This window comes from Aliidongia sp. (assembly GCF_035943795.1).
Classification (GTDB): domain Bacteria; phylum Pseudomonadota; class Alphaproteobacteria; order ATCC43930; family CGMCC-115725; genus Aliidongia.
In genome coordinates this window covers 1-42,232 of record NZ_DASZBY010000091.1, presented here as the reverse complement: position 1 = coordinate 42,232, position 42,232 = coordinate 1, and the positions used below count along the sequence as shown (strand labels likewise).

The window sequence follows — 42,232 nt, the reverse complement described above, 5'->3', positions numbered from 1 at the left end:
TGCTGCGCAAGGCCGGCGAGCGGACCATCCAAGCTACTTGGCAGCGCATCGGCAAGCTGCTCGACTGTTTCTCGCCATCCGAGTGCGCTGCCTATCTCGCCAACTCAGGTTACGCTTCAATTTAAAACGAACACGCTCTAGTGGGATGAATCCTCATGCTGCGGCTTTTCACCGAGCACCCGGCTTCGGTCGGCGAGAGTTATTTCGAACATCTCAAATTCGCCTCACGTACCGGGGCCACGATGGTGGTCGGCGGTTGCGCCTGCTTCGTGCATGGGCTGATGCCGTTCCTCTGCACGACGACCGGCAGCAGGACGATCCGCGCGCTCGCCGCGCGCCTCGGCGGGGCGCAACGTCGGCAGGGCACCGAACTGCGGCTGGTACGCGTATCGCGGGAGCAGGCATGGAGCCGGTCCGAGGGGCTCGATCGTCCCGCCGTCATCGAAAGCCTGAACAGCTCCGCGCTCTGACCGCTCAGAAGCCGTAAAGGGTTTGCGGATTCTCGACCAGGATGCGGTGGCGCACCGGCTCGTCCGGCGCCCAATCGAGCAGCAGGTCGAGCAGCATCGCGTCGTCGGGCAGGTCCTGCACCGACACGTGGGGCCAGTTGCTGGCCCAGATCATGCGTTCCGGCGCGACGGTGACCGCCGCCTTTGCCAGCGCGCCGACGTCGGGATAGAGCGGCGCGCCGGCCTTGGAAACTTCATAGGCCGCGGCGAGCTTCAGCCAGGTACGGCCGCCGTCGAGCAGGCGCAACAGGGTCTGGAAGCCGGGATGCCCGACCGGCACCGGCTCCAGGAACTTGCCGACATGGTCGATGACGACCGGGCAGGGCAGCCGCTTCACCATCGCCTCGCGGTCCGCCAGCAGGCGGCCGTCCATCTGCAGCTGGATGTGCCAGCCGAAATCCGCGATGCGGGCAGCGACCGGCTCCAGCGCCTTCCACGGCAACGCGCCGCCGGGCAGCATCTGGAAGCGCGCGCCGCGCATGCCGGCGTCGGTGAGGCGCTGCAACTCCCCATCGCTCACATCGGGACCGACGACGGCAACGCCCCGGGTGTCGGCAAGGCCGAGCTCGGCGATCGCCTCGACGGCACAGCTGTTGTCGGTGCCATAGGCGGTCGATTGCACGACGACCGCGCGGGTCAGGCCCAGGCGGCGCTGCACGGTCCGATAGGCGTCCACATCGGCCCAGGCGGGCCCGGGTCCGGCCGCGGTCGGTGCTACCGGCTTGGCGGGATCGTAGACATGGATGTGGCAGTCGCACGTCAGGGCCGGCGCGATCAGGCGCGGGGCTGCGTCGGGCATGTTTCCTCTCCTCAGACGGGCAGGCGGCGGGTCCAGCGGTCATGGTTGACCGCGCCCGGCGGCATCTCGCCGCGGACCAGGGCCGCGACCTGCGCGACGGTGTCGAGCGCCTGGTGTTCGATCGCCGGTGGGGTCAGTCCGCCGACATGGGGTGTCGCGATGACGGTGGGCAGGCGCGCCAGCGCCGGTGTCGGCATCTGGTCGGCCGCGCGGCCGACGTCGAGTGCGGCGCCCGCGATGGTGCCGTCGGCCAAGGCCGCGGCCAGAGCGGCCTCGTCGACCAGGTTGCCGCGTGACAGGTTGAGGAAATAGGCCGACGGCTTCATGCGGGCGAAGGCTTCCCTACCCATCAGGTTTTCCGTTTCCCCGGTCGCGACCGCCAGGCACAGCACATAGTCCGATCGGGCCAGCAGTTCGTCGAACGGCACTTGGGCGAAGCGGTCGTCGATGACCTTCGCATGGGGATCGGTGATCAGCACGTCCATGCCCAACGCGACCGCGATCGGCGCCAGCTGGCGGCCGATGGCGCCGTAGCCGATGATGCCGAGCGTGCTGCTGGCCAATTGCCGGCCCATGCGGGCCTCGGGCGTCCGGCCCGCCTGATAGTCGGCGGTCGCGCGCGAAATGCCGCGCGACAGGTCGACCAGGTAGCCGATCGCGAGTTCGCAGACCGAGGCCACGAAGCCCGGCGTGGCGCGGGTCACCAGCACGCCGGCGGCCGATGCCGCTTCGACGTCGATGTTCCGGATGTCGACGGCGCAGCGCAGGATCGCCTTGAGGTTCGGCAATTGCGCGAAGATCTCGCCCGGTCCCGTGGTCAGCCGGTCGGCCAGGATGATGTCGACATCCCGGGCCGCGGCGACGAGGGCGGCGGGGTCCAGCGCCTCGTCTTCCTCGTGCAGGCGCACGTCGACCAGGTCGCGCAGTCCGGCCAGCGCGCGTTCCCCGTAATAATGCCGGCGCATGTGCGGGGTGTGGGTCAGCAGAAGTTTCAACATGTGTTTCTTCTCAATAGCCGAAGGCGTGCGGCAATGCCGTGCTGATCGCCGGCACGAACGCGATGACCAGCAGGCACAGGAACAGCAGGCCGAGATATCCCAGGATCGGCTTGACCGTACTCTCGATCGGGACGTTGCCGATCAGGCAGGCACCGTAAAGCCCGAGCCCGAGCGGTGGCGCGAACAGGCCGATACCCATGGAGATCACCAGCACCACACCGAAGTGCAACGGATCGACCCCGAGTTTGGTTGCGACCGGCAGCAGCAGCGGCCCGAAGATGATGAGGGCGGCAGCCCCCTCGAGCACCGATCCCATCAGCATCAGGATCACGATCGACAGCACCATGAACAGCCAGATGCCGCCGCTCTGCGACAACGCGATCATCGCCTCGCCCACCATATGCGGCACCTGTTGCAGGGTCAGCACGAAGGCGAGCGACTGGGCGGCCGCGACGATGAACAGCACCAGGCCCGAGCGGGTCGCCGCCTGGACGAAGCTGCGGGCGGCCGAGCGGGGTCCCAGCTCGCGGAACACCACGCCGCCGATGACGATCGCGTAGAGGGCGGCAAAGGCCGAGATCTCGGTCGCGGTGGCGAAGCCGCTCTTGAAGCCGATGAAGATCATCAGGATCAGCCCGAGCGACGCGGCACCGCCGCCCCACAGGCTGACCAGCGAGCGGCGCGGGCCGGTCTCGACGGCCGCCTGGGGCGTATTTTTGCCGAAGATCACGCAGACCGCGATCAGCACCAGCGCCATCAGGCCGGCCGGCAACAGCCCGGCCATGAACAGCCCGCCGATCGACAGGTTGGCGACGAAGCCCAGAATGATCAGGTTGATGCAGGGCGGAATGGTCTCCGCCATCACCGCGGAGGCCGCGAGCAGGGCGACCGCATTGCCGGGCTTCTGCCCGGAGCGGCGGGCCGCCGGGATCAGGACCGAGCCAACCGCCGCGACGTCCGCCATCTTGGAGCCGGAGATGCCGGAGAACATCACCATGGAGGTCACCATGACGACGTTCAGGCCGCCGCGCATGCGCCCGACCAGGCGCTGCAACAGCTCGATCAGGCGCACGGACATGCCGTTCGCTTCCATCAGGTAGCCGACCAGAATGAAGAACGGGATGGCCAGCAGCACGAAATTATCGATGCCGCGCGCCATCTGCTGAGCGAAGATCACGCCTGGCAGGGTGCCCTCGACCCAGATGAACAGCAGGGCCGCGAGCGCCAGCGCGAAGCCGATCGGCAGGCCGCCGCACAGCGTCACGACGAAGCCCAGCACCATGAACGTGCCTGACGATGGAACGGTGTCGGGGGCGAAGGCGTCCCAGGCCAGATAAGCACCGACGAAGATTGCCACGATCGCGATGCCGATCACCATGTCGCCCAACGGCCGGCGCCGGAACAGATCCAGCGCGAACAGCGTCATGAAGACGGCGCCGACGCTCATCGGATAGAAGGTGAGCTGCAGCGGCAGGCCCGATCCGGTCGTCTGCCCGGTGGTGAAGATGCCGAGCTGGATCGCGTTGTAGGCGACCGCGCCGGAAACCGCGACGACGAGCAGCGCGCCGACCGCGTCGACCAGCCGCCGCGGATAGGGCGGCAGCTTGTCGACGAAGAAGGCGACGCCGGGATTCTCCAGGCGGGCGAGCGCGCTCGCCGCACCGAAGAAGCTCGACCCCACCATCAGCCCGCGCGCCACGTCGTCGGCCCACTCGACCGGCGCGTTGAACAGCGAGCGGGCGACGACCGAGCCGCAGACCACGATCAGGTCCGCCAGCAGCATCAGGGCGGCGACCGCGTCGGTGATCGCCAGCAGCGGGGCAACCAGCGATCCGCCCCCGGCGATCCGTCCCGGCACGGCGATCGACATCAGGCCTGGGTCGCGCGGATGGCGTCGACCACGGGCTTCGCGTCGGGATGCGCCTTTACGAACGTATCGGTTTGCGGCAGGACGCGCTTGCGGAACGGCTCCTTGTCGCACTTGATGACCGAGACGCCCTTGTCGGCCAGGACCTGCAGCGCTTCCTTCTCGACCGCCAGGCCATGGGCTCGCGTATCCGCCGCAGCCTTGTTCGCGGCCTCGAGCAGGCCGTCGCGCAGCTTCGGGTCCATGCGCTTGAAGGTCGTCTCGCTGAAATAGACCGCGAGCGGCGAGAAATTGTGCTCAGTCAGCGCGTAGAACTTGGCGGTCTCGTAGAACTTGCTGGCCAGCACGGTCGGTGGGTCGTGCTCCAGCCCGTCGAGCACGCCGGCCTGCAGCGCCGTATAGACCTCGCCGAACGCAAGCGGCGTCGCGGCGGCGCCCATCAGGCGCAGGCATTCGGTGATGATCGGGTTCGGCAGGGTGCGGATCTTGAGGCCGGCCAGATCCTCGGGCGTGTTCACCGCCTTCTTGGCCAGCACGCTGCGCGCGCCGAAATTATAGGCCCAGCCGAGGATGCGGATGTTCGCGTCCTTCAGCAATGCGGCCTCGACCGGCTTGGCGGCACCGGCGTCGAACGCCTTGGTCTGCTGCGGGAAGCTCGAAAACAGATAGCCCAGGTCGAAGGTGCCGACGAGCGGGACCAGGTTGGCCGAGATCGACGAGCCGGACACCATCAGGTCGATCACGCCCAGCTTGACCGAGTTGATGACGTCGATCTCCTGGCCCAGCTGGTTGTCTGGAAAGAACGCGACGTCGATCTGGTCGCCCAGGCCGCCGGCCTTCAGGTTCTTGACCAGATTGTCGTAATAGACCCGGCCATTGGCGTATTTCGGATCGTTGGCCTGCGACGAGGAAAGCTTCAGCTTCAAGGTCGCGGCCTGAGCCCGGCCGATCAGGGCCGGGGCGAAGATCGCGCCGGCGGAAAGGGTGGCCGAGGATTTTAAAAGGGTACGGCGGCTTATCGTCTGGGACGTCATTGGCTTCCTCCACCCGGAGCAGGTCTGGCGCCCGCTTCTCTGAGACTGATGCAAAGCATCTGGGCATAATGTATGACTAGATTTGTCTGACAAGCAAGCCGGTTCAAGCCGTCGCGATTTTGCAGGCGACGAATGGACGCGGCATCGGGCATGAAGGTCCGGCGTCGATCCCAACGATAAAGAGAGCCATGTTCAGGACCTCCGTTTCCCTCCGACGCAACGTCCATAGCCAGGTTGCCGACCGCATCGGGCTCAGCATCGTGCGGGGCGATATCGTGCCCGGCGACGCGCTGCCGTCGGAAATGCGCATCTGCGAAATGCTCGAGGTCAGCCGCACCGTGGTTCGCGAGGCGATCCGCATGCTGGCCGGCAAGGGGCTGGTGGAATCCCGGGCGAAGAGCGGCACACGCGTCCGGGCGCCGGAGGACTGGAACCACCTCGATCCGGACGTGCTGCGCTGGCTGCTGGAGACGACCGACGTCGATACCTATCTCTCGAAGCTGTTCCAGCTGCGCTATGCGGTCGAGCCGGCGGCGACCGCGATGGCGGCGACCGCCTCGGAGGCCGAGGACCGGGCACGCCTGCGCGCCGCCTATGAGGGCATGGTGTCGGCCAAGACCAACGAGGCCTTCGTCGCGTCCGACATCGCCTTTCACAAGAACGTCTATTTCGCGACCCGCAACGAGTTCTTCTGGCCGATCGCCCAGATGTTCGAAATCACGCTCAGCCCCAGTCTGACCATCGCGGCGACCGGCGATCATCGGCCGCGCAGCCTGATCGAGCATCGCGACGTGGTCGAGGCGATCGAGCGGCGCGATCCAAAGCAGGCACGCGAGGCGGCCGTGCTCCTCCTGCAGCATTCCGCTGCAGACCTCGTGCGCATCCGCGGCATCGATCCGTTCGGAGCGTCGGCTGCTGCCTCGTGAATCGACACGCTGGAATGAGGGGCACCTTCCGCTCGCTGAACAGCTTCAACTATCGGATCTGGGCCAGCGGAGCGATCGCCTCCAACATCGGGACCTGGATGCAGCGCATCGCCCAGGACTGGCTTGTGCTGACCCAGCTGACCCACGGGAATGCGACCGCGGTCGGCGTGGTCATGGCGCTGCAGTTCGGGCCACACCTGTTGCTGCTGCCGCTGACCGGGTTTGCAGCCGACCATCTCGACCGGCGCAAACTGCTGCTCGCGACTCAGGCGACCATGGGTGCGCTGGCCTTCGGCCTGGGGCTGCTCACCATCACCGGGCTGGTCCAGCTGTGGCACGTCTATATCTTCGCATTCCTGCTCGGTTGCGCCGCGGCGTTCGACGCGCCATCGCGCCAGACTTTCGTGTCGGAGCTGGTCGGCGAGGCCGATCTGTCGAATGCCGTGGCGCTGAATTCCATGTCGTTCAACGCCGCGCGCATGATCGGTCCGGCCGCTGCCGGCGTCCTCATTGCCTCGGTCGGGTCCGGCTGGGCCTTCGTGGTCAATGGCGCCTCGTTCGCCGCCGTCCTATGTTCGCTGGGCTTTCTGCGCAGCGACGAGCTTCACCGCCACACCAGGGCCGTCCGTAGCCGGGGCGGCCTGGTCGAAGGGTTCCGCTACGTGTGGAAGCGGCCGGACCTGAAGGCGATCATGGTCATGCTGTTTCTGATCGGCACGTTCGGGCTCAATTTCCCGATCTTCATCGCGACCATGTCGGTCACCGTGTTTCATGGCGGGGCGGGGCAGTACGGGTTGCTGACCTCGATCATGGCGATCGGCACCATCGCGGGCGCGCTGCTCGCGGCCGGGCGGGAGAAGCCGCACATGGTGCTCCTCTCGGTCAGCGGCGCCTGCTTCGGGGTTGGCTGCGCGCTCGCCGCGATCATGCCCGACTACCGGCTGTTCGGCTTGACCCTGGTCATTGCCGGGATCTCCGCGCTGACCTTCACCAACTCCACGAACAGCCTGGTGCAGCTTTCGACCGAACCGGTCATGCGCGGGCGCGTGATGGCGATCCGCCTCGCCATCGCCTTGGGCTGCACCCCGCTCGGCGCGCCGGTCGTGGGCTGGACCGCCGACCGGTTCGGCCCGCGCTGGTCACTCGCCGTTGGCGCCGCCTCGGGCTTTGCCGCGGCACTGGTGGGTATCCGGTATCTCGTCAAGCACCGCCGTCTGCGCGTGCGCTTCCACGGCGGGCGCCCGCGCTTCAGCGTCGACGAGTTCGACGCTGTCTAGGCTGGCGGCTCCTCGACGAGCAGGCGGGCGTAGTTGGCAGCGGAACGTTGATAGCGCACCAGATGGCGGGACAGCGCGGTCAGCGCGATCGAGACCGCTTCGCGCTCCCGCCCGACATCGGTCAGGGCGAGCGCCAGGAAGACGCTGACCGCATCGTCCAGGTTGGTCGATTCCACGCCCCGCTCGGCAGTCAGCAGCGCGACGCTCTCCGCGGCTCGGCCCAGGTTGCGCAAGGAGCTCGCCATCTGGATCACGGCCTGGCGCCGTCGCTCGCCCTGCAGGCCGAGGTCGAGCGCCTGCCGATAGAGCGGCACCGCCCGGTCGGAATGACCCGTCGAGTCCCACGCGGCACCGCGTTCGAACAGCGCGACCGGATCGTCCGTCGGCCGCTCAGTCAGAAGCCGTTCCATCTCCGCCCGGAACGGTTCCTCCTCATGGTCGTCGATCGAGGCCCAGAGGGCCGCCAGCCGCTCATCCCAATCCATCATCGTCTCCGGCGTTGCGGGGTCAGAATTGGTCCGGGTCGAACGCCACGATCGTGGCGCCGCCGCCGATGGCGCTCAGCTGCGCCGCGGCCGGGGTCAGGAACTGCTCGGCGAAGAAGCGCGCGGTCGTCAGCTTGGCCTCGTTGAACCCGATGTCGCCGGCGCCGCGGGCGAGCTGGGTCTGCGCCGCCAGCGCCTGCTTGCCCAGCAGCCAGCCGCCAGCCACCGTCGCGAACAGGTTCAGGTAGGCGACCGATCCGGCGGCGGCACGGGCCGGGTCGGTTCCGAAGCTCCCGACCAGCAGGCGGGTCGCCTGCTCGACTGCGTCGATCCCGTCGGCCAGGCTGCGGCGCACCACCGCAAGATCGTCGCCCGATTGCTCGGCCAAAGCGGCATCCAGCTCGCGCATGGTCGCGACGAAGACGGCGGCGGCCGCTCCCTGGTCGCGCATCAGCTTGCGGCCCAGCAGGTCCATGGCCTGGATGCCGTTGGTGCCCTCGTAGATCGGCAGGATGCGCGCGTCGCGGAAATGCTGGGCGACGCCGGTCTCCTCGATGAAGCCCATGCCGCCATGGATCTGGACCGCGAGCGAGCTGTTCTCGACGCCGAGATCGGTCGACCAGGCCTTGACCAGCGGGATCAGCAGGTCGACCAGCAGCTGCGCCTTGGCACGATCGGCCTCGCTTTCCAGATGGCGTGCCCGGTCGATCTGGCCGGCGGTGAAATAGGCCAGTGCACGCGCCGCCTCGGTCCGCGACTTGATCGCCAGCAGCATGCGCTTGACGTCGGGATGGTAGAGGATCGGCAGCGGCGTCTCGCTCTTGGCCCCGGTCAGGGTACGGCCTTGGACGCGGGTGCGGGCATAGTCGCGCGCCTGCTGGTAGGCGCGCTCCGAGATCGCCACACCCTGCAGGCCGACGTTGAGCCGGGCATTGTTCATCATGGTGAACATGCATTCCATGCCCTTGTTCTCTTCGCCGATCAGGTAGCCGACGGCGCCGCCATTGTCGCCGTAGGCGAGCACGGCGGTCGGGCTGCCGTGGATGCCCAGCTTGTGTTCCAGGCTGGTGCAGCGCACGTCGTTGCGATCGCCCAGGCTGCCGTCTTCCTTGACCAGGAATTTCGGCACCAGGAACAGCGAGATGCCGCGCGTGCCGGCCGGCGTGCCGGGCAGGCGGGCCAGAACCAGATGGATCAGGTTCTCGGCCATGTCGTGCTCACCATAGGTGATGAAGATCTTCTGGCCGGTGATCAGGTAATGGTCGCCCTGCTTGACCGCTTTGGTCCGGAGCGCGCCGACGTCGGAGCCGGCCTGCGGTTCGGTCAGGTTCATGGTGCCTGTCCATTCGCCCGACACCAGCTTGGACAGGTAGGTTTCCTGCAGCTCCTGGGTGCCGTGGCGCAGCAGCGCCTCGATGGCACCCACGGTCAGCAGCGGGCAGAGCGCCCAGGCCATGTTGGCCGAATTCCACATCTCGGCGACGGCGAGCGCCACCACGATCGGCAGTCCCTGGCCGCCGTATTCCTCCTCGAACGGCAGGCTGTTCCAGCCGCCGTCGACATAGGTGCGGTAGGCTTCCTTGAAGCCCTTGGGCGTGCGCACGATACCGTTCTCGACCCGGCTGCCCTCCTCGTCGCCGCTGCGGTTGATCGGGGCCAGCACGTCGCGAGCGAGCTTCGCCGCCTCGTCGAGCACGGCCGCGACCGTCTCCGGGTCGGCGCCGGCGCAACCGGGCAAGGCCGCCAGCGCCGCGAGGTCGACGACGTGCTCCAGCGCGAACTGCATGTCTGCGAGCGGGGGATTGTACGGGGTCATTCTGGGTCAGCCTTGGTTGAGGGCATCGAAGGCCGCTGCCGCGACGACCTTGCCGGGATTCATGATGTGCCGCGGATCGAGCGCGTTCTTCACGCGGGCCATCAGCTCGAGTTCGAGCGGCGCCTTGTAGTGCGTCAGCTCGTCGCGCTTCAGGCGGCCGATGCCGTGCTCGGCGCTGATCGAACCGTGCAGGCGGGCGACGATGCCATGGACGATCTCGTTGAATTCCTCCCAGCGAGCCATGAAGCCGTCCTTGTCGGCATCCGGCGGCTGGCTGAGGTTGAAATGGATGTTGCCGTCGCCGCAATGGCCGAACGCGACCGTCCGGACCCCGGGTAGCCGTTCGGTCACCGCGGCGGTGGCGCTCTTCAGGAACTCGGCGACCGAGGCGACCGGTACGGCGATATCGTGCTTGATCGAGCCGCCCTCGAAGCGCTGGCCCTCGACCATGCCTTCGCGGATGAGCCAGAACGCGTTGCGCTGGGTGGCGCTAGCGGCGATCGTGCCGTCGATGACCGTGCCGGCTTCGAGCGCTTCCTCGAGCAGCCCTTCGAGCGTCGCCGCGACGTCGGCATGGGGGCTCGCCGTCGAGACCTCCATCAGCACGTAATTCTCATACGGCTGTTCCAGCGGATCGACGACGCCGTTGACGTGCTTCATGGCCATGTCGAGGCCGATGCGCGGAATGAGTTCGAACGCGGTCAGCTGATCGCCGGTGGCGGCGCGGGCCTGGCCGAACAGGCGCATGACCGCGTCGACGTCGGGCAGGGCCACGAACGCGGTCGCGGTCGCGTGGGGCTTCGGGAACAGGCGCAGGGTCGCGGCGGTGATGATGCCGAGCGTGCCCTCGGCGCCCACGAACAACTGCTTCAGGTCGTAGCCGGTATTGTCCTTGCGCAGGGTGCGCAAGCCGTTCCAGATCCGCCCGTCGGGCAGCACGACCTCCAGGCCCAGGGTCAGCTCGCGCGTGTTGCCGTAGCGCAGCACCTGGACGCCGCCGGCGTTGGTCGACAGGTTGCCGCCGATCTGGCAGGTGCCCTCGGCGCCCAGGCTGAGGGGAAACAGCCGGTCATGCTCGCCGGCGATCCGCTGGATGTCCGCCAGGACGACGCCGGCCTCGACCGTGATGGTGAAATTGGCAGGATCGACTGCGCGGACCTTGTTCATGCGGCCTAGCGCCAGGACGATGTTGCGGCCGTCCTCGGCCGGCACGCCGCCGCCGCACAGGCCGGTATTGCCGCCCTGGGGTACGATCGGCAGGCCCGCTTCGGCGCACAGCGTCACGACGGCCGCGACCTGCTCGGTATTGGCAGGCCGCACCACCAACGCGGTCTTGCCGCGGTAGAGACCGCGCCACTCCACTTCGTAGGGTTCGACGTCGGCGCGTTGCTCGAGCCAGCCCTGCGGTCCGACCACCTGCTTGATCCGGTCGAGAACCTCGGCCATGGTTTCCTCACCCTTCATTTTCTCGAGATCTAACATGGATCGGACGGCCGCCTAGCGCGGCGCTGCCGCGCGGCGCAGCCGGTCGTTGATGGCGGCGCCAAGCCCATCCTCGGGAATTGGCATGATCGCGATCCCGGTGAATTCGGGCCGGTCGAGCGCCCGTAAGGCCGCGAACAAGTGCTGTGCCGCTTCTGATGGATCACCGTCGGCCGACAGTTGCAGGTCCGGCACGCGGCTTCCGGCAGGCGGCGGTCCGAACGCCAGGAACGCTTCGCTGGGGCGGGGATCCAGGGCGTCGAGCCGGACCGGCAGCCCCGGCGCGTAGTGGCTGCTCATCATGCCCGGTCCAGCGCGCGCGACGCCGTCGGCGATCGGTGCTGCGCGCTCGATGGGACCCAACGCCGCTTCGAGCGCCGCCTGCGCGATGCCGCCCGGCCGCAGCAGGCGGGCCGGCTCCACGGTCAGGTCGAGCACGGTCGATTCGAGGCCGACGCGGCACGGGCCGCCGTCCAGGATCAGGCTGACTCGATCGCCCAGTTCGTCGCGCACATGGGCGGCGGTGGTCGGGCTGACCCGGCCGGAGCGGTTGGCGCTGGGTGCGGCGATCGGCCGACCGACGGCGCGCAGCAACTGCTGGGCCAGCGGATGGGCCGGAATGCGCACGGCCAGGCTGTCGAGCCCGGCGCTCGCCAGCAGGCTGACCCGGCAATCGGGCCGGCGGGGCAGGACCAGGGTCAGCGCACCGGGCCAGAACAGATCGGCCAGCCGCTTCGCCCGTTCGTCGAAGACCACGTGGTTGCGGGCCGCGGCCACGTCCGGCAGGTGGATGATCAGCGGGTTGAAGCGCGGCCGCTCCTTGGCCGCGAAGATGCGCGTCACCGACAGGTCGCTGGTCGCATCGCCGCCCAGGCCGTAGACCGTCTCGGTCGGAAACGCGACGAGGCGCCCGTTCTTCAGGTGCTCGACCGCCGCGTCGATGCCGGGAGGCTCGATTGGTGCTGTGCGTGTCTCGGCGTGATCTTCGGCAGGCATCGATGCTCGGTCCTGAGGGTCCCGTTCGTTGGCGGAAGTCCGAAGCGGGAGTTTGCCCCGAGCCGGCACCGGGCTCAAAGAATTCTTTACCATCCCCGGTGCAGGATGATGCGTTCCGGGAGGAGGGGTAGAGACGCATGTCTGAACTTGGCATCACGACCGAAGAGGCGATCGAGCTCGCCATCGAGGTTTGGCGGGGCTTTCTGGGCGTCGAGCTGATCCCGCGATTCGACGCGCCGGCGGTTCCATCCCCCGAATCGTCCGTGTCCGGCTGTGTGACGCTGAAGGGATCCTGGTATGGCGGGATCGTGGTCACCTTGCCGGTCAGCCTCGGCGCATCGATCACGCGGACCGCGTTGGCACTCGACGACCCCCAGCCCGAGGACGTGTGCGACGTGGTCGGTGAACTGGCGAACATGATGGCCGGCCGCTTGAAGCATCAATTGCCGCCAGACACGCAGATCTCCCTGCCGATGGTGGCGACCGGCGACCATTTCCATCTGTCGATCCCGGGTGCGCGGGTCGCCATGGAGCTGGATTTCGCCATCGAGGATACGCCGCTGAAAATCCGCATCATCAAGGTCGAGCAATCCTAATCCGATCAAATCCCATGAATTAATTGATTGGCGGGAAGCCGTGGCCGACCTATTCATCGTGGGGTTTGACGACCGCCTGTCGACGGCGGATTGACGCGGCTCCCAGCCGTAGGAGTGAGATCGTGTCGGGCTTTACCGTTCTGATCGTCGATGATTCGCGCAGCGTGCGGACGATCCTGAAAAACGCGTTGAGCGCCATGCTGCGCGGTGTGCAGATCGTCGAGGCGGGCGACGGCGAAACGGCGGTGAAGCTTTACAAGCAGCATCTGGCCGACCTTGTGTTCATGGACATCACCATGCCCGGGTTGAACGGCATCGGGGCGCTGAGTGCCATCAAAGCGTTCGATCCTGGCGCCCATGTTGTCATGCTGACCGCGGAGAGTTCGCTGGATACGGTCGTCAAGGCCAAGGAATTGAAGGCCGACGGCTTCATCGCGAAGCCGTTCGAGGCGGGGCGGATCGCCCAGCTGGTCTCCGACCGGATGGCCGTGCAGCCGCGGCCGATCCACGTGCTGCTGGCCGACGACGCCCGATCGATCCGTTCCATCGTCCGGCGTTCGCTCGTCAGCCTGCCACACGTATTCCGCATCCGCGAGGCCGAGGACGGTGCGCAGGTGGCAGAACTGGCCGAAGCGCGGCCGGCCGACCTGGTATTTCTCGACATTCACATGCCGAACCAGACCGGCATGGATGCGCTGATCCGCATCCGCAAGCGCTCGCCGGAAACGCATATCGTAATGCTGACGTCCGATGCCTCGGCCGCCGCCGTTTCCGGTGCCAAGGCGCTGGGTGCCAACGACTATATTCTGAAGCCCTTCACGTCGGACCAACTGGCAGCGATCGTCGACCGGTTCGTTGCCAGCCGTGGCTGATCGACATGGGAACGAAGCACTGCGACGTGGCGTTGACATGACTGGAATAAAGCATCAACTTTCAATGGAACTGGCTTTCTCGCCGGCTGTGAAGGCCGACATCATTCCCAAAGGGAGGTATGTCGAGACATGGCGCGTGTACTGATCATCGACGATGATCCGACCGTTCGGTCGCTCGTTGGCGGGATCGTTGAGGCGATGGGTCATTCGATCGTCGAAGCCCGGGATGGCCGGGCGGGCGTCGCAACGTTTTCCCGAGGGGATATCGATCTCGTCGTCACCGATATCGTGATGCCCGAGCAGGAGGGCATCGAGACGATCGGCGCCATTCGCCGCCTCAATCGTGCGGTCCCGATCCTGGCGATTTCCGGAAGCGCCACCGTCGGCGGCGCCGGCGACTATCTTCGGGCGGCGGCTGCCCTCGGCGCTTCGGCGACCTTGCAAAAGCCTTTCCGCCCGGAACATTTCAGCGACGCGATAGCCCGGCTCCTGGCGAACGTGCCGACCTGAGGTCGCGTCTGCGACGAAGCGGTTCTGTCGCTCACCGCAACCCTGTATATGACGGGCATGATCCAGCCTGCCGACGCCCCTCCCGAAACGCTGACCGGCTATCTCGCCGCCGACGGGTTTCTCGCACCTTTGCTCGAGGAGCTGGGGCCGGGTGTCGATGTCCATGATCGCCTGGTTCTGGCATCGGGCCCCGCCCGGCCGGCGGCCTGGGCGCAGAACATCTGGCACGATGTCGAACGCATCCCGATCGCGTCGATCAAGGACGGCGCCCGTGCGCTCAAGGCGCGGCAGCGCAATTGGGGTCTTTGGCCGCTTGCGCATTTCCGCCGCGCGCAATTGATCCAGGACCTGCTGCCCCATGTCGGGATCAAACCGCTGGTGTTTCCGGCGCCGGTCCCGGTCGCACCGTTCGGGTCCTGGACCCTGGCGGAGCCCGGCCTGCTCCTGGCATCGCCGCGTTGCTCGAGCCCGTTCCGCCACGGCGAGGCGCGCTTCGTCGAAGATCGGCAGGCGCCGCCCAACCGGGCCTACCTCAAATTATGGGAGGCATTGACCGTCGCCCGGCGCTACCCGGGGCCGGGCGATCGTTGCCTGGACCTGGGCGCCAGTCCTGGTGGCTGGACCTGGGTATTGCAGCAGCTGGGCGCCGACGTCCTGAGCATCGACAAGGCGCCGCTCGACCCGGCCATCGCCGCCTTGCCGCGCGTGACCCAGCGCCAGCAGAGCGCCTTCGCGTTGAAGCCGGAGGAGATCGGCCCGATCGATTTCCTGTGCAGCGACGTGATCTGCTATCCCGCCCGGTTGCTGCGTCTGGTCGAGACCTGGCTCGCGAGTGGGCTGGTGCGCAATTTCATCTGCACCATCAAGTTCCAGGCCGAGACCGATCATGAGACGGCGCGGGCGTTTGCGGCCATCCCCGGCTCGCGCGTGCTGCATCTGTTTCATAACAAGCATGAATTGACCTGGATGAAACTCGAAGACTGACGGGGCGGACGGAGTTTGGAGTAAGCTCGCGGCGTTGGTACCGAAAAGCCTTCGATCACGAAGGCATCGGGAGGAGACCGCCGATGAGCATTTCCGCCAAAGACCATATGCATCATCCCGTAGCGCGACCGAGCGAGAACCTCGACGAGTTCGTCGGGATCCTGCGGCGAGGCTTCAATTTCTCGGCCGGCAATACCTCCGGTTGGAGCTTCGAGGATTGGGAAGCAGCGGTCGACGCGATCAACGACGACGAAGACACGGGGGTGGCGCCGAAGATCGGCCAGGACATCTTCGATCCGGCCGAGATCGAGGACGGTGTCGCTTCGCGATTCGAGGGCCACGGGCTCTGGACCCTGCTCGGCCTCGCCTACATGCGCGGGCGGCGCGCGTTCAAGGCCGGCATTTCCAAGACCGCCCGGCCGTTCCGCAGCATGCAGCTGAAGCATATGAATGTGCCGACCGGGGTAGGCGAAACGCTCGACATGCAGTTCCGCAACGGCTTCGACGATGCGCTGGCCGACGCGGTCATGGGCGGCGATCGGACGCCGGACTGGGTCAGGCACGCCCTCAAGGCCCCGTTGCTGCGCTCGCAGGCGGAGCGCGGCGCCTGAGCGCTATTTGTTGCCGGCGATCCGCTCGGACTTGACCTGGTTGCGCCCGGCGTCCTTGGCGCCGTAGAGCGCCTTGTCGGCGCGACGGATCAGGTCGTCGAGCCGCTCGGCCAGCACATAGCCGGCGACGCCGATCGAGATCGACAATTGCCCGATCGGCTTGTCGGTCGTGGTGTCGCGCAGGCGCTTGCTGGCAACCAGGGTGCGGGTCCTGTCGGCCAGGGCCTCGGCCTCGGCGATCGACAGGCCCGGCAGCACGGCCGCGAACTCGTCGCCGCCGTAGCGCGCGGCGGTCGAGCCGGCGGGCAGGCTTTCCTTGAGACTCGATGCTACGACCTGGATCACCGCATCGCCGATCTGATGGCCCCAGGCGTCGTTCAATTGCTTGAAATTGTCGATGTCGGAGATCAGCAGCGCCATCTCGGTATCGGTTTCCATCGAGTGCGCGGCCGCGATGCGCAGCCGCTCCTCGAATGCCCGGCGATTGTAGAGCCCGGTCAGCGGGTCCGTCATCGCCTCGCGCTTGGACGCTTCGAGCCCCTGACGCAACGAGCGGATCTCGCTGGAGCAGCGTTCGATCTCGGCTTCGAGGCGGCGCGTTTTCGCTTCCATATGCCGGGTCGCCAGCACGATGGTGTCGACGATCTTGCGCAATTCACCATCCGGCGGCAGGCGCGCTGCGATCTTTTCGAGTGCTGCGGCAAAGCTCGACGTGTCCCGGCCGGCATTGGCCAGCATCTGAAGGATGCGCGTCAGTTCGTTCGACAATTTCTCGCCGGTCTGGCGCACGACCTCGGTCTGGCGCTCGCGAGCGAAGAATTCCTCGTGCAGCGCCTCGATCAGCGCGACGGGGACCGTGTGGGGTAGGGCGATCGCCTGGTCCAGGCGCTCGACCAGTTCGGCATCCTGGCGGCAGGCGTAGGCGTACCAGACTTCGTAGACGCGCGGCGTCGCGGGATGGCCGTGTCGCGCCATATGGGCACGGACCGTCTCGAAGAACTCCCACGACCGGTCGGCGTCCGAAATGTCTATGGTCATCAAATCTTCCGTGCATTCCGCCACGTGCCGATCTTCGAGGACACGCCTGGATAGTCAGAATGCCATGGGCGCCGTCGTTATACGATGGTCAAAGCGGTATCGAGCGCCTGCGTTGCCCGCTACCACATCGGTACGCTTGCCCTTGCGAGGCGTCGAGCGGCGGCCCACTATGTTGCGTTGCGGAATCATTCGAGGCGAATAGGCCATGGCGGCACGGGTCATCACGATCGCCCAGCAAAAGGGCGGCGCCGGCAAGACGACGCTCGCGGCTCATCTGGCCTTGGCGTGGCAAACCCTGGGCGAGCGGGTCGCCTTGGTCGACATCGATCCGCAGGGTAGCCTCAGCCAATGGTTCGCGCTGCGCGAAGCGCATCTGGGCAAAGGCAACACCGGGATCGATCTGACCCAGATCACCGGCTGGCGCGCCAGTGCCGAGATCGACCGGCTGAAACGAGACCACACCTTGATCGTGGTCGACAGCCCGCCCCACGCCCAGACCGATGCCAAGATCGCCGTGCGCGCCGCGAACCTGGTGGTGATCCCGGTCCAGCCCAGTCCGCTCGACATCTGGGCGACCCGGCCGACGGTCGACCTCGCCCTGTCCGAGAAGGTGCCGGCGCTGCTGGTGATGAACCGCGTGCCGTCGCGCCGACTGATGACCGAGGACATGATCGCGGCCCTCGCCGACATCAAGGCCGAGATGGCCGCGGCCCGGCTGGGAAACCGCAGCAGCTTCGCCATGAGCATGACGGCCGGCCTCGGTATCGCCGAGCACGCGCCGGATACCATCGCGGCGCGTGAGGTCGGCAAGGTCGCCCGGGAAATCCTGCGCCGGGTCGGCTAGTTTCGCCCGACGAAGAAATGCCGCGCCTGTTCGAGCGCGAGGTTGTCGCCCAGCACTTCGCCCGGTCGGTTGCCGTGGCCCAGCAGGGCACCGCCCCAGCGGGCGCCCAGGTAGTCGGTCGTCAACTTGAGCGTGCCGACCAGCGGTTCGGCCATGCGGTCGTCGTCGTCGCTGATGGCGGTGACCGCCCAGAACGTCTTCGCCGCCATGCGCGCCTTGAAGTCGCGCCCCGGCAACCGCAGCCAGGCGCTCCAATAATCCAGATAGAGCTTGGTCGCAGCAGGCAGGCCGTACCAATAGAGCGGCGCGACGAATACCAGATCGGTGGCCGACAGGGTCGCATCCAGCAAAGTGCCCTCGGCGCCCTGCGGTTCGGGAAAAGGAATATCGCCATGCCGCAGATCCACGAACGGCGGCAGCGGCAGGTCCTGGTGATGCAGCCACTGCTGGTCCGCCTCGGGCGGCAGGGCCGCTGCAGCGCGTCGGGCCAGCGTCTCGCTGTTGCCGTCGCGGCGCGCGCTGCCGATGAGGAAAGTGAATTTTTGCTCGGTCATGGCTTTTCTGCCTCTGTGCGGGATCGACCTTAAGATGCCTGTCCCAAGAGTTGTCGACAAACGAGCGCATTTCGATTTCAGGTGAAATAAACTAAGCTGACCCGGTCATGGAGTTCCGACCGCGCGGCCGTGCCGCAGTCCCACATGCCGCCTTGCGCGCGTTCGAAGCGGCCTCTCGTCTGGGCAGCTTCAAGGCAGCCGCCGCCGAACTGGACGTTACGCCCGCGGCGATCAGCCATCAGGTGAAATCTCTGGAAGAGCATCTGGGCGTCAGCCTGTTCGAACGGCTGAACCGGGCCTTGCGTCTACTGCCGGCCGGCGCTGCTCTGGGCGAGGCGGCGCAACGGGCGTTCCGCGACCTCGACCGGGCGATCGAGCGGGCGCGCCAGACCGGCACCGATCGGTCCGCCCTCTCCGTCAGCGTCGTGCCCTCGCTCGCTGCGAAATGGCTGGTCCCCCGTCTCCACCGGTTTCAAGATCGCCATCCGGATATCGAACTGCGCCTCGCTTCGACCGAGGCGGTGGTCGATCTGGCCCGCGATCCGGGTGTCGATGTGGCGTTGCGCTATGGCGCCGGTCCCTATCCGGGACTACGTGCCGAATTGCTGACCTGGGGCCACCTGACGCCGGTGTGCAGTCCGGTGCTGCTGGAGGGCGGCTCGGCGCTGCGCTGTCCGGCGGATCTCGCGCGGCACCAGTTGCTGCGCGATGGGTTGCCCCATGAAGCGGGCTGGCTCGAATGGTTGACGGCGGCCGGTGTTGCCGACCGGGTGAAACCCGGCCGGGGGCTGCGCTTCAGCAATTCCCATCTGGCGCTCGATGCCGCCGCCGCCGGGCGGGGCGTGGCCCTGGTGCCCGAACTGCTGATCGAGGAAGACCTGCGGGCCGGCCGCCTGGTCCGGCCGTTCGCGCTCACTGTCCCGAGCCCGTCTGCCTATTGGTTCCTGGCCCGCCCGGATCGTGCGGAAACCATCAAGGTTCGGCGTTTTCTGGCTTGGCTGCGTGCCGAACTTAGCGCCCCTCCGCAATGAAGCCCGGATTGCGGAAGCCCGGTTTGCCGTAGCGGAACGGCGTGCCGTCCAGGTTGCTCATCCGGCCTCCTGCGGCTTCGAGCAAAGCGTGGCCGGCGGCCGTGTCCCATTCCATGGTCGGGCCGATGCGCGGATAGAGATCGGCCACTCCTTCGGCGACCGAACAGAACTTGAGTGCGCTACCGGCGATCCTGCGATCGGCGACCTTGCGGGTTTCGAGCAGGCGGTCGAGTTCGCCGCAGCTGCTATGCGAACGGCTGCTCATGACCACCGCCCCTTCGGGCGGACATGGGCGGGTCTCGATCGGCGTGCAGGTTCCGTCCGCCGCGCGGCGAAGCGCGGTGCCTGGGCCGGCGGCGGCATAGATCAGGCCCTGAACCGGAATGCCGACGACGCCCAGGATCGGGCGCCCGCCCTCGACCAGCGCGATGTTCACGGTGAACTCGCCGTTGCGCTTGATGAATTCCTTGGTGCCGTCGAGCGGATCGACCAGCCAGTAACGCGCGGCCGCGGCGGCGGGCAGCCCGTCCGCCTCGGCCTGTTCCTCGGAGATGATCGGAATATCGGGGGCGGCGGCCAGCAGGTGGCGCAGGATGACCTTTTCGGCCCGCCCGTCTGCGATCGTCACCGGCGACAGGTCGCGCTTCTGATCGACCGTGATCTCGCCGGCATAGACGTCGAGGATTTCGCGGGCAGCTTCGAGTGCCGCTTCGATGGCCGCGGCGAGCAGGGGCTTCAGATCGAGGTCGGTCATCTATTCGGCCGCCTCGGCCAGGCCGGAAGCCTGGATCGCCTGCCAGATGCTGAGCGGCGTCGCCGGCATTTCGACATGGTCGATGCCAAGCGGCGCCAGCGCATCGACGATGGCATTGATCACCGCCGGCGGCGCGCCGATGGCACCGGCCTCGCCGGCGCCCTTCAGGCCCAGCAGGTTGGTCCGGCACGGCACCACATTGTACGAGAATTCGATGTCCGGCAGGTGGATCGCGCGAGGCATGGCGTAATCCATGAACGAGCCGGTGACCAGCTGGCCGGACGAGGCGTCATAGACCACGCCTTCGAGTAGCGCCTGGCCGACACCCTGGCCGACGCCGCCATGGACCTGGCCTTCGAGCAGCAGCGGGTTCACCACGTTGCCGAAATCGTCGACTACGACATAGCGCAGGATCTCGGTCATGCCGGTTTCCGGATCGACCTCGACCTCGACCGCATGGGTCCCGTTGGGGAAGGTGCCGGCAGGCGGCGTCCAGCGCGCGGTCTCGTCGAAGCCGCCTTCCATGCCGGGCGGCAGCGCGCCGGCGAAGGCCGACTTCACCACCGAGAGGATATCGATCTGGCGATCGGTGCCGGCGATGGTGAAGGTGCCGTCCTTGAACTCGATGTCGGCCTCGGCCGCCTCCAACTGATGCGCCGCGATCTTACGGCCGCGCTCGATTACCTTGCCGACCGCAAGGCTGGTCGCGGCACCGCCGACCGGCAGCGAGCGCGAGCCGCCGGTGCCATGGCCGAACGAGACCGTATCGGTATCGCCTTGGACGACCCGTATGTCCTCGAACGGAATGCCCAGCCCGTCGGCGACGATCTGGGCATAGGCGGTCTGGTGGCCCTGGCCGGTGGATTGGCTGCCGATCAGCAGGGTGACGCCGCCCGACGGGTCGAAGCGCAGTTCCGCCATCTCGTCGGAGCCGCCGCCGCACTGCTCGATGTAGCAGGCGATGCCCAGACCGCGCAGCTTGCCGCGCCGGGCGGCCTCGGCCTTGCGCGCGGGCAGGCCGGCCTGGTCGATGTTCTGAAGCGCGTCTTCCATGTTCTTCGCGAAATCGCCGCTGTCGTAGGTCAGACCGCCGGCGGTGCGGAACGGCATCTGTTCCGGCGTGATGAAGTTGCGCCGGCGCAACTCCTCGGGCGCCAGACCCATTTCGCGTGCGGCTTTGTCCACCAGCCGCTCGACCACATAGGCCGCTTCGGGCCGCCCGGCGCCGCGATAGGCGTCGACCGGCGTGGTGTGGGTGAACACGCCCTTGACCCGGACATAGAGGGCAGGGCTGGCATAGACGCCGGCCAGCATGCCGGAACCGGCGGCGGTCGGGATGAACGGGCCGTAGTTCGACAGGTACGCGCCCAGGTTGGCCGTCGTCTCGACGCGCCAGGCGAGGAAACGGCCATCCTCGTCCATCGCCACCTCGGCATGGGTCACGTGATCGCGCCCGTGGGTGTCGGTCAGGAACGCCTCGCCGCGCTCGCCGGTCCATTTGACCGGTACGCCCAGCTTCTTCGAGGCCCAGAGCACCAGCACCTGCTCGGGATAGAGGAACAGCTTCATGCCGAAACCGCCGCCGACGTCGGGTGTCACCACGCGGATTTTCGATTCCGGCACGTTCAACACTTTGCCCGACAGCAGCTTGCGCAGCGTGTGCGAGCCCTGGCTGCCGGTGTAGAGCGTGTAGCGCTCGTCGCCGCGATCGTAATGACCCAGCGCGTTGCGCGGCTCCATCGAGGCGACGATGATGCGGTTGTTGACCAGATCGATCCGGGCGACGCGCTTCGCCTTGGCGAAACCGGCCTCGGTCGCCGCCTTGTCGCCCATCTGCCAGTCGAAGCAGAGATTGTTCGGGATATCGTCCCACACCAGCGGCTTGCCGGCCTCGAGCGCCGAACCGGTATCGGCGATCGCCGGCAGCATGTCGTAGTCGACCTCGACCAGTTCGGCCGCGTCGCGCGCTTCGGCCGGGGTCGAAGCCACGATCAGCGCGACCTGGTCGCCGACATGGCGCACCCGGTCGGTCACGAGTGCCGGATGCGGCGGATATCTGCCGGGGGTGCCGTCGATGTTGGTGATGGGCGCCGCGCAGGGGATCGGGCCGATGCCGTCGGCCTCCAGATCCTTGCCGGTCAGCACGCCGATGACGCCGGGAGCGGCCAGCGCCCCGCTCACGTCGATGCGGGTGATCCGTGCCGAGGCATGGGGCGAACGCAGGACATAGGCATAGGCCTGGTGCGGCAGGTTGATGTCGTCGGTATAGCGGCCGTGGCCGGTGATGAAACGCTGGTCCTCGGAGCGTCGCACCGACTGCCCCATGCCGAACTGACCCATGACGTTCCAGCCTCCCGTTTCATGCTTCGAATGCTCAGCATAGGAGGCGGGCACCGCCGGTGCCACACCTTCGTGGCCGCGGACGGGAAAACTTACGGCGCGCGCTGCGCTTCCGGCCGGCGCCGTGCGCGCAGGCGGGCGAAGGGTTTCCACTCGACGATCTTCCGCTTCAGCCGTTCGCTCGCCTGCCACAGCACGGTGCTCTTGATCGCGCCGTAGATCCGGTTTCGGGTCAGGCGGACCCAGGCATCGGCACGCCGGAACCAGGCGAGCCTGGACAGGCTCGGATAGCAGACCGACAGGATCCGGCCGACCACCGCCGTCGCGAACAGCTTGGCGCCGACCAGCACGCCCACGGCCAGCCAGTAGTGATGGCTGTGGAACAGCGCGATGACCAGCAGCTTCTCGGGCACGATCAGGGTCGAGGGCAACAGGAACAGGGCGAGCGCGCCATAGGGTGGCAGGCTGGCGGCCCAGGCCTCGGCCCGGGCGAACGGCGGCCAGCCGGCGAGACGGCCCAACAGGTGGCCCAGCCGCCGGATCAGCAGATCTTCGATCAGAAAGACGACGATCGCGAAAGGAGTGAGAAGACGCAGCAGAAGGTCGCGCAGCAGCAGAAGAGCGGACATGGGTTCCCTTGCACGGGTGGACGATGGGGCTGTCGCGGCCTTGCTACAGCAGATCGGAACGCGAACCATGCGGTACAAGGGGAAGGGGCGAAAGCAAAGCGCCGCGGACCTTTCGGCCCGCGGCGCTCGCATTGCTTCGGGTCTGACCGTTTCGAGGACGAAACGGTCAGATCCGGGAGGGGACTTGTTCGGCTGACCTTCTGATTAGAAGTCCATGCCGCCCATGCCACCCATGCCGCCCATGTCGCCGCCGCCCATCGAGGGGGCCTTCTTCTCGGGCTTGTCGGCGATCATGCACTCGGTGGTGATGAGCAGACCGGCGACCGATGCCGCATCCTGGAGGGCGATGCGCACGACCTTGGTCGGATCGATGATGCCGGCCTTGATCATGTCGGTGAACTCGCCCTTCTGGGCGTCGTAGCCCCAGTTGAAGTCGGTCGAGTCGAGCAGCTTGCCGACGATGATCGAGCCATCGACGCCGGAATTCTCGGCGATCTGGCGAGCCGGCGCCTGCAGCGCCTTCTTGACCAGGTTGATGCCGACCTGCTGGTCGTTGTTGGCAGGCTTCAGGTTCTCGATCGAACGGATCGCGTACACCAGCGTGACGCCACCGCCCGGAACAACACCTTCCTCGACCGCGGCGCGGGTCGCATGCATCGCGTCGTCGACGCGATCCTTGCGCTCCTTCACCTCGACCTCGGTCGCGCCGCCGACGCGGATGACCGCGACGCCGCCCGCGAGCTTGGCCAGGCGCTCCTGGAGCTTCTCACGGTCGTAGTCGGACGTGGTCTCTTCGATCTGCGCGCGGATCTGGCCGGTCCGGGCCTCGATGGCTTCCTTGCCGCCGGCGCCGTCGACGATCGTCGTGTCTTCCTTGGTGATCATGACCTTCTTGGCGCTGCCGAGCATGTCGAGCGTGACATTCTCCAGCTTGATCCCCAGGTCTTCGCTGATCAGCTGACCGTTGGTCAGGATCGCGATGTCCTCGAGCATCGCCTTGCGGCGATCGCCGAAGCCCGGCGCCTTGACGGCGGCGATCTTGAGGCCGCCACGCAGCTTGTTGACGACGAGCGTGGCCAGAGCCTCGCCCTCGACGTCCTCGGCGATGATCAGCAGCGGGCGACCCGACTGCACGACCGCCTCGAGCACCGGCAGCAGAGCCTGGAGACCCGACAGCTTCTTCTCGTGGATGAGGATGTAGGGGTTCTCGAGCTCTGCGACCATCTTCTCGGCGTTGGTCACGAAGTACGGCGACAGGTAGCCGCGATCGAACTGCATGCCCTCGACGACGTCCAGTTCGGTCTCGAGGCTCTTGGCCTCTTCGACCGTGATGACGCCTTCGTTGCCAACCTTCTGCATCGCGCGGGCGATGATCTGGCCGATTTCGGTCTCGCCATTGGCCGAGATCGTGCCGACCTGGGCGATCTCTTCGTTGGTCGAGACCTTCTTGGTGCGGCTCTTGACGTCGGCGATGACGGCCTCGACGGCCATGTCGATGCCGCGCTTCAGGTCCATCGGGTTGAGGCCGGCGGCAACAGCCTTGACGCCTTCCTTGACGATCGCCTGGGTCAGCACGGTCGCGGTCGTCGTGCCGTCGCCGGCCAGGTCGTTGGTCTTGGAGGCGACCTCACGAACCATCTGTGCGCCCATGTTCTCGAACTTGTCGGCAAGCTCGATTTCCTTGGCGACGGTGACGCCGTCCTTGGTAATGCGCGGGGCGCCGAAAGACTTGTCGATGACGACGTTGCGGCCCTTGGGGCCGAGCGTCACCTTGACGGCATTGGCGAGGATGTCGACGCCGCGCAGCATCTTGTCGCGCGCGTCAGTTCCGAATTTAACTTCTTTGGCAGCCATTTATCGATTCCTTGAATAGAGTTTCCGGCACGATCGGGTGGTTCGTCAGCCTCAGGCCGCGATCACGCCCACGATGTCCGACTCTTTCATCACGAGATAATCGACATCGTCGATCTTGATCTCGGTGCCCGACCACTTGCCGAACAGAACGCGGTCGCCGACCTTGACGTCGAGCGCCTGGATCTTGCCCTGCTCGTCGCGGGCGCCGGGGCCAACCGCGATCACTTCACCTTCTTGCGGCTTTTCCTTGGCCGTATCGGGGATGATGATACCGCCCTTGGACTTGCCTTCCTGCTCGATACGCTTGACCACAACGCGGTCGTGCAGCGGACGGAATTTCATGGGTCGCTCCTTGGGATAGCTGAAATAAGAATGATCTCGGCGAAGCGCACTGTTAGCACTCTCCACCGATGAGTGCTAGGCAAATACGGATCGGGTCCTGCCCTGTCAAGGCCGAAGCCGGTCGAATTTACGAGCACGGGGGACTGCCGGGCCGAGGCCGCAGGCGGCGCGTCTTCTAACACGGGTTCGACCGGACGGCCCGCGTTATATCGTGTTCCATAGCCAGTTCGTGTGACGCTTTTGGGGTGGTTCGGCCCGAGGGCGCTCCCATTTGATGGGCATGAGAACCGTGTTCCTCTGCCTGCTCGGCCTTATGGACCTCGCCGGATCCGCCCACGCGGACCAGGCCGGGTCCGTCTGGCTGCCGACTTTGGGCATGAGCATGCCGGGTGCCTCGACTGCGATTGCCGCACCGGCGATCCGGCCGGGACCACCTGTCGCGCGGCTGGCGCCGCCGCCGGTCTATGACAGGCCCGTGGTCCAGCCCGGCCTCTTTCCGACAGCGCCGGCCGCGAACGATCCAGTCGATCAGCAGAAGCGGGCGCTCTACCAGACACAGTTGCGGGCCCATCAGCGCGATCTCGCGAACCGAACGGGTCCGCTGCCGCGGGGTGCCGGTGCCAATGCGTTCGCGACCCAGCAGGAACTCAACCGCCTGCAGCTGCAGGCGCCGAACTGATCGCGCCTCAGACCGGACCCGGGCGTTGTTTCAGCAGGTCGCGGATCTCTTCCAGCAGCAATTCGCTCCGGGGCGGGGGCGGCGGGGCCGCGTCTTTCGGGCCGGCGAGCTTGTTCAGTTGCCGGACCAGCAGGAAGACCGCGAAGGCGACGATGACGAACTTGATGATCGAATTCAGGAACAGGCCGTAATTGATCGTGACGTCGCCGGCCGCCTTCGCTGCGGCCAGCGACTCATGGCCGCCGCCCTTGATGGTCACGAAGAAGTCCGAGAAATCGATGCCGCCGATGGCGAGGCCCAGCGGCGGCATCAGCAGGTCGTTCACCAGCGAATTGACGATCGCGGTGAAGGCGGTGCCGATGATGATGCCGACGGCGAGGTCGATCACGTTGCCCCGGACCGCGAATTTCTTGAATTCGTTCAGCATGCCGCAGACCTTTCCATTGTCGATGACTTTTGGCGAATTTGGCGGATGCCCTGCCGGTTCACGGCGGTGGGTCGAGATGGGGCGTTCTGCGGGCAACCGGGCGCAGCTTGCCGATCATCCGCCGGATGCCCTCCAGGTGAGGATTGATCGCCAGGGCCGCTTCGAACGCGATCAATGCGCCTTCCGTCTCCTCGGCGTGCATCAGGATCTGGCCGAGGCCGGCGAGGGCGCCGTAGTGCCGAGGCTCCAGCACCAGCACCCGCTCGATGTCGGCGATCGAGCGGTCGTGGCGGCCGGTCATGAACAGGATCGTCGCCCGCCGGTTCCACGCTTCGGCGAAGCCCGCGTCGTCGGCGATCGCCCGGTTCACGAGGTCGAGCGCCGTCTCGGCGTCGCCCAGCGCCAGCGCCTTCGACGCGTCGATCAGCGAACGGCGGGCCGCGCGATTGCCGGCATCGCCCCAGCGTTGCCAGATCAGCCGATCGAGCCTTTCGGCCTCGATCGACGAAGCGGTCTGATGCAATTGCGCGAAGGCCTCGTGCAAGACCGCGTCCCGGGTATCGAGCGGGGCGGCGCCGGCCAGGCAGCGGACGAGTGTCAGGACGGAAGCGTAGCGATCGTCGGTCATCGGGGCCCTTTTGTTGCCCATTGGCCCGATCTTCAACCCGCCGGCATCCCGCTGTCCAGCGCGAAGCCGTTGGTCGGCGGTCCTGCCGAGGCTTCACGGCCGGCGTTTGTTGTTCCGCGCCGTTCCCGATTCGTGCGATATAAAAACATTAGAACTTTCTGCTGCGGGTTTGCCGGTCAATGTTCAAGTCGGGCGTTTTCGTCTCCGATACAGGGCAGCTCCTGGACGCACGTCCAAGCGAGTTGCGGTGGCACCTGGACTATGCCCGCGCCGATTTCGATCTTTCGAATTATGCGATACGCAACCTGGGCTTCGTCTGGTTCAAGCCGGAGACGAACGGGGCTCGCCTCAAGCTGCGCGCCGATCTCTTCACCAAGGCCTGTTTCGAGCAGGTCGTGCGCCTGGTGCTCGAGCATCGGATCGTGCGGCTGGTGATCGAGCACGAAGGCGAGGGCGAGCCGGCCGAAGTGCTGCACAACATCAACGACATCATCGCGCGGCTCGATTTCCTGCGTGGAACCACGCCGGGCGAACATCCTCGCGAAAGCTACATCCTCGAGACGCTCGATCTCGGCCGGCTGCGCCACGGCAAGCGGCGGCGGATGGCGGAGGCATTCCAGAGCTGGTTCCGCAGCCATGGGCGCCTGCCGTCCAACTTCGAGCCGCTGCGGCGCGTGGGCGCGTTCGAGGGCGGCCATCTGCTGGTCAGCCTCAAGGGGCGGGACCAGGCGATCATCCGCGCCTGGCCGAACAACATCCTGTGCTATTCGCCCAGCGAGAGCGCGCGGCTGATCGGCCGGGACCTGTCCGATCAACCGGACAGCAAGTTCGCTCAATGGTCGGCCAAGCCCTACTACGAGGTCGTGCAGGAGGCGGCGGCCCGCCTGGATCTGGTCGAGGCCGTGATCAGGCCGCCGAACGGACCGCCGCTCATCTCGCGCTACGAACGCCTTCTGCTGCCCTGGCGCACCAGCTCTGGCGAGTACTGGGTGTCCGGCACCTCGCATACCCGCTCGCGACGCTTGCTGAGGTCGGCCAGATAGACCGCGACGTCGGCCGTCAGGTCTGTCTTGTGTCGCCAGGTCAACAGCAGGTCGACGACGGGCCGGTAGCTGTCGCGGATCCGGATCCAGGGTTCGCTGTCCGGCAGCCCGTACGAGACCAGAATGCCGTGATCGACCGGACCTTGCTCGACGAACGAGATTACATGGTCCGGGTCCCAATTGGTAAGCGCCAGGGTCCGGGTCATGCGCGGCAGGATCCAGGACAGTCCTTTGCCGCGCCAGTCCGGTCGATACCACAGGCCACCGGACAGGGCCACGCGCCCGGTGATGTCGGACGCCTTGGGAGCAGTGACCTCGATTCGCTCCGAAGGGCCGGCCTGGCTGGCGGGATCGCGGTAGAACAGCCGCAGATGTTCCAGCTCGGCCGCGAGCGTCGTCGCCTCCAGATCGAGCAGGCGCGAAACCTGGGTCGCGACAATTTCTCCCTTGGCGTCATGCAGCTCGAACATGAAGGCATGGTGTGCTTGAATATCGCTTTGCACCGGATCGAAAACCGGCATCAATGGTGCCCAGCTGTCCAAGTGCCGGCGATTGACCTTGAACAGTCTTCGCAAGTCATGGGAGAGGTAGAGCTTTAGGCCAAGCTCGTTCAGTGCGCGATCTCCTTGCAGGAGGAAGCGACCGATCTCACGCTTGGGACCGTGATGAACGCGAAGTTCTTCGGTAAAACGGACGGGTGCTGTAACGATATCGCGGGGCATGGCAAGATCCTCATCTGCCGAAAAGCAACCTGGAGGATCGTGCGCGCTGAAATGCCCGCGAGCCGAGGGAGTTCGACATCCAAGCAACCTGGAGCGGCCTGGATCTCAGAGAGGTATCGGGCGTTTAGAATTCGAGGGTTCGGCTTGGTCGAAGGCCGGTCTCATCGCTGCCGAAGCGAAACGGCGGCATCGACAGGCACTTACGCCTGCAGCGTCGGATGGACTGGAAGGAAGGGAGCGGCGAGGATGGTGGGCGCGACAGGATTTGAACCTGTGACCCCTTGCGTGTGAAGCAAGTGCTACTACCGCTGAGCTACGCGCCCATCCTCGCGACGGTTGCGGGTTTTAGGCGGCGGGCGCCGTCTGTGTCAAGCATCGATGGCGCGCGCCGGGATGCGGGGCAGGTCCGCAGGCGCGGAATGGACCGGGCGGGCGCCGAGGTGCGCAGGGAGGTTGCCGCATGGGGCTGATGGGACTGGGGAGGATGGCCTGGGGACGGACCGGCGCCGGCCTGCTCATGGCGGCCGGGCTGGCGACTGCCCCGTCCTGGGCCGAGGACGCGACGCCCATGGACCTGTCCTACGATCTCAGCCTGGGCGGCCTGACCATCATGAGTTTCGAGCTGGGCGTCAGGACGGCGAACGACCGCTACGTGCTCGATTTTTCCGGACGCACGCGCGGCATGTTGAGCCTGCTCGGCAGCGGCTACGTCGTCTCGTCGAGCCAGGGGCGCCTGTTGCCCGGCGGCGAACCTCAGCCGGAGGTTTTCGTCAGCCATTCCGACGGCAACGAGGGCGAGCGGCGGGCGCAGATCCGCTACGGTGCCCAGGGACCGACGAGTTGGACCGCCGAACCGAAGCCCGGCAGCGACGGCGAGGAACTGACGCCGATCCCGCCCGACTCGATTCCCGGAACGCGGGATATTCTCGCGGCCCTGCTCGATTTTGCCGGCACGCTCGGCCGGGGCGAGAGCTGCGAGCATCTGATCAGGATCTTCGACGGGCGCCGCCGGTTCGATCTCAAGTTCACCGATCGCGGCCGGGAGATCGTCGCGCCGGAAGGCGAGGGCTTCTATGCCGGTCCAGCGCAGCATTGCCACCTCGATCTGGTGCGTATCGGCGGATATTCGACGGATCCGACCAAATACCTGTCCGGCAACGATGCGGAATTCTGGTTGGCGCCGGTCCTGCCGAACGAGCCGCCGGTCCCGGTCGAGATCATTTTCAAGGGGCGACTCGGCGTGATGCATGCCCGGCTGACGATCGCGCGCCACGGCGCCGAGGTGCGCGGGGCGCCGATGCAGAAACCGCAGTCGGCTGCCGTTCCCGCGCACGACGAGCCGGTCAGATAGACGATAGGATCAGACGGCCGCGTCAATCGGTGCGGCCGCGATATGCGTCAGGATCGCTTCCGCCTTATGGGCGAGATGGTCTTCGAGCAGCCGCGACAGCAACGCGCCGTCGCGCGCCGTCAGGGCCAGCATGATCGCCTCATGCTCTTCGATCGCGTGCGCCCAGCGTTCCGGACTCCATTGGCTGGCCAGGAAACGCGGGCGCCGGATGCGTCCGGCCAGTTGGTCGTAGGATTGGGCCAGCAGCGGGTTGCCGGCGGCGGCCACGATCCGGCGGTGGATCGCCTGGTTCAGCCGGAAATAGGCCGGAAGATCGCGCCGGACATAGTGCGCGCACATCTGCAGGTGCATCGACCGCAATTCCAGTAGATCCGCCTCCGACGCCCGGGCCGCGGCCAACCGGCCGGCCAGGGCTTCGAGCGCACCCATCAACTCGAACATGTGACGGATCTCGGCCTCGCCGAGGCTGGCGATCCGTGCGCCGCGATTGGGCGTCAGCTCGATCAGCCGCTCCGCCGCCAGGACCTTGAGCGCCTCGCGCAGCGGCGTGCGCGACACGCCCAGCCATTCGGTCAGCTCCCGCTCCCGCAGCCGCGTACCCGGCGGCAGTTCGCCCTCGATGATCATGTCGCGCAGACGGCCCAGCAGCCCGTCGTGCAGGGTCGGGATCGGGAGATCGAGGGAAAGGGGGGGCACCATCTCGTTCATGGATCGCATGCTAGCACGACGCTCGTTGCGGCGCAAAATTGCATGCAAACGGGAATGCTCGCTTGCAGGGTGTTTATGGTCATGAAACAGTGCGATCAGGATTGCATGCAATCGGGACCGCTATCATGACCCTCCACACCGGCCGACATTTCCTCCAGATTCCAGGACCCAGCACCGTGCCCGACCGCGTGCTGCGCGCCATGGACATGCCGGTGCTCGACCATCGCGGTCCGGAATTCCAGGCGCTCGGGCGCGAGGTGCTGGCCGGCTGCCGCACGGTGTTCAAGACCTCGGGTCCCGTCGTCATCTATCCGGCGTCCGGCACCGGCGCGTGGGAAGCGGCGATCGTCAATACGCTGTCGCCCGGCGATACGGTACTGATGGTCGAGACCGGCCATTTCGCCTCGCTGTGGAAGGCGATGGCCGAGAAGTTGGGCATCGAGGTCGAGTTCTTCGCGACCGACTGGCGCCGCGGCGTCGATGCCGCGGAGATCGAGGCGCGCCTCGCCGAGGACAAGGGCCATCGCTTCAAGGCCGTGATGGTGGTGCATAACGAGACCTCGACCGGGGTCACCAGCGACATCGCGGCCGTGCGCCGGGCGATCGACCGGGCATCCCATCCGGCGTTGCTGATGGTCGATACCATTTCGTCCCTGGGCTCGGTCGATTATCGCCACGAGGAATGGGGCGTCGACGTCACCGTATCGGGCTCGCAGAAAGGCCTGATGCTGCCGCCGGGCCTCAGCTTCAACGCGATTTCGGACAAGGCGTTGGCCGCGTCCAGGCAAGGCAAGCTCCCGCGTTCCTACTGGCGCTGGGACGAGATGCTGGCGCCCAATGCCCAGGGCTTCTTCCCCTACACACCGGCGACTACCTTGCTCTACGGCCTGCGCGAGGCGTTGAAGATGCTGCAGGAAGAAGGGCTCGAGCACGTCTTCGCGCGGCACCGCCGCCACGGCGAGGCGACGCGACGCGCCGTACGCGCCTGGGGGCTGGAAGTGCTGGCGGTCAACGAGGCGGAGCAGTCGCCGGTGCTGACCGGCGTGCTGATGCCTGACGGGCATGATGCCGACCAACTGCGCGAGGTGATCCTGGCCAAGCTCGACATGTCGCTGGGCCAAGGGTTGGGCAAGCTCAAGGGCAGGATCTTCCGCATCGGCCATCTGGGGCATTTCAACGACCTGATGCTGGCCGGCACCCTGGCGGGGGTCGAGATGGGCCTGGCGCTCGGCAACGTGCCTCATCAGGCCGGCGGCATCGCCGCGGCGCTCGGTTACCTGAAGGAAAGCCTCATCGGCGCATAAGCCCGAACGGGCGGCCAGGACGCCGCGAGGCAATAGCGGCTAGGTTGTGCCGCCAGACCGTGCCATCTTCTCCGACAGGTTGATTGCCGGAGTTGACGGAACCATGGGTCGACGCGTTCGCCTGTTCGCAGCCTTGCTGATCCTTCTTCCCGTTCCCGCCCGTGCCGACCATGTGCTCCATCGTCCCATCGAGGCCGAACCGGACAGCCTGGATCCGCCTAAAACCTCCAGCGGCGTCGGCGGCACGGTCGAGACCGACCTGTTCGAGGGATTGGTCCGGCTCGATCCCCGTGGCCAGGTCATTCCCGGCGTTGCCGAGCGCTGGGAGCGTGCATCCGATGGCATCACCTATATCTTCCATCTGAGGCCCGATGCCCGCTGGTCCAATGGCGACCCGGTGACGGCGGAGGATTTCGTGTATACGTGGCGGCGCGACGTGGATCCGGCGACCGCCGCCTATGGGCTCCATGCGTCCCTCGACCTGATCAACGGCCCTGAAATCGTCGCCGGCAAAATCCCGGATCTCGCGAAGCTGGGCGTCGAAGCGCTCGATGCGCACACGTTGCGCGTGGTGACCGGTGCGCCGTCGCCTCTGTTTCTGGAGCATTGCGCGCTGCGCGATTCCTTTCCGGTCCATCGCGCGACGATCGAGAAATGGGCAGGAGGTTGGACCCAGCCCGGGCACATGGTTTCCAACGGCCCCTTCGTCCTCAAATCCTGGACACCTCATGGCGAGATCCTGCTCGCCCGCAGCGAGACCTACTGGGATCGGGCTTCGATTCAGCTCGACGCAGTGGATCACGTCCTGGCCGACAATGACGAGGTCGCCCTGAAACGCTTCCTCGCCGGCGAGTTGGACTATGCCGGAGTGCCCACCCGCGATCTCGCGATGATCCGCTCCACCCGGCCGGCGGTGCTGCATTTCGGGCTCGGCAACCGGATCCACAATTTCGCGTTCAACATGGCCTCGGGTCCGCTGGCCGAAAGCAAGCCGCTGCGCCAGGCGCTGGCCTTGACCTACGATGCCGGCGTCATCGTCCATAAGCTCCAGCCGCGCGGCCAGCAGGTCGCCTTCGACTGGGTTCCGCCGACGGTGACGGGCTACACGCCGCAAAAGGTCTTCTACGCCGAGATGACGATGGAGGAGCGCACGGCGCTCGCGCGCAAGCTCTATGCCGAGGCTGGCTATGGTCCCGAACACCCGTTCAGGCTCACCGTCAACTATCCGACGAACGAGGATGTGAGGGCCGAAGTGTTGGCAGCGTCGCAGATGTGGAAGGCGGCGCTCGGCGTCGAGACCACGATGCAGGCGGAGGAATTCCAGGTCTATCTGCAGCGGGTCAAGCGCGGTGACGACCAGATGGTCGTGTTGGGCTGGGCCGAGGAATTGCGCGATCCCGCCCTATTCCTGTCGCGCTTTGGATCCGGTGCGTACGGCAACTATTTCCAGTATTCCAACGGAGCGGTCGACGCGCTGCTGAAGGAAGCGGCGGGCACGGTCGACGACGATCGGCGCCGCAGCCTCTATGAACGCGCCGAACGCCTCATTTCGGACGACGTGCCCGGCATCCCCAGCTATTTCAACTCGGTCATCATGGCGGTCGGTCCCCACCTCAAAGGCTGGGTCGACGACGACGAATATCCCGAAAGCCGCTGGCTGTCGCTCGAGGACTGACGATCGAGGGGCGCTAGAACGCAACCTCCAGCGTCGGCACGCACTCGACGAAGCTGCCGCCGAGTGTCTGGTTATGGTGGGAGCGGATCTGGCCGGACGATAGGACCGGACTGTCGAACGTCGTGTGCGCGTCCGACACCAGCACGATCTTGTAGCCGAGCCCGAAGGCGGCGCGGCAGGTCGAATCGACGCAATATTCGGTCTGCATGCCGCAGATCACCAGGCGGTCGATGCCGTCGCGCTTCAGCAACTCGTCGAAGCCCGTCTCGTGGAAGGCGCTCGGATACCGCTTCTCGACGATCGGCTCGCCCGCGAGGGGTGCGATCGGCGCGTGGATCTGCCAGCTTGGCGTGCCCCGTTCGAAATCGTCGTTGGGCCCACCGTCGTGCCGGACGAAATAGACCGGCACCTTGTCGGCCCGGGCCCGGGCGAGCAGGTTGGCGATGCGGCTCACCACGGCCGGGCCGTGATGCGGCGGGGTCGGCTGCAGGAACATTGCTTCCTGCACGTCGATGATCACGAGGGCCGTCGCCATGGTCAGGCCACCGGCCCGACCGGCACCGGGCCGCGGATCGTGGTGCGGTAGAGCGTGCGCGCCATGTCGGGCGGACAGCCGGTTGCGAGATGCATGACGGCGCGATTGTCCCACATGACCAGGTCGCCATCGGCCCAATGATGCCGGTAGATGAAGGGGGGCTGGGTCTGGTGGGCGTAGATCTCGGCCAGCAGGTCGCGGCTCTCGTCCTCGGGCAGCTCCACGATATGGGTCGTGAAGCCCTCGCTCACGAACAGCGCCTTGCGGCCGGTGCCGGGATGGACGCGCACGACCGGATGGATCGTCGGCAGCACCGTCTGCTTCTGTTCGTCGGTCAGGTCGGGCCGGAGCGCGCTCTTGGCGCGCTGGGCCTCGTTGCGGGCGAGGTAGCTGTGCTCGGCGGTCAGTCGGTCGAGCTTCGCCTGCATCGCGGCCGGCAGGGCGTCGTAGGCCGCGTGCTGGGTGGCGAACAGCGTGTCGCCGCCCTCGGGCGGCAGCGTGCGCGAATGCAGCAGCGAGCCCATGCTGGGCTCCTGTTTGTAGGACAGGTCCGAATGCCAGTATTTGCCGGCATCGACCAGGCCGATCGGCTCGCCGTCGCGGAACTCGTTCGACACGATCAGCAGTTCCGGATGGCCTTCGAGCAGGAATTTCCGCTGCACATGGATTTCGAGCGGGCCGAAGCGCCTGCTGAAGGCGATATGGGAGGCCGGGTCCAATCGCTGCTGATTTCGAAACACCAGGACCGAGTGGCGGTCGAACGCCTTGCTGACGGTGTCGAAGTCGGCATCGTCGAGCGGCACGCGCATGTCGAAACCGAGGACTTCGGCGCCGAGGATTTCATTGAAGGGGCGAATTTCGAATGGGGCGACCATCGAGGCACCAGACCCTAGTTGCGGCATCGGAAGGGGGAATGTGGACCCTTCGCCGGGCGATCGCAACCCGTCGACCGCAGACGGTGCTGGCATCCCTGCGGACATTCGGGTATCGCATCGATAGGGCAAATACAGACCCGCCGAGAACGCAGGCTCAACTCTATCGACCGGGAAAGCTGCTGGTAATGGACGATAAAAAGCCGCCCTATTCGTTTTCGCTCGAAGAAAGTACCGGCTATTTGCTGCGAATGACGCATCGTTCTTTTGCCCGCGCCGTGCAAAAAGAGATCGCGCCGCGCGGCGTCACGATCGGAATGTGGTATTTCCTGCGGATCCTGTGGGAAGAAGATGGCCTGACCCAGCGCGAACTGAGCCAGCGGATCGAAATGATGGAGCCGACCACGGCGACGGCGCTGCGCAACATGGAAGAGCGCAACCTGGTGCGCCGCGTGCGCAACACGACCGATAAGCGCAAGGTCAACATCTATCTGACCGACGAAGGCCGTGCCCTGCGCGAGCAGCTGCTGCCCTATGCCAGGGAGGTCAACGAGACGGCGCTGGCCGGGGTGGCCGCGGCGGACATCGCCTGTTTCCGACGCGTGCTGAGCCAGATGCGCATCAACCTCGGTCCGGCCGGAATGGACGAGAACTGATCAGTCTGCCTGGGGCTCGGCACGGACGATGGTCGTCCTCAGCGGAAGTTCCGGCAGGAACAGCACGAGCAGGAAGGCGAGGGCAGCGATGATCCCGCCGAACAGGAAGGTGGACGCGATCGCCGTGCGATAGAAGCCGGTGACGGCCTCTCTCGTCGCCGCGGGCATCTGGCCGATTTGCTGAACGCCGGCCGACAGCAGGCTCGCCGGGTCGAGCTGGCCGGCGAGGTCGCTCGCCGCCAGCAGGGCCTTCAGCCGCACCCCGAGGATGCCCCCCGACAGCGCCACCCCGATGACGGCGCCCAGCGAACGGAAGAAGGCGGACGTGCCCGTGGCCGAACCCATGTCCCGCGGCTGGACGGCATTCTGCAGCGCCACCGTCATGGTCGGCATGACAAAGCCAAGCCCCAGGCCGAGCACGATGAGCAGCGGCTCGATGAGCGCGATCCCCTGGCCCGCCATGGCGCCCCAGCCGAGGCCCAGGAACGCGAGGGTCGCAGCGGCGAGCCCGATCACGGGCAACCGCTTGTACTTGCCGGTGCGGCTGACGATCCGGCCGCCGCCGACCGAGGCGGTGATGACGCCCAGCATCAACGGTCCGGTCAGCAGGCCGGAATGAGTGGGTGCCACGCCCAGCACCAGCTGGAAGAACAGCGGAAAGAACACGGTCGCGGCACTCATGCCGGTAAAGGTCAAGGTCAGCACGCCCCAGGACACCGCGACGGTCCGGTTGCCGAATAGATGCAGCGGCAGCACCGGCTCCGCCGAGCGGCGCTCCTGGAACAGGAACAGCGGGATGCTGAGCAGGGCCACCAGGGCAGCGCCGATGATTTCGGGCGAAGTCCAGCCGTAGGTCGTGCCGCCCAGGCTGAGCGCCAGCAGCAGGCCGCTGGTGCCGAGCGCGATGAGCGCCGCGCCGGCATAGTCGATCCGGTGCTGGACGCGCGCGACCGGGCGGCCGAGGCCGATGGCGATGAAGCCGATCGCCGCGGCGCCGACCGGCAGGTTGACGTAGAAGATCCAGTGCCAAGACAGCGCATCGGTGATCGCCCCGCCCAGCACCGGCCCGCCGACGCTGCAGCCGGCGAAGACGGCGCCGAACAGGCCCTGGTAGCGTCCGCGCTCGCGCGGGCTGACCAGGTCGCCGATCGTGATCTGGGCCAGCGGCAGCAGCCCGCCGGCACCCAGCCCCTGGACCGCGCGGAACAGGATCAGCTGAGTCATGGTCTGGGCCAGGGCAGCCAGCATCGATCCGCCCAGGAAGATCGCGATCGCCGCATATAGCAGCGGCTTGCGACCGTACTGGTCGCTGAGCTTGCCATAGAGCGGCATGGTGATGGTCGAGGCGAGCACGTAGGCCGTGATGATCCAGGACAGGCGCGACGCATCGCCCAGATCGCCGACGATGCGCGGCAGCGCTGTCGCCACGATGTTCTGGTCGAGCGCCCCCAAGGTCAGCACCAGCATCAGGCCGGTCAGTACGGTGCGGATGTTGGCGGGAACGCCGGCGTTCGGCGCGGTTTTGGACGGCACGGCGGTCATGGGGTCGGTTCCGTATGGGCGCTCATGGCGCCGAGATGGGGTAGGGCATCGGCCAGGGCGCGGCGCCCCGGCGCAGGCAGCTCGTCCAGGCGGTGGGCCAGCCATTCGGTCCAGCGCGCCTTGACGGTCTCCAGCAGGACCCGGCCTGCGGGCGTGATCTTGAACCCGACCCGGCGGCGATCGTCCGCGTGGGGCGGCAGGCGTTCGACCAGGCCGGCCGCTTCCAGTTCCTTGATATGGCTGCTGATCGTCGGACGGCGCAGACGCTCCGCGGCGGCCAGTTCGCCGACGCCCAGGCCCGGATGTTCGTGGAGCCGTTTCAGCACCATGGCCTGGGAGGGCGAGAGGCCGGCCGCATGGATGCCGGCGCGGAATTGCCGTACCAGTTGCAACAAGGCGGGTCCCAATGTCTCGGCCAGGATCGTCGCCTCTCGTGAATTTTCCACGGAGTTCGGCATGAAATTTTCGCTCCCGGCGGCGCCCGTCCATAGATAGTTAGGTAGCTGAAACTATCATTCAAGCGGGACGCGCTGTCCGTCGAAGGGCGACGGATCGCAATTGGGATCATTCGACCTGCTATGTCGCAAGATTCTATCGCTGGTCTTGCTGTTTCGGGCATAAAGTTGCAAGCGAAACGTATGGCCAATTCTTGACCGCTGTGTATAGTAACGGCGTTGTCATGGGGTTCGACTGACGTTATCGCGCGTTTTTGATAAAAACCCTCGTAGTTGCAGTAACTTCAAGGAAAGCGGCATGAGCAATGTCATTTCCAGTCTGACGATTAAGTACAAAGTCAGAATGGTGTTCGGGTCTTTGTTCGTCGTCCTGACAGTCATGGCTGTTTTGGCGGTACTTCGCTTGGGCGATATCGCGTCGGCGACCGCGAATATGCGGGTCAACATCCTGCCGACGACCCAGCTTCTGGGCAAGATGACCGACACGTTCCAGAGACACCGGATTCTCGAGGCCGAACATGTGCTGGCGGTCGACGCAAAGCAGATGGACGCGATCGAAACCGCCGAGAGCGCTGCGCTCACCGACATGAAGCAACTGCGGGCCTCGGTCGAATCCTTGCTGAAGACCGCCGACGAAAAGGCTGCCTATCAGCAATTTTCCACGGCCTGGGACGATTACGCGGCCGCCAGCGGCGAGTTGAACGCGGCGTCGCGCAAGAACGACGACGAGAAGACGGTCGCAGCCTATCGCGATCATGGCGGCAAGGCGTTCGACAATGTGCGCACGACGCTGAACGGCCTCGTCGAACTCAACGTGCGCTACGGCGACCAAGGGGCCACTGCGGCCGAAAGCACGGCGAACTCGACCGAATGGGTGCTGGGAACCGCTGTCGGCGTGGCGCTGCTGCTCTGTATCTTCGGCACCTATTTCTTCGAGGCCGCCGTGCTGATGCCGATCCTCAGGATCGTCGGCATCATGGGCCGCCTGTCGCAGCACGACCTGACGGTAAAGCTCGACGGAGCCGAGCGGACCGATGAGGTCGGCATGATGGTGCGCGCCATCGGCGTATTCCGCGACAACATGGAAAAGGCCGAGTTGCTGTCGACCGAGCAGACCCGGGAAAAGACCGCCAAGGAAGCGCGGCAGGTCCGGATGGACGGCCATATCGCCGAATTTGCCCAGGCGATCGAGCGCGAGATTTCCGCCCTGTCATCTGCCGCCGGACGCATGCGCACCGCGTCGCAGACCATGTCGCAGACGGCGACCGAGACCAGCCACCAGGCCGACGCGGTCGATCAGGCCGCCCAGCAGGCATCAGCCAACGTCGAAAGCGTGGCGAGCGCCACCGGCGAACTCGCCTCGTCGGTCAGCGAGATCAGCCGCCAGGTCGACCTGTCGAGCCAGATCGCCCGCAAGGCGGTCGAGGAGGCCAATCGCACCAACCAGACCATCCAGGGCCTGGTCGGCGCCGCCCAGAAGATCGGCGACGTCATGCAACTGATCGGCCATATCGCGGCGCAGACCAAGCTGCTGGCGCTCAACGCCACAATCGAGGCGGCGCGCGCTGGCGAGGCCGGCAAGGGCTTCGCCGTCGTGGCGTCCGAGGTCCGCAATCTCGCGGCCCAGACGGCGAGTGCGACCGACGACATCGCCCAGCAGATCGGCGAGATCCAGAAAGCCACGCAAGAGGCGGTCGGGGCGATTAGCCACATCGGCGGGACGATCGCGGAGATCAGCGACATCTCGACCATGATCTCGGCGGCGGTCGAGGAGCAGGGTGCCACGACCCAGGGCATCAAGCAGAACACGGTCGAGGCGGCGAGCGGCACCAGCAACGTGTCCGCCAACATCAGCCGCGTCAGCGCCGGCGCCGGCGAGACGGGTGCGGCTGCCGGCGAAGTGCTGAATGCCGCGGGCGAACTGGGCCGCCAGTCGGACATCCTGCGCCAGGAAATCACCCGCTTCCTGGACCAGATCCGGGCGGCGTGACGCCGAAAGCCGCTTGATCCTCTCCCGTCGTTCGCCGGAGAGGGGATCATTGCGGGCGCATTGCTCGGCACGAAGGAAAGCGGCGCGGAAGAGTGATCTTCCGCGCCGTTTGCTTTGGTCGAGCGAAGGTTCTTCGGCGAAAGGTTCTTACTTGAGCGAGAAGGCGATCTTCAGGTGAACCAGCGCGTCGCCGCCCGGCGGGGCCGGGAAGGGGGCGGCATTCTTGGCCGCTTCGACGGCGGCATTGTCCAGGGTCGCATTGCCCGACGAGGTTTCGATTGCGGCATCGGCGGCAGCGCCGGCGCCGTCGATCTTGACCGCGAGGGCGACGGTGCCTTCCTGCTCGCGCATCTTGGCGAGGCGCGGATAGACGACCGACTTGTGGATCATCTCGTTGACCTTGCCGACATAATCCGCCGGCGCTTCGACGGCCGCGATGGCCGTGCCGGCGACGGTGGCGAGAACAAGCGTCAAGAACGAAGCGCGGAGCGCATTGGCTGTCATGTGCATGGCGTGTCGGTTTCCCAGAGGATGGCCGGCTGAATGACCGAGTGAGGCGGTTCGATGCGCTCCCGTCGTTTCAGTCCAGGGGGAACGCTTGATCGCCCCAACCTTAGCGCCCTAATTATTTACAAGTGGTTTTCAAGTTCCCGCAAAAACGCGGCCAATGCATAAATCTTCGTATGCTTCGAAATGGGTATTTTCGTCTCGATATCGATCGATTATTATTATAATTTAGATAAAATTCTCGATAAATCCGGACCAGTCATGCGTCGATCTTGCTGACGGTCGGGTTTGCCGCCGGATTGGTATAGGCCGCGAATTTGGCCTTGTCCGCGCGATAGCGGGCGGCCAGATGGGCGACCGCTTCGCCGGCGGTCATCGTCTGGCCCTGGTGGTCGTGGAACAGGCTGCGGTTCGCCGCAACCGCCTTGGGCACGACCTGGTCGACCGGCATGTCGGGATTGCTTCCGGCCGCCTTGATCAGGTGCGCCGCCCCGCTCGCCCCCAGCAGGAACGAGATCTGCACTTCGGCCTCGTTCGCTTCCCGGTGCAGGATACGGGACAGGTGGGTCTTGTTCTCGTCCAGGTATTTCGCCGCCATCTTGGCCGACAGGCTGATGTCGTGGCGCAGGTCGAGCACTTCTTTCAGCGCCTGTGGGTCGGCGATGGTGGGACGGCCGTTCGCCCCGGTCTTGATCTGGGCCAGCAGGCCCGGCTTCACGCCCATTGCCTGCCCATGCTCCTTCATCAGCGACAGCCAGGTGTTCTTGACGAACTGGAACGGGCCGGCGGCGCCGGTCTGTTTGTTGACGGCATGGGGCTTGAACCCGCTCTCGCCCGCGACCTGGGCCAAGAGAGAGGCGAATTCATGGCCGCCGGTCGCGCCCGGCGTACGCGCGACGGCGGCGATCTGATCGGGAATGCTGATGCCGGCACCGGCGACGCCGGCGGACGCGTCCTTGGTCATGGCTTCGTCTCGTCAATGGGGAACGGACGACGATAAGTCGAAAGCTCCTAACGAACGGTTGCAGCGCCTCTTCGTTACCGTAACTCGGCTGGCCTCGGGAAGATCAGCGACTTGGTCACCGAGATCGTATCCCGTTCTTGTATATAGGCAGGGATGGGCGCAAAGCGACCGATCGACTCGATGGCGCCCCTCACTTGCGCGTCGAGCGAGGGATTGCCCGAGGTTTGCCGGATCGTAGCCCAGACGATGACGCCGTTCCGTCGGATCAGGACCTCGACCAGCATCAGCCCATGGCCCTGGACCTGCACCGAGTTCGGCAGGCCATAGACGTGCTCGTTCATGACGTCGTTCAGATAGCTGACGTATTCGTCCTGGGTCGCGTTCGGACCGGGGACTTTCGCCGCCTTCGATTCCACGTGGGCTGGCGCCTCCGGATGAACGGTCTGCGCAAGGCTGCCGCCCAGCTTCAGTTGCGGATGGGGCGCCGGTTTCGGTTCCGGACCCTTCAGCGCGTCGGTCGGCGGTGCGGGTTTTGGCGGGGGCGGCGGCACGGCGCCGGCGGCCGCGATCTGGTCGCGCGCGTCCTTTGGCGACTCCTGTTCCGGCGCCTCGCTCTCTTTCTTTTCCGTCTGGTCGGGCTTGGTGGCGCCAGCGTCGCTCTGCTGCTTGTCCGGCTCGGTCTGGCCGGCTTCCGGACCGGCGGCGCCCTGCTTGTCCTTCCGTTCGCCGGCCGCCTGGTCGTCCGCCTTGGTTTTCGCCTGCTCGTCGCCCTTCACCTGTCCCATGTCGGCCGACGCGAGGCGGCCCGGTGGCGGGGGAGGCGGCGGCGGTGGCGGCGATTTCGCCTGGGGTGGTGGTGGCGGCGGAGGTGGGGGAGGCGGTGGTGGGGGCGGCGGAGGCGGCGAGATCGGCATGTCCTGCGGTGGCATCAGGACCAGCTGGACCGGGATCGGCTGGCCCGGCCCGCGGCTGCCGCTACGCCCACCGGCGAAGATCAGCAGCAGCACGAGCACGACATGGAACAGG

43 protein-coding genes and 1 tRNA gene are annotated in these 42,232 nt (G+C 66.3%); 17 read left to right on the top strand and 27 right to left on the bottom strand.

Annotation, left to right across the window (positions count from 1 at the left end; translation table 11 throughout):
• Positions 1 to 155: 155 nt before the first annotated feature.
• The gene (locus VGV37_RS17205) at positions 156 to 470 is read left to right on the top strand and encodes a DUF6356 family protein (protein ID WP_326880938.1); all 315 of its coding nucleotides are present in this window, start codon (positions 156 to 158) and stop codon (positions 468 to 470) included.
• A gap of 4 nt (positions 471 to 474) precedes the next feature.
• Here the strand turns inward: VGV37_RS17205 and VGV37_RS17200 are convergent, their stop codons facing one another.
• Genes VGV37_RS17200 through VGV37_RS17185 form a run of 4 tightly spaced genes read right to left on the bottom strand, consistent with a single transcriptional unit; the run spans position 475 to position 5,207 of the window.
• On the bottom strand, positions 475 to 1,308 hold the full coding sequence (locus VGV37_RS17200; protein ID WP_326880937.1) for an amidohydrolase family protein: 834 nt from the start codon (positions 1,306 to 1,308) through the stop codon (positions 475 to 477).
• A gap of 11 nt (positions 1,309 to 1,319) precedes the next feature.
• Positions 1,320 to 2,306, bottom strand: a complete 987-nt coding sequence (locus VGV37_RS17195) for an NAD(P)-dependent oxidoreductase (RefSeq protein WP_326880936.1) — start codon at positions 2,304 to 2,306, stop codon at positions 1,320 to 1,322.
• A 10-nt stretch (positions 2,307 to 2,316) separates the two neighbouring features.
• Positions 2,317 to 4,176, bottom strand: coding sequence for a TRAP transporter large permease subunit (locus VGV37_RS17190; RefSeq protein WP_326880935.1), 1,860 nt, complete (start codon positions 4,174 to 4,176; stop codon positions 2,317 to 2,319).
• Entirely contained in the window at positions 4,176 to 5,207 is a 1,032-nt protein-coding gene (locus VGV37_RS17185; RefSeq protein WP_326880934.1) for a TRAP transporter substrate-binding protein, read from the bottom strand. Before VGV37_RS17185 ends, VGV37_RS17190 begins: the two co-directional genes overlap by 1 nt.
• A 188-nt stretch (positions 5,208 to 5,395) precedes the next feature.
• Here VGV37_RS17185 and VGV37_RS17180 point away from each other — a divergent pair, with 188 nt between their 5' ends.
• Positions 5,396 to 6,133, top strand: coding sequence for a FadR/GntR family transcriptional regulator (locus VGV37_RS17180; RefSeq protein WP_326880933.1), 738 nt, complete (start codon positions 5,396 to 5,398; stop codon positions 6,131 to 6,133).
• A gap of 14 nt (positions 6,134 to 6,147) precedes the next feature.
• Positions 6,148 to 7,410 carry an MFS transporter gene (locus tag VGV37_RS17175; RefSeq protein ID WP_326880932.1) on the top strand — a complete coding sequence of 421 codons (1,263 nt, stop codon included), beginning with the start codon at positions 6,148 to 6,150 and terminating at the stop codon, positions 7,408 to 7,410.
• Here VGV37_RS17175 and VGV37_RS17170 read toward each other — a convergent pair.
• Genes VGV37_RS17170 through VGV37_RS17155 form a run of 4 tightly spaced genes read right to left on the bottom strand, consistent with a single transcriptional unit; the run spans position 7,407 to position 12,189 of the window.
• Positions 7,407 to 7,895: a tetratricopeptide repeat protein gene (locus VGV37_RS17170; RefSeq protein WP_326880931.1), complete on the bottom strand. Its 489-nt coding sequence runs from the start codon at positions 7,893 to 7,895 to the stop codon at positions 7,407 to 7,409. The two genes, VGV37_RS17175 and VGV37_RS17170, sit on opposite strands and share 4 nt — an antisense overlap.
• 22 nt (positions 7,896 to 7,917) lie before the next feature.
• The gene (locus VGV37_RS17165; RefSeq protein WP_326880930.1) at positions 7,918 to 9,711 is read right to left on the bottom strand and encodes an acyl-CoA dehydrogenase; all 1,794 of its coding nucleotides are present in this window, start codon (positions 9,709 to 9,711) and stop codon (positions 7,918 to 7,920) included.
• 6 nt (positions 9,712 to 9,717) lie between these two features.
• Positions 9,718 to 11,157: an FAD-binding oxidoreductase gene (locus VGV37_RS17160; RefSeq protein ID WP_326880929.1), complete on the bottom strand. Its 1,440-nt coding sequence runs from the start codon at positions 11,155 to 11,157 to the stop codon at positions 9,718 to 9,720.
• Positions 11,158 to 11,208: 51 nt separating this feature from the next.
• Positions 11,209 to 12,189, bottom strand: a complete 981-nt coding sequence (locus VGV37_RS17155; protein WP_326880928.1) for an L-threonylcarbamoyladenylate synthase — start codon at positions 12,187 to 12,189, stop codon at positions 11,209 to 11,211.
• A gap of 137 nt (positions 12,190 to 12,326) precedes the next feature.
• Between VGV37_RS17155 and VGV37_RS17150 the strand changes: the two genes are divergently transcribed.
• The 5 genes from VGV37_RS17150 to VGV37_RS17130 all read left to right on the top strand — a co-directional run bounded on the left by VGV37_RS17150 (position 12,327) and on the right by VGV37_RS17130 (position 15,762).
• Positions 12,327 to 12,785, top strand: a complete 459-nt coding sequence (locus VGV37_RS17150) for a chemotaxis protein CheX (protein WP_326880927.1) — start codon at positions 12,327 to 12,329, stop codon at positions 12,783 to 12,785.
• A gap of 122 nt (positions 12,786 to 12,907) precedes the next feature.
• The gene (locus VGV37_RS17145; protein ID WP_326880926.1) at positions 12,908 to 13,657 is read left to right on the top strand and encodes a response regulator; all 750 of its coding nucleotides are present in this window, start codon (positions 12,908 to 12,910) and stop codon (positions 13,655 to 13,657) included.
• Between the two features lie 129 nt (positions 13,658 to 13,786).
• Positions 13,787 to 14,167 (top strand): response regulator, encoded by a 381-nt coding sequence (locus VGV37_RS17140; RefSeq protein ID WP_326880925.1) that lies wholly within the window; start codon positions 13,787 to 13,789, stop codon positions 14,165 to 14,167.
• Positions 14,168 to 14,224: 57 nt separating this feature from the next.
• Positions 14,225 to 15,151, top strand: coding sequence for an SAM-dependent methyltransferase (locus tag VGV37_RS17135; protein ID WP_326880924.1), 927 nt, complete (start codon positions 14,225 to 14,227; stop codon positions 15,149 to 15,151).
• 83 nt (positions 15,152 to 15,234) lie between these two features.
• Positions 15,235 to 15,762 (top strand): hypothetical protein, encoded by a 528-nt coding sequence (locus VGV37_RS17130; protein ID WP_326880923.1) that lies wholly within the window; start codon positions 15,235 to 15,237, stop codon positions 15,760 to 15,762.
• A gap of 3 nt (positions 15,763 to 15,765) precedes the next feature.
• Here VGV37_RS17130 and VGV37_RS17125 read toward each other — a convergent pair whose 3' ends face one another.
• Complete coding sequence (locus VGV37_RS17125; RefSeq protein ID WP_326880922.1) at positions 15,766 to 16,800, bottom strand: GGDEF domain-containing protein; 1,035 nt, start codon at positions 16,798 to 16,800, stop codon at positions 15,766 to 15,768.
• Positions 16,801 to 17,005: 205 nt separating this feature from the next.
• Here VGV37_RS17125 and parA point away from each other — a divergent pair, with 205 nt between their 5' ends.
• Positions 17,006 to 17,644: a ParA family partition ATPase gene (parA, locus tag VGV37_RS17120; protein WP_326880921.1), complete on the top strand. Its 639-nt coding sequence runs from the start codon at positions 17,006 to 17,008 to the stop codon at positions 17,642 to 17,644.
• On the opposite strand, the gene VGV37_RS17115 is transcribed toward parA, so the two are convergent.
• Complete coding sequence (locus VGV37_RS17115) at positions 17,641 to 18,198, bottom strand: NAD(P)H-dependent oxidoreductase (protein WP_326880920.1); 558 nt, start codon at positions 18,196 to 18,198, stop codon at positions 17,641 to 17,643. The two genes, parA and VGV37_RS17115, sit on opposite strands and share 4 nt — an antisense overlap.
• Before the next feature lie 107 nt (positions 18,199 to 18,305).
• Between VGV37_RS17115 and gcvA the strand changes: the two genes are divergently transcribed.
• The gene (gene gcvA / locus VGV37_RS17110; RefSeq protein ID WP_326880919.1) at positions 18,306 to 19,229 is read left to right on the top strand and encodes a transcriptional regulator GcvA; all 924 of its coding nucleotides are present in this window, start codon (positions 18,306 to 18,308) and stop codon (positions 19,227 to 19,229) included.
• Here the strand turns inward: gcvA and cysQ are convergent.
• The 5 genes from cysQ to groES all read right to left on the bottom strand — a co-directional run bounded on the left by cysQ (position 19,210) and on the right by groES (position 25,148).
• Entirely contained in the window at positions 19,210 to 19,983 is a 774-nt protein-coding gene (cysQ, locus tag VGV37_RS17105) for a 3'(2'),5'-bisphosphate nucleotidase CysQ (protein ID WP_326880918.1), read from the bottom strand. The genes gcvA and cysQ overlap by 20 nt on opposite strands.
• Positions 19,984 to 22,323, bottom strand: coding sequence for a xanthine dehydrogenase family protein molybdopterin-binding subunit (locus VGV37_RS17100; RefSeq protein WP_326880917.1), 2,340 nt, complete (start codon positions 22,321 to 22,323; stop codon positions 19,984 to 19,986).
• 92 nt (positions 22,324 to 22,415) lie between these two features.
• Complete coding sequence (locus VGV37_RS17095) at positions 22,416 to 22,952, bottom strand: hypothetical protein (protein WP_326880916.1); 537 nt, start codon at positions 22,950 to 22,952, stop codon at positions 22,416 to 22,418.
• Positions 22,953 to 23,156: 204 nt separating this feature from the next.
• Positions 23,157 to 24,806 carry a chaperonin GroEL gene (gene groL, locus VGV37_RS17090; protein WP_326880915.1) on the bottom strand — a complete coding sequence of 550 codons (1,650 nt, stop codon included), beginning with the start codon at positions 24,804 to 24,806 and terminating at the stop codon, positions 23,157 to 23,159.
• Between the two features lie 51 nt (positions 24,807 to 24,857).
• Positions 24,858 to 25,148, bottom strand: a complete 291-nt coding sequence (gene groES, locus VGV37_RS17085; RefSeq protein WP_326880914.1) for a co-chaperone GroES — start codon at positions 25,146 to 25,148, stop codon at positions 24,858 to 24,860.
• A 274-nt stretch (positions 25,149 to 25,422) separates the two neighbouring features.
• Between groES and VGV37_RS17080 the strand changes: the two genes are divergently transcribed.
• On the top strand, positions 25,423 to 25,827 hold the full coding sequence (locus VGV37_RS17080; RefSeq protein ID WP_326880913.1) for a hypothetical protein: 405 nt from the start codon (positions 25,423 to 25,425) through the stop codon (positions 25,825 to 25,827).
• 7 nt (positions 25,828 to 25,834) lie between these two features.
• Here VGV37_RS17080 and mscL read toward each other — a convergent pair whose 3' ends face one another.
• Positions 25,835 to 26,254: a large conductance mechanosensitive channel protein MscL gene (mscL, locus tag VGV37_RS17075; RefSeq protein WP_326880912.1), complete on the bottom strand. Its 420-nt coding sequence runs from the start codon at positions 26,252 to 26,254 to the stop codon at positions 25,835 to 25,837.
• 58 nt (positions 26,255 to 26,312) lie between these two features.
• Complete coding sequence (locus tag VGV37_RS17070; protein WP_326880911.1) at positions 26,313 to 26,882, bottom strand: tetratricopeptide repeat protein; 570 nt, start codon at positions 26,880 to 26,882, stop codon at positions 26,313 to 26,315.
• A 242-nt stretch (positions 26,883 to 27,124) separates the two neighbouring features.
• Here VGV37_RS17070 and VGV37_RS17065 point away from each other — a divergent pair, with 242 nt between their 5' ends.
• A complete protein-coding gene (locus VGV37_RS17065; RefSeq protein WP_326880910.1) occupies positions 27,125 to 27,925 on the top strand; it encodes a hypothetical protein in 801 nt (266 codons plus the stop codon).
• On the opposite strand, the gene VGV37_RS17060 is transcribed toward VGV37_RS17065, so the two are convergent.
• The gene (locus VGV37_RS17060; protein WP_326880909.1) at positions 27,823 to 28,647 is read right to left on the bottom strand and encodes a hypothetical protein; all 825 of its coding nucleotides are present in this window, start codon (positions 28,645 to 28,647) and stop codon (positions 27,823 to 27,825) included. The genes VGV37_RS17065 and VGV37_RS17060 overlap by 103 nt on opposite strands.
• Positions 28,648 to 28,894: 247 nt before the next feature.
• Positions 28,895 to 28,970, bottom strand: a tRNA-Val gene (locus tag VGV37_RS17055).
• A gap of 137 nt (positions 28,971 to 29,107) precedes the next feature.
• On the opposite strand from VGV37_RS17055, the gene VGV37_RS17050 reads away from it, so the two are divergent.
• Entirely contained in the window at positions 29,108 to 29,998 is an 891-nt protein-coding gene (locus VGV37_RS17050; RefSeq protein ID WP_326880908.1) for a DUF3108 domain-containing protein, read from the top strand.
• A gap of 9 nt (positions 29,999 to 30,007) precedes the next feature.
• On the opposite strand, the gene VGV37_RS17045 is transcribed toward VGV37_RS17050, so the two are convergent.
• Positions 30,008 to 30,715 (bottom strand): GntR family transcriptional regulator, encoded by a 708-nt coding sequence (locus VGV37_RS17045; protein ID WP_326880907.1) that lies wholly within the window; start codon positions 30,713 to 30,715, stop codon positions 30,008 to 30,010.
• Between the two features lie 116 nt (positions 30,716 to 30,831).
• Between VGV37_RS17045 and VGV37_RS17040 the strand changes: the two genes are divergently transcribed.
• Complete coding sequence (locus VGV37_RS17040; protein WP_326880906.1) at positions 30,832 to 32,010, top strand: pyridoxal-phosphate-dependent aminotransferase family protein; 1,179 nt, start codon at positions 30,832 to 30,834, stop codon at positions 32,008 to 32,010.
• A gap of 103 nt (positions 32,011 to 32,113) precedes the next feature.
• A complete protein-coding gene (locus VGV37_RS17035) occupies positions 32,114 to 33,685 on the top strand; it encodes a peptide ABC transporter substrate-binding protein (RefSeq protein WP_326880905.1) in 1,572 nt (523 codons plus the stop codon).
• 13 nt (positions 33,686 to 33,698) lie between these two features.
• On the opposite strand, the gene VGV37_RS17030 is transcribed toward VGV37_RS17035, so the two are convergent.
• Positions 33,699 to 34,220: a cysteine hydrolase family protein gene (locus VGV37_RS17030; protein WP_326880904.1), complete on the bottom strand. Its 522-nt coding sequence runs from the start codon at positions 34,218 to 34,220 to the stop codon at positions 33,699 to 33,701.
• A 2-nt stretch (positions 34,221 to 34,222) separates the two neighbouring features.
• Positions 34,223 to 35,095, bottom strand: a complete 873-nt coding sequence (locus VGV37_RS17025) for a TauD/TfdA family dioxygenase (RefSeq protein WP_326880903.1) — start codon at positions 35,093 to 35,095, stop codon at positions 34,223 to 34,225.
• 38 nt (positions 35,096 to 35,133) lie between these two features.
• Between VGV37_RS17025 and VGV37_RS17020 the strand changes: the two genes are divergently transcribed.
• On the top strand, positions 35,134 to 35,748 hold the full coding sequence (locus VGV37_RS17020; protein ID WP_326880902.1) for a MarR family transcriptional regulator: 615 nt from the start codon (positions 35,134 to 35,136) through the stop codon (positions 35,746 to 35,748).
• Here the strand turns inward: VGV37_RS17020 and VGV37_RS17015 are convergent, their stop codons facing one another.
• Both VGV37_RS17015 and VGV37_RS17010 read right to left on the bottom strand, forming a co-directional pair.
• On the bottom strand, positions 35,749 to 37,290 hold the full coding sequence (locus VGV37_RS17015; RefSeq protein ID WP_326880901.1) for an MDR family MFS transporter: 1,542 nt from the start codon (positions 37,288 to 37,290) through the stop codon (positions 35,749 to 35,751). It abuts the gene before it with no gap.
• A complete protein-coding gene (locus VGV37_RS17010; protein ID WP_326880900.1) occupies positions 37,287 to 37,748 on the bottom strand; it encodes a MarR family transcriptional regulator in 462 nt (153 codons plus the stop codon). The genes VGV37_RS17015 and VGV37_RS17010 overlap by 4 nt, the downstream gene beginning before the upstream one ends.
• Positions 37,749 to 38,043: 295 nt before the next feature.
• Here VGV37_RS17010 and VGV37_RS17005 point away from each other — a divergent pair, with 295 nt between their 5' ends.
• Positions 38,044 to 39,735, top strand: a complete 1,692-nt coding sequence (locus VGV37_RS17005; RefSeq protein ID WP_326880899.1) for a methyl-accepting chemotaxis protein — start codon at positions 38,044 to 38,046, stop codon at positions 39,733 to 39,735.
• A 147-nt stretch (positions 39,736 to 39,882) separates the two neighbouring features.
• Here the strand turns inward: VGV37_RS17005 and VGV37_RS17000 are convergent, their stop codons facing one another.
• The 3 genes from VGV37_RS17000 to VGV37_RS16990 form a co-directional block, all read right to left on the bottom strand.
• Positions 39,883 to 40,209: a TonB family protein gene (locus tag VGV37_RS17000; RefSeq protein ID WP_326880898.1), complete on the bottom strand. Its 327-nt coding sequence runs from the start codon at positions 40,207 to 40,209 to the stop codon at positions 39,883 to 39,885.
• Positions 40,210 to 40,501: 292 nt separating this feature from the next.
• Positions 40,502 to 41,206 (bottom strand): hypothetical protein, encoded by a 705-nt coding sequence (locus VGV37_RS16995; RefSeq protein ID WP_326880897.1) that lies wholly within the window; start codon positions 41,204 to 41,206, stop codon positions 40,502 to 40,504.
• Between the two features lie 74 nt (positions 41,207 to 41,280).
• Positions 41,281 to 42,232: TonB C-terminal domain-containing protein (locus tag VGV37_RS16990; RefSeq protein WP_326880896.1), on the bottom strand; the 952-nt coding region annotated here is incomplete at its 5' end.

Excerpts from the sequence above, each read along its gene's own strand:
- VGV37_RS17205 (WP_326880938.1), top strand. The coding sequence starts at position 156 with ATGCTGCGGCTTTTCACCGAGCACCCGGCTTCGGTCGGCGAGAGTTAT.
- VGV37_RS17200 (WP_326880937.1), bottom strand. The coding sequence starts at position 1,308 with ATGCCCGACGCAGCCCCGCGCCTGATCGCGCCGGCCCTGACGTGCGAC.
- VGV37_RS17195 (WP_326880936.1), bottom strand. The coding sequence starts at position 2,306 with ATGTTGAAACTTCTGCTGACCCACACCCCGCACATGCGCCGGCATTAT.
- VGV37_RS17190 (WP_326880935.1), bottom strand. The coding sequence starts at position 4,176 with ATGTCGATCGCCGTGCCGGGACGGATCGCCGGGGGCGGATCGCTGGTT.
- VGV37_RS17185 (WP_326880934.1), bottom strand. The coding sequence starts at position 5,207 with ATGACGTCCCAGACGATAAGCCGCCGTACCCTTTTAAAATCCTCGGCC.
- VGV37_RS17180 (WP_326880933.1), top strand. The coding sequence starts at position 5,396 with ATGTTCAGGACCTCCGTTTCCCTCCGACGCAACGTCCATAGCCAGGTT.
- VGV37_RS17175 (WP_326880932.1), top strand. The coding sequence starts at position 6,148 with ATGAGGGGCACCTTCCGCTCGCTGAACAGCTTCAACTATCGGATCTGG.
- VGV37_RS17170 (WP_326880931.1), bottom strand. The coding sequence starts at position 7,895 with ATGGATTGGGATGAGCGGCTGGCGGCCCTCTGGGCCTCGATCGACGAC.
- VGV37_RS17165 (WP_326880930.1), bottom strand. The coding sequence starts at position 9,711 with ATGACCCCGTACAATCCCCCGCTCGCAGACATGCAGTTCGCGCTGGAG.
- VGV37_RS17160 (WP_326880929.1), bottom strand. The coding sequence starts at position 11,157 with ATGGCCGAGGTTCTCGACCGGATCAAGCAGGTGGTCGGACCGCAGGGC.
- VGV37_RS17155 (WP_326880928.1), bottom strand. The coding sequence starts at position 12,189 with ATGCCTGCCGAAGATCACGCCGAGACACGCACAGCACCAATCGAGCCT.
- VGV37_RS17150 (WP_326880927.1), top strand. The coding sequence starts at position 12,327 with ATGTCTGAACTTGGCATCACGACCGAAGAGGCGATCGAGCTCGCCATC.
- VGV37_RS17140 (WP_326880925.1), top strand. The coding sequence starts at position 13,787 with ATGGCGCGTGTACTGATCATCGACGATGATCCGACCGTTCGGTCGCTC.
- VGV37_RS17135 (WP_326880924.1), top strand. The coding sequence starts at position 14,225 with ATGATCCAGCCTGCCGACGCCCCTCCCGAAACGCTGACCGGCTATCTC.
- VGV37_RS17130 (WP_326880923.1), top strand. The coding sequence starts at position 15,235 with ATGAGCATTTCCGCCAAAGACCATATGCATCATCCCGTAGCGCGACCG.
- VGV37_RS17125 (WP_326880922.1), bottom strand. The coding sequence starts at position 16,800 with ATGACCATAGACATTTCGGACGCCGACCGGTCGTGGGAGTTCTTCGAG.
- parA (WP_326880921.1), top strand. The coding sequence starts at position 17,006 with ATGGCGGCACGGGTCATCACGATCGCCCAGCAAAAGGGCGGCGCCGGC.
- VGV37_RS17115 (WP_326880920.1), bottom strand. The coding sequence starts at position 18,198 with ATGACCGAGCAAAAATTCACTTTCCTCATCGGCAGCGCGCGCCGCGAC.
- gcvA (WP_326880919.1), top strand. The coding sequence starts at position 18,306 with ATGGAGTTCCGACCGCGCGGCCGTGCCGCAGTCCCACATGCCGCCTTG.
- cysQ (WP_326880918.1), bottom strand. The coding sequence starts at position 19,983 with ATGACCGACCTCGATCTGAAGCCCCTGCTCGCCGCGGCCATCGAAGCG.
- VGV37_RS17100 (WP_326880917.1), bottom strand. The coding sequence starts at position 22,323 with ATGGGTCAGTTCGGCATGGGGCAGTCGGTGCGACGCTCCGAGGACCAG.
- VGV37_RS17095 (WP_326880916.1), bottom strand. The coding sequence starts at position 22,952 with ATGTCCGCTCTTCTGCTGCTGCGCGACCTTCTGCTGCGTCTTCTCACT.
- groL (WP_326880915.1), bottom strand. The coding sequence starts at position 24,806 with ATGGCTGCCAAAGAAGTTAAATTCGGAACTGACGCGCGCGACAAGATG.
- groES (WP_326880914.1), bottom strand. The coding sequence starts at position 25,148 with ATGAAATTCCGTCCGCTGCACGACCGCGTTGTGGTCAAGCGTATCGAG.
- VGV37_RS17080 (WP_326880913.1), top strand. The coding sequence starts at position 25,423 with ATGGGCATGAGAACCGTGTTCCTCTGCCTGCTCGGCCTTATGGACCTC.
- mscL (WP_326880912.1), bottom strand. The coding sequence starts at position 26,254 with ATGCTGAACGAATTCAAGAAATTCGCGGTCCGGGGCAACGTGATCGAC.
- VGV37_RS17070 (WP_326880911.1), bottom strand. The coding sequence starts at position 26,882 with ATGACCGACGATCGCTACGCTTCCGTCCTGACACTCGTCCGCTGCCTG.
- VGV37_RS17060 (WP_326880909.1), bottom strand. The coding sequence starts at position 28,647 with ATGCCCCGCGATATCGTTACAGCACCCGTCCGTTTTACCGAAGAACTT.
- VGV37_RS17050 (WP_326880908.1), top strand. The coding sequence starts at position 29,108 with ATGGGGCTGATGGGACTGGGGAGGATGGCCTGGGGACGGACCGGCGCC.
- VGV37_RS17045 (WP_326880907.1), bottom strand. The coding sequence starts at position 30,715 with ATGCGATCCATGAACGAGATGGTGCCCCCCCTTTCCCTCGATCTCCCG.
- VGV37_RS17040 (WP_326880906.1), top strand. The coding sequence starts at position 30,832 with ATGACCCTCCACACCGGCCGACATTTCCTCCAGATTCCAGGACCCAGC.
- VGV37_RS17035 (WP_326880905.1), top strand. The coding sequence starts at position 32,114 with ATGGGTCGACGCGTTCGCCTGTTCGCAGCCTTGCTGATCCTTCTTCCC.
- VGV37_RS17030 (WP_326880904.1), bottom strand. The coding sequence starts at position 34,220 with ATGGCGACGGCCCTCGTGATCATCGACGTGCAGGAAGCAATGTTCCTG.
- VGV37_RS17025 (WP_326880903.1), bottom strand. The coding sequence starts at position 35,095 with ATGGTCGCCCCATTCGAAATTCGCCCCTTCAATGAAATCCTCGGCGCC.
- VGV37_RS17020 (WP_326880902.1), top strand. The coding sequence starts at position 35,134 with ATGTGGACCCTTCGCCGGGCGATCGCAACCCGTCGACCGCAGACGGTG.
- VGV37_RS17015 (WP_326880901.1), bottom strand. The coding sequence starts at position 37,290 with ATGACCGCCGTGCCGTCCAAAACCGCGCCGAACGCCGGCGTTCCCGCC.
- VGV37_RS17010 (WP_326880900.1), bottom strand. The coding sequence starts at position 37,748 with ATGCCGAACTCCGTGGAAAATTCACGAGAGGCGACGATCCTGGCCGAG.
- VGV37_RS17005 (WP_326880899.1), top strand. The coding sequence starts at position 38,044 with ATGAGCAATGTCATTTCCAGTCTGACGATTAAGTACAAAGTCAGAATG.
- VGV37_RS16995 (WP_326880897.1), bottom strand. The coding sequence starts at position 41,206 with ATGACCAAGGACGCGTCCGCCGGCGTCGCCGGTGCCGGCATCAGCATT.